This is a genomic window from Streptomyces sp. NPDC041970 (assembly GCF_055588985.1).
The window spans coordinates 1-57,671 of record NZ_JBVJCD010000013.1 but is presented as its reverse complement, the minus strand read 5'-3'; the positions used below and the strand labels follow the sequence as shown (position 1 = coordinate 57,671).

Below are 57,671 nucleotides of genomic sequence, written 5' to 3'. Positions count from 1 at the left end.
CGCGACGTCCGCGACGATCGCGACGGCGGCCTCGGGGGCGAGGCGGCGCTCGCGGTCCAGGCGGGTGCGCAGGTCGGTGCCGCGTACGAGCGTCATGACCAGGGCCAGGTCGTTGCCGTCCACGACGAGGTCGTGGACGGCGACCACGTGCGGGTGGTCGAGCCCGAGCAGGGCGGTGCGCTCCTGGACGAAGCGGCCCACCAGCTCCTGGTCGGACGCGAGGTCCTCGCGGAGCAGCTTGATGGCGACCGGGCCCTCGGGCCCCTCGCCGAGCCACACCGTGCCGGCGCTGCCGCGCCCCAGGATCTGGTGGGCGGTGTACCGGCTGCCGATATTCCGTGCCACGACTGCTCCCTCAGCGGCTGGCGGTGGACCCCCGGTCGACAAAGTTACGCGGCGTTCGAGGCGCCGCGCGCCCGGCATGGCGCCAACCCGCACTTCTCCGGGTCATATCGCCCCGGAGAAGTCGACAAACGGACGGCGGAAGCGGTCAGCCGCCCGTACCGGAGGTGTCGGAGGGGGTGCTGCCGGCGTTATCGCCGAGCTGGGAGAGCCAGTCGGTGACCGTGCCGATCGCGTCGCCGATCGCCTCCCAGTAGCCCTTGCCCTGGGCGACCCAGTCCTGGAGCGGGGTCAGCTCCCAGATGAGCCAGCCGGCGACGACCAGCAGGATCACGGTGAACAGGCAGCCCTTGAGGCAGCCGAGGCCGGGGATGCGCATCGGGTTGGCGCTGCGCTGCCGGGGCGGCCGCGGCTCCCTCGGCTGCCGCGGGGCGGGCTGCTGGGGCGGCGGCTGCGGGGGCGCGTACGGCTGCTGGGGCTGCTGCGGCTGCTGGTAGCGCTGCGGCTGCTGGTGCTGCTGGGGCGGGTACTGCTGGTGCTGCGGGGGCTGCTGCCTGCGCTGCGGAGGCTGCTGCTGGTGCTGTGGAGGCTGCTGGGGCGCCTGGCGCTGGGGGCGGCGGCGCAGCGGGTCCTGGCTCGGGTCGAGGTACTGGACCTGCGTCTGCTCGTTGCGGTCGCGGGCCGCCTGGAGCTGCGACTGCCAGGGGTGCGGGCCGTCCGGCTGCGGCGGCCCGTCCGGGCGCTGCGGCACGGGCGGCAGGACGGCGGTCGGGTCGGCGTTGCCGGAGCCGCCGCCCGGCCCCTGGCCGGTCTGCTGGAGCACGCTGGTGGGGGCGGCGGGATCGTACGAACCCGCGGTGCTCGGCAGCACCTGCGTGGGGTCGGCGTTCTGGGCGGTGTCCGGGACGGCGGTGGGCGCCGGGTCGGGGGCGAGCAAGGCGCCCACCCCGTCGGCGGCGGCGATCTGGGCCGAGTTCGCGTGGACGCCGATGCCCTCGGCGACCGTGCGCAGGCCGCGGGCCAGGTTCTCGGCGCTGGGCCGCCGGTCCGGGTCCTTGCTCAGGCAGCGTTCGATGACCGTCCACAGCGGCGCCGGGACGGTGGAGGGGCGGCGGGGCTCCTCGCTGAGGTGGCGGTGCAGGACTTCGAGGGCGGTGCCCCCGGAGAACGGCGGGCGGCCGGTGACCAGCTCGTACAGCAGGATGCCCGCGCCGTAGACGTCGACGGCGGAGGTCTGCGGGCGGCCCTCGGCGGACTCCGGCGCCACGTAGGCGGGGGTGCCGACGAACTCGTGGGTGCGGGTCAGCCCCGGAGAGTCGGCCAGGCGCGCGATGCCGAAGTCGGTGAGCATCGGGGTCATCCGGCCGTCGCGCTCGTCGAGCAGCACGTTGGCGGGCTTGAGGTCGCGGTGGACGACGCCGTCGGCGTGGCTGGCGGCCAGCGCGTCCGCGATCTGCGCGGTGAGCAGGGCGGCGGCGACCGGGGTGAGCGGACCGTTCTCGCGGAGGTAGCGGTGCAGGTCGGGGCCGTCGATGAGGTCCATCACCAGGGCGAGGAGGTCGCCCTCGACGACGAGGTCCCGCGTGCGCACGATGTTGGGGTGCGTCAGGCGCAGGAGGACCGAGCGCTCCCGCAGGAACCGCATCACGACGTCGGGGTCGTTGGCCAGCTCCTCCTTGAGGACCTTGATCGCCACGGTCTCGCCGGGCTGGCCCGCGACGGCCGCCTCGGCGCCCGCGGTCTCCCGCTGGCGTGCTCGCCAGACGGTGCCGGTGGCGCCGCGTCCGAGCGGCTCCTCCAGGAGGTATTTGCTGCCTACAGGCCGCACGTCATGCGCTCCCTGCTGATCGTGGTGCTTGCCGTCCGCCGGGGCCTGCCCGGATGTTCCGGCCCACTCTAGGCCCTGGGAACGGGGCGTCGGCAGTGCCGCCGGACGGGCGCCGGCGGGCGCGTACGGGGGGAAGACGCGCGGAACGGGCCGAAGGTTGCCGCGCGGTCGCGCCTCGGGACCGCCTCCTCCGGATCGAACACGGGAACGGGAGCGCCATCGCCGTTCGTTCCACGGCGGGCCCGCCCGCCGTGGTGGCCCCGCGAACGGCGGTATCCGGACGCGGGCAGGTGCTTTTGCGCCCACCGCCGACCATTCAAGATCATTTACAGGTGACCGCCGGGCGTGTTGTCGGCGGCAGGTGCGAGGATGCCTCCAGCACGGATCCGCGAGGTCGGAATCTCGCGGTCCGCGACGACCTGTTACGGACGACGTGTCCGTGCCGGGTGGGGGGATCACAGGGCGTTCCCCTGCCGGGCGCCCCGCGCAGAAGGGACCGCCGACGGCGATGCAGATCCGGCTGACCGTCCTCGCGCCGCGCAGCGGCCAGACCCCGCCGCGCGCCTGCGACGTGCTCGTCACCGCCCCCGCCGGGACGGCGCTGGCGGCGGTCGCCTCGCAGCTCGCCGCCGCCGTGGCCGGCCCCGACAGCTCCCAGGGCGGCGGGGCCGTCGTGCTCTTCGCCGGGCGGGAGCGGCTCGACGCGCACCGCGTCGCGCTGGGCGAGCCGCCCCTGGTGGACGGCGCGCTGCTCACGCTCCAGGTCCCCGGTGAGGACGAGGCGACGGACGACGCCGTCCCGGCCCGGTTGCACGTGGTCGCCGGACCGGACGCGGGCGGGGTCCACCTGCTGCACGGCGGGCAGATCCGGATCGGCCGCTCCGCCGACGCCGACGTCCCGCTCGACGACCCGGACGTGTCCCGGCTGCACTGCGCGGTCACCGTCCTGGACGACGGCCGCGTCACGGTGGCGGATCTCGGCTCGACGAACGGCACCTCGCTGGACGGCCTGGAGGTGCGCGACCGCCCGGTCCGCCTCGCGCCGGGCGCGCTGCTCCGGCTCGGGGAGTCGGCCCTGCGGCTCACGACTGGTTCCCGTCCGGCGGCGCTGCCGGCCGCCCCGGACGGCGAGGGGCATCTGCGGGTGCCCGTCGCCGAGCGGCGGCCGCCCGCCGCCGCCCCGTCCGACCACCCCGGCGCCCCGCCCGGCCCGGCCGCCGGGGCCCCCGGCCCCGCCGCCCCCCGGCCGGAGGCCGCCGCGGCCGGACCGGGCGCGGACCGGGCCGGCCGTCCCCCCGCCCCCGGCGAGCGGCCCGACGCCGCCGGGCCCCGGCGCGGCGGCCTGGGGGCCTGGGCCCGGCGGCTCACGGGGGGCGCGAAGCAGGACCCGGCGCCCACCCCGGAGCCGTGGGCGCGGCCCGGTCCGGACGCGGCGGCCGGCGTGTACGGCCGATCCCCCGCCGACGCCCCGCACGGCGTCGCGGAGGCGGCGTACGGTGCGCCCTCGGGCGCGTACGGCGGCCCCGACGACGGCCCCGGCGGCGCGGGCCACCTCGCCTCCCCGGCCTCCCCGCTCTCCCCCTTCTCCGCCCTGCCGTCCGCGCCCGAGGGCACCTGGCCGGACCCGGCCGCCCTGCTGCTGACCGCGCTCGGCCCCGGCCCCCGGCTGTGGGAGCGCCACGCGGACCACCCGGAGGCGCTGGTGATGCGCCTGGGCACGACGGACCGGGCCGACGTGCCCTGCGTGCCGGTGACCGTGGGGCTGCGGGAGGCCGGTTCGCTGGGGCTGGCCGGGCCGCGCGCCCGGCTGGCGGGGCTGGCCCGCGCGGCGGTGGCGCAGCTCGCCGCGCTGCACGCCCCGTCCGACCTGGAGATCGTCCTCATCAGCGCGGACCGCTCCCGCCCGCCGGAGGAGCGGCGGCGCGAGTGGGCCTGGCTGGGATGGCTGCCCCACCTGCGCCCGACGCACGGGCAGGACTGCCGCCTCCTCCTCGCGTACGACCGGGAGCAGGCGGACGCCCGTACGGCCGAGCTGGTGCGCCGGCTGGACGAGGGCCCGCTGGGTCCCGACTGGCCGAGCCTGGACCGGGCCGCGGTGGCCGAGGCCGCCCGCGCCCACACGGGGCCGCGCACGGTGGTCGTGCTGGACGGCGACCCCGGTACGGCGGCGCTGCGCGAGACCGCGGCCCGGCTGGCCGGGGCCGGGGCGGCGGCCGGGATCCATCTGATCTGCCTGGCCGAGACCCCGGCCGCCTCGCCCGCCTCCCCGGTGGCCGCGACGTACGACGCCGCCTGCCGGGCCTCCCTCGCCTTCCGCGAGTGCGGGGCGGTCGCACTGCTCAGCGGTGACGTCGCCACCGCGCTGCGCCTGCTGCGCACGGCGGGCGGACAGGTCGCGGGGCACGGCACGGTGGCCGCCGTGGACGCGGTGTCGGCGGCCTGGGCCGAGCGGTTCGCGCGGGCGCTGGCCCCGTTGCGCGAGGAGGGGTCGGCCGCGCTGGCGGGCCGCCCGACGACGGCGGCGCTGCCGCCGTCCGCCCGGCTGCTGGACGAGCTGGGGCTGGCCCGCGCGACACCCGCCTCGCTGATGGCCCGCTGGGCGTCCACGGCGGAGTGCCCACCGGGCGCCTCCGCGCCCCGCCCGCCCGCGGCCTCCCCGTCCCGCGCGGACCCGGACACCCTCGGCCGGGGACGCACGCTCAGCACGGGCCCGCGCATCGGCCCCCAGCGCACCGCGCCCTCCCCGCACCCCGGCGACCCCGACCGCACCCCGTACCCGGCGGCGCGGTGGGCCGGGGCGGGCGAGAGCGGCGAGGCGGTGGGCGGGGACGCCGTGCGGTCCACCGGCCCGCAGGCCGGGCGGCCGGTCGTCGTGCTCGGGGCGGGCCCCCGCGGCCCCCTCAGCGTCGACCTCTCCGCGGAGGGGCCGCACCTGCTCGTCGAGGGCCCGCCGGGCAGCGGCCGCACCGAGCTGCTGCGGGCCGTCGCCGCGTCCCTCGCCTCGGCGGCCCGGCCCGACCGGCTCGGCATCCTCCTCGTCGACGGCTTCGGCGGCGAGCGCGGGGAGCGCGGCGAAGGGCTGCTCCCCTGTACGGAGCTGCCGCACGTCTTCACGCACCTGGTGGCCTCCGACCCGGTCCGGATGCGGGAGTTCGCCCAGGCCCTGGGCGGTGAGCTGAAGCGGCGCGCCGAGCTCCTCGGCGACCTCGACTTCGCCGCCTGGCACGAGCACCGCGCCCGGCAGGAGACCTCCCCCCACGCGGTGGGCCGGCGGACGCCGAGCGGCGCGGAGCGCCGCGGCGAGGCGGACCCGACGGCCGGCGGCACCCTGCGGCTGCGCGCGGCCGCCGCCCGGCCCGCGGCGCCGGGGCCCTCCCCGCTGCCCCGGCTGGTCGTCCTCGCCGACGACTTCGACGCGCTGGTCGCCCCGGCGCTCGGCAGCCCCGGACGGCCCGCCGCCGGTTCGGTGGTGCGGGCCCTGGAGGCCGTGGCGCGGGACGGGGGACGGCTCGGGGTGCACCTGGTCGCCGCCTCCGCGCGCCCCGACCGCACCGAGGACACCGACCTGGCCCGGCGGGCGGGGCTGCGCATCGTGCTGGACGCCCCGGTGCTGCCGCCCTCCCCGGACGAGCCGGCTCCGGGGCGCGGCCGGCTCGGGCATCCGGACGGGCGGGTGACGCCGTTCCAGGGCGGCCGGGTCACCGGCCGCATCCCCCGCACGGCGACGCTGCGCCCCACCGTCGTACCGCTGGAGTGGGAGCGGATGGGCGATCCGCCGACGCGGCGGCCGGTCAGGGAGCTGGGCAACGGGCCCACGGACCTGGCACTGCTCGCCAGCGCGCTGGAGCGCGCGGCCCGTTCGGTCGGCGCCGAGCCGCTGCCCGCGCTCGTTCCCTACTCCCCCTGATCCCCCCTGCCCCCGACCTGCGTTTCCACTCTCTGACGCGACGTCACGAGCCCATCACGATCACGGTGTTGGGCACTCCGACGGTATTGCGGGGCCCGTGCGCCGGGCGTAGGACTGTGCGCACGGACGACGATGTCCGGCCACACGCACACGGCCGGGCGCACGGGAAGAGACGGGGGCACGAATGCGCACCACGCTTCGTATACGCAGGGCCGCGATCGCCTTCACGGCGGTCGGCGCTCTGGCGCTCACCGGCTGCGGTGGCGACGGCGGCAAGAAGACCGGGGGCGGTTCCGGGAAGGGCACGGACGCCTCGGCCGCGGTCGAGCTGCCGAAGCTGGACGGCCAGAGCCTCTCGGTGGCCGCGGTCTGGACGGGCCCCGAGCAGGCCAACTTCGACAAGGTGCTGGACGAGTTCGAGAAGCGTACGGGTGCGGAGGTCGCCTTCGTCCCGGCACAGGACCCGATCATCAACTTCCTGGGGACCAAGATCCAGGGTCAGCAGCCGCCGGACGTGGCGATGATCCCGCAGGTCGGGGCCGTGCGGCAGGCGGTCGCCAAGAAGTGGGCCAAGCCGCTGGGCCCCGAGGCGAAGGCCCAGCTCACCAAGAACTACGCGCGGGTCTGGCAGGACCTCGGCGCGGTGGACGGCACCCCGTACGGCGTGTACTTCAAGGCCGCCAACAAGTCGCTGATCTGGTACAACACCGCCGCGTTCGAGAACGCGGGGGTCAGTGAGCCCGCCACCTGGAAGGACTTCCTGGCCACCGCCGAGACCGTCTCCGCCTCCGGGGTCACCCCGGTCTCGGTCGGCGGCGCCGACGGCTGGACCCTCACCGACTGGTTCGAGAACGTCTACCTCTCCGTGGCGGGCCCGGAGAAGTACGACCAGTTGGCCAAGCACGAGATCCCGTGGACGGACCCGTCCGTGAAGGAGGCGCTGACCTCGCTGGCCGAGCTGTTCGGCCGGCCCGAGCTGATCGCGGGCGGGGCGGACGGGGCGCTGCAGACGGAGTTCCCGGCGTCGGTGACCCAGACGTTCACCGGGGGCGACCAGCCCAAGGGGGCCATGGTCTTCGAGGCCGACTTCGTCGCCGCCAGCATCGCGGAGACCGAGGCGGAGATCGGCACGGACGCCAAGGTGTTCCCGTTCCCGGCGGTCGGCTCCGAGGCGCCGGTGGTGACCGGGGGCGACGCGGCGATCGCGCTGAAGGACACCGAGGGCGCGCAGGCCCTGCTGACCTGGCTGGCCTCGGCCGACGCCGCGAGGATCTGGGCCGGGGCGGGCGGGTTCATCTCCCCGAACAAGGGCCTGGACTTCGCCGCGTACCCGAACGACGTGCAGCGCACGATGGCCCGGGCGCTCGTCGAGGCCGGGGACGACGTCCGGTTCGACATGTCCGACCAGGCCCCGCAGTCGTTCGGCGGGACGCCGGGGAAGGGCGAGTGGAAGATCCTCCAGGACTTCCTGAAGAACCCGAAGGACATCGCCGGGGCCCAGGAGCGGCTGGAGTCCGAAGCGGCCAAGGCGTACAAGAGCTGACGCCGTGACGACAGCGACCGCCGGGGGCGCCGAAGCGGCGCCCCCCGCCGACGAGACCCTTCCCCCGCCGCCCCCGAGATCCCGCCGGGGGGCGAAGCGCTCCCGCGGGCTGCTCGCGGCGGCCTTCCTGCTGCCCGCGCTGGTGCTGCTCGGCGCCCTGGTGCTCTACCCCATCGGCTACTCCGTCTACCGGTCGTTCTTCGACCAGGCCGGCACGGGCTTCGCCGGGTTCGACAACTACACCGCCCTGTTCACCGACGACTCCCTGCTCACCGCGGTGAGGAACAACGCGATCTGGATGGTCCTCGCCCCCACGGTCGCCACCGCCCTCGGGCTGATCTTCGCGGTGCTGACCGAGCGGATCCGCTGGGGCACCGCGTTCAAGCTGGTCGTCTTCATGCCGATGGCGATCTCGATGCTGGCCGCCGGCATCATCTTCCGCCTGGTGTACGACCAGGCGCCCGAGCGCGGCGTCGCCAACGCCGTCGCGGTGAGCGTGCACGACACGTTCTCCGCGTCCGCCGGCTATCCGAAGGCGCGCCCGCTGCCGGTGCACCCGCTGAAGGAGGGCGGGGACGGGTCCTTCGTGTCGAAGGAGCCGATCCGGGCGGGCGGGCCGGTGCTCGTGCCGCTGGTCGGCGTGGCCCCGGCCGCAATGCCGGACGAGGCGCGGCCGGCCCGGCCCGCCCCGACGGCGTCCGGGGACGGCATCGCCGGCACGGCCTGGCTGGACTTCACCCGCGGCGGCGGCGGAAGGCCCAACGCCGTGGACGCGCGGGAGCTGGGCCTGTCGGGCCTGACGGTCGAGGCGGTTCGGGACGGCGAGGTCGTCGCCACGGCGAAAGCCGCCGCGGACGGCTCCTTCACCCTGCCCGCCTCGGCGAAGGGGGCCCTGCTGCGCCTTCCCGCAGACAACTTCCGCGAGCCGTACAACGGCGTCGACTGGCTCGGCCCGTCCCTGGTGACGCCCGGCATCATCGGCAGCTACGTGTGGATGTGGGCCGGGTTCGCCATGGTGCTGATCGCCGCCGGGCTGGCCGGGCTGCCGCGCGAGCTCCTGGAGGCGGCCAGGGTGGACGGCGCCAACGAGTGGCAGGTGTTCCGCCGGATCACCGTCCCGCTGCTGGCCCCGGTCCTCGCGGTGGTCCTGGTGACGCTGATGATCAACGTGTTGAAGGTCTTCGACCTGGTGTTCATCATCGCGCCCGGCTCCTCCCAGGACGACGCGAACGTGCTGGCGCTCCAGTTGTACCGGTCCTCGTTCGGCACGGACGCGGACCTCGGGATCGGCAGCGCCATCGCGGTGCTCCTGCTGCTGCTGGTGCTGCCGGTGATGCTGGTCAACATCCGGCGCATCCGGAAGGAGGGACGCCGATGAGCACGCGTGAACCGGCCCCGCACAGGGCCCGAGCGCGGCGCGCCGCCGAGCCGGCCGGGTCCGGCCGCTCCCTCGCCGCGCGCGTCGCCGAGCGGGCGGGCGGCGGGGCGATGCGGGTCTTCCTGGTCCTGGTGGCCCTGTTCTGGCTGATGCCGACGATCGGCCTGCTGCTCTCCTCGCTCCGCGATCCGCAGGACATCGCGGCGACCGGGTGGTGGAAGGTCCTCGCCGCCCCCTCGGAGCTGACGCTCGAGAACTACCAGCGCCTGCTGGACAACACGACGATCACCGGCTCGCTCATGAGCACCGTCATGATCACCGTGCCGTCCACCGTGCTGGTCGTGGTGCTCGGCTCGCTCGCCGGATACGCCTTCGCCTGGATGGAGTTCCCCGGCCGCGACGGGTGGTTCCTGCTGGTCGTCGGGTTGTTGGTGGTGCCGGTGCAGGTCGCGCTGATCCCGGTCTCCGAACTCTTCGGCACGATCGGCATCTTCGAGACGACGCTCGGGGTGGTGCTCTTCCACACGGCCTTCGGCCTGCCGTTCGCCGTCTTCCTGCTGCGGAACTTCTTCGCGGAGATCCCGCGCGAACTGCTGGAGGCCGCCCGGCTCGACGGGGCGGGCGAGATCCGCCTCTTCACACGGGTCGTGCTGCCGCTGGGCGGTCCGGCCATCGCCTCCCTGGGGATCTTCCAGTTCCTGTGGGTGTGGAACGACATGCTGGTCGCGCTGGTCTTCGCGGACTCCGGCTCGCCGCCGATCACCGTGGCCCTGCAGCAGCAGGTACGCCAGTTCGGCAACAACATCGACGTCCTCGCGCCCGGCGCGTTCGTCTCGATGGTGATCCCGCTGGCGGTGTTCTTCGCCTTCCAGCGGCAGTTCGTCAACGGCGTCATGGCCGGGGCCGTCAAGTAGCCCGACCCGTACGGGCGTACGGCTGTGCGACTGTGCGTCGATCGGGTGCGGCCCGGTCCCTCCGGGGCCGGGCCGCTCCCGCGCGGGCGTCCCCCGAATGCCACGCCTGCCGTAACCCTGTCATTCCATCCGACGTTTGCGGGCCACCTGGTTCCCGCGAACGACCCATGGATGTGTAGTGCCCCGGTTCACCGTCATCGTGCCCGCATTCCGGGTCCAGGCGTATCTGCACGCGTGTCTGGACTCCGTGCTGAGCCAGTCCTTCGAGGACTACGAGGTCATCGTGGTCGACGACGGCTCCCCCGACGCCTGCGGGCCGATCGCGGACGAGTACGCCCGCCGGGACCCCCGCGTCACCGCCCTCCACCTGCCGCGCAACACCGGCCTCGGGCCGGCCCGCAACGCCGGGATGGGCCGCGCCGCCGGCGACTACCTGATCTTCCTGGACGGCGACGACACCCTCGTGCCGGACGCGCTCCAGGCCATCGCCGACCGGATCGGGGCGACCGGCGAACCGGACGTCCTGATGTACGACTACGCCCGCACCTACTGGTCCGGCCGCAGCGTGCGCAACGTCCTGGCGGCCCACCTCGACGAGAGCGGCCCCGCGCGCTTCCGGCTCACCGACCGCCCCGAGCTGCTGCGCCTCCTCATGGTCGCCTGGAACAAGGCGTACCGCCGCGCGTTCGTCCGGGCCGAGGGCTTCACCTTCCCGCCCGGCTACTACGAGGACACCCCCTGGACCTACCCGGTGCTGATGTCCGCCGGGTCGATCGCGGTGCTGGACGCGGTCTGCGTCTCCTACCGCCAGCGGCGGCGCGGCAACATCCTCTCCACCACCAGCGAGCGGCACTTCGACGTCTTCGACCAGTACGACCGGGTCTTCGCGTTCATCGACTCCCGGCCCGAACTCGCCCTGTGGCGGCCGGTGATGTTCCGCCGGATGCTCGACCACTACGCGGCCCTGTTCGCCTCCCGCGACCGGCTGCCGCCGCGCAGCCGCGCCGCGTTCTTCCGCCGGGCCGCCGCCTCCTGCCGCCGCCACCGCACCCCCGGCGCCCCGGTCCCCCGCCGCACGCGGCTGCGGCACGGACTCATGCGGCTCGGCGCGCGGCGCACCTACCGCACGCTCTCGGACGTCCAGCGCCTCGCGGAGCGGCTGCGCCGGGGGGCGGCGGCGGCGCGCCGGGCGGTGCGGGGCGCGGCGCTGCGGGCGCACTACCGCCTCCAGAGGCGCCTGCCGCTGCGCCCCCGCGACGCGGTGTTCGCCGCCGGGGGCCGCTCGGGCCACCCGGCCGCGATCGAGGCGAAGGCCCGCGAGCTGGTGCCGGGGCTGCGGACCGTCTGGATCAGCCGCCCCGCCGACGCCCGGACGCTGCCGCCGGGCGCCCGGCACGTCGCGCCGGGCACCTTCGCGTACGGGACGGCGCTGGCCCGCTCCGCGTACCTGGTGGCCGACGGCCCCTTCGACCGCCGGCTGGTCAAGCGGCGCGGCCAGACCGTGCTCCAGACCCACGACGGCACGCCGCTCAGGACCGTGGGCGCCGATCTCCTGGACCGGCCCGCGGCCGCCGGCGGCACGGACTTCGAGCAGGTGCTGCGCTCCGTCGACACCTGGGACTTCGCCCTCTCGGCCAACCCGTACGCCACCCTCGTACAGGAGCGGGCCTACCCCTCCGCGTACACGACGCTGGAGTACGGCTCACCGCGCAGCGACGCCTACCACCGCGCCGGTCCGGAGGAGGTGGCCCGGCTGCGGGAGGCGCTGGGCGTCCCGGCGGGCAGCACGGCCCTGCTGTACGCCCCGGTCCCCCGCGACTACCGGCGCGTCCAGCGGCCCGGCCTGGATTTGGAGCGGCTGGTACGGGCGCTGGGGCCGCGGTTCGTCGTCCTGGCCCGCACGCCCCGGCCCGCCGCCGGCCCGTGCCGCCCCGCCCCGCACCCCGGCGTCATCGACGTCAGCGGGCACCCGTCCGTCGAGGCGCTGGCCCTCGCCTCGGACGCGCTGATCACGGACTACGCGTCGCTGATGTTCGACTACGTCGGCCTGGACCGGCCGGTGGTGCTGCACCTGGACGACGCCGAGGCGTACGAGGCGGTGCGCGGCACGTACTTCGACATCGCGTCGTTCCCGCCCGGCGTCGTCGCGCGCAGCCAGGACGAGCTGGTCGACGTCCTCGTCACGGACCACTGGCGAGGCGCCCGCTCCGCGCACCTGCGCGCCGCGTTCCGGGAACGCTTCTGCCCGTACGACGACGGGCACGTCGCCGAGCGCGTGGTGCGCCGGGTCTTCCTCGGCGAGACGGCCGGGGCGCCGCTGCCCGCGCCGCGCCGGACGCCCGAGCCCCGGCCGGCGCGGGAGCAGGCCGGGGCCCGGCTCACCGGCTGACCGGCGCCGGGCCCCGGTGCGGGCGGGGCCCTCAGCGCTCCAGGAGGGCGAACAGCTCCTCCCAGCGGCCCATGATCTCCGACTCGGAGAACCGCTGGACCCCGGCGCGGGCCCGCTCGCCCAGCGCGTCGCGCAGTTGGGGGTCGCCGGTCAGCCGCAGCAGCCGGTCCGCGAGGGCGGTGACGTCCCCGGCGGGGGCCAGCAGCCCGTCCTCCCCGTCCCGGACGATCTCGCGGACGCCCGGCGCGCAGTCGAAGGCCGCGCAGGGCACCCCGGAGGCCATCGCCTCCAGCAGCGCGAGCGGGAAGCCCTCGCCGCGCGAGGACTGGACGAAGACGGAGGCGTCCGCGAGCGCCTTCTCCACGTCGTCGGTGCGCCCCATCCACCGCACCGAGCCGTCGAGGCCGAGGGCGGTGCACCGGGCCTTCAGCGCGGCCTCGTCCTCGCCCGCCCCGTAGACGCGCAGCAGCCAGTCCGGGCGCCGGGGGGCGACCAGGGCCCAGGTGTCCAGGAGCAGGTCGACGCCCTTCTGGTCGCTGAGCCGGCCGATGCTGGCGACGGTCCGCCGGGTGCGCGGGGAGGGCACGGCGGGGAGGCGGGCGAGGGCGTTGGGCAGGAAGCCGACGTTGTCCATGCCCTCTCCGGCCCACAGGTCGGCGTCCTCCTCGGTGAGGACGAGCCAGTGGTCGAGGTCCCGGTAGTGGTTCCTGATCCAGCGGTGGCGGTGGCTCGCGCGGGAGTAGGCGTACGACTCGTGGCTCATCCCGATGACCCGCATCCCCGTGGTGTCGGCCTGGCCGACCCACTCCATGGCCCAGACCTGGGTGACGAGGACCACCGCGCCGGGGCGGGCGGCGGCGAAGATCTCCGAGAGCCGTGCGACCGCCCGCCGCTTGGCCGCCGCGCGGGCCGCCTCCCGGCGGCGGGTCGGGAGGCGGAGGCGGTCCCGCAGGTTGCCGGGCGTCCAGGGGGTCGGCGGGTGGGCCGGGTAGAGGGCGGTGACGGGGTGGCCGGGGTGCTCGGGCAGCGCCATCTTCAGGTCGGAGGCGTGGATGCCGACGACGTGGACCCGGTGGCCGTGCTCGGTGAAGAGGCGGGCGGTCTGGTGGGTCCAGGCGGTGACGCCGCCGAGTTCGTCGGTGCTGTTGGAGACGATGAAGACGTCGCGGCTCATCGGCCGGTCCCCCGGTGCTGGTCGGTGTGGCGGGTGAAGACGGCGTCGACGACGGCGCGGGCCGCGTCGCCCCGGTCGTAGTCCCCGAACTCCTCGGCGAAGGCGCGGCGCCGCTCGGCGTGGTCCAGGTCGGACTGCTTCAACTGCTCGATCTCGACGAAGAGTTCGTCCTGCGTGGCGGTCACCGGCCCCGGCGCCTTCTCCCGCAGGTCGAAGTAGCTGCCCCGTTCGGCCGCGTAGGCGTCGAGGTCGGGGGCGTACAGCACGACGGGCCGGTCGAGGAGCGCGAAGTCGAACATGATGGAGGAGTAGTCGGTGATCAACACATCCGTCACGGTGAGGAGTTCGCTGACGTCGTGGTGGCGCGAGACGTCCAGGACGGTGCCGGGGGGGCAGGGGGGCAGCTTGGCGGACTCCAGGTAGTGCGCCCGGACGAGCAGGGTGTGGGTGTCTCCGAAGCGCCGGGCGAACTCCTGCACGTCCAGCAGGAGTCGGCGCGCGCGCCGCTTGCCGGGGCCGCCGCGGAAGGTCGGCGCGTACAGGACCGTCCGGCGGTGGTCGTCCAGCCCGAGCCGTGCGGCGAGCGGCGGGCGCGGCAGCCGCCCTCGGGTCTCGGCGCGGACGCGTTCCGCGATCAGGGCGTCGTTGCGCGGGTAGCCGGTGCGCAGCAGGCGCTCCTCGGGCAGCCGGTAGGCGCGGGCGAGGGTGGCCACGTCGTGCTCGGAGCGGACCAGGAAGTGGTCGAAGCGGTGCACGGCCCGCTGGAGCCGTTCGCGCGGCGGGGCGTTCTGGAGGCGTACGCGCGTCTCGTCGAAGCCCATCCGCTTGTACGCCGACCCGTGCCAGGTCTGGAGGTACGTGGTGTGGGCGGGCTTGCGCAGGAGCTGGGGGAAGCCCTGGTTGTCGACCCAGTACTCGGCGCGGGCCAGCGCCCACAGGTACCGCCAGGACCAGCGGCGCACCAGGCGGGCGTCGGTGGGGAAGCCGGCCGGGGAGCCGTCGTGGGACCAGGTGCTGTGCAGCTCCAGGCCCTGGCGGCGGATCTCCTCGTGCAGGGCGCGCGGGCTGTCGCCGTAGCAGGCGCCCATGTGGCTCTCGAAGACGACGGAGCCCCGCCGGACGGGGAGCCGGAGGAGCCAGGTGTTGTACGCGTGGGCCTTGAAGCCGCGGGAGCGGTAGCGGTCCAGCCGCCCGCGTACGGCGCGGGCCAGGCGCTCGGCCGCGCGGGCGGGGCGGGAGCGCGTGGCGTGGCGGACCAGGCGGTGGGCGGCGCGGGCCGGGCGGCGGCGGGCGGCGAGCCGGAGCGCGAGGTGGTCCTTGAGGGTGATGTAGGGCTCCCAGGTGTCCCCGGCGAGCCGCCCGAGCCGGGGCCGGGCGCGCAGCCGCCCCGCGTCGGCGGTGAGGTCCCGCGGGGCGAACAGGTCGCTGACGCAGGCGGGTGCGCCGGGGCCGCCGCCCCGCAGGGTCAGCCGCGCGTCCCACGCGGTGTCGCGGACGCCGAGGGGGCGCACGAGGCGGGTGACGTCGGCGCGCGCCCGCCAGGTGATCCCGGTCCCGTCGTGCCGCACCTCCGCGACCGGGAACGCGACGGCGCGCGCCCCGCCGCGGGCGCGGAACTCCAGGGTGGCGGCCAGGGGCGTGTCCGGGCCGGGTCCGCTGTGGCCGGGGAGCACGAGGCGCCCTTCGAGCAGCAGGCGGCCGTCCTCGACGGTGCAGCGGGTGAGCCGGTTCATCAGCCGCCCCTCGCCGAACGGCCGGTAGTGGTGGCCCAGTTCGGTGATGTCGACGCCCGCCGGGCCGTCCTGACCCGGCCCGTCCGGGCGGCCCCACCAGATCCGCCCGCCGGGGCCCTCGGTGAGGGGCGCGCACACGGTGGCGGGCCGGCTCAGCGCGTACGCCGCCGCCAGGATCTCCTCCGCGTCGCCCCGGCCGAGCGCGGTCGCCGCGACCCGTTCGAGCGGCGGCAGGTCGGGCGGGACGGGGGCGGTCAGGGCGCGGGCGGCGTCGGCGGCGACCCGCTCGCGGGTGGCGGCGGGCAGCCGGGGGAACGAGCGGGCGAGCGGCACGAGGTGGTCGCGGGCGAAGGCCCGCTCCCGCGCGTCGCGCAGGCCGGGCAGGTGGTGGGCGAGGACGGTGTCGGTCACCCGGCGGTGGGCCTCGGCCAGGGCGGCGAGGTCGCGGGCCCGGTCGGGGGCGGGCCGGCCGGACACGATCAGCCGGCGGACCAGGGCGATCCGGCCGACCGCCACGGCGGCGAGCGGGCCGAACAGGATCTCGCCGCGGGCCAGGTCCTCCGGATACCGCAGCCCGTGCCGCCGGACCGCCTCGCGGCGCAGGGCGAACCCGGACACCAGGGCGTCGTGGACGACGAGCGGGGGGGCCTCGGTGAAGCGGGCCAGGATGCGGGAGCGGGCGTACAGCTCGGGCTGCCAGGACGGCTCCCGCGCCTTGCCGCCCTCGTCCGCCGCCCAGCTCCAGCGGCCGGCGATCAGGTCGGCGCGGCTGCGCTCGCCCGCCTGCCAGAGGGTGCGGCAGGCGTGCCGCTGGAGGCGTTCGCCCGGTGCGAGCGCCAGGACGTACCGGCCCCGCGCCGCGTCCAGGCCCGCGTTGCGCAGGGCTCCGGTGGTGCGGGCGGCCGGGTCGGCGTGGACCAGGCGGACCCGGTCGGGGGCGTCGTCGGCCAGGGAGCGGGCGGCGGCGCGGGTGGCCGTGTCGGCGTCGGCGGCGAGGACGACGACGGCCTCGGCGGCGCGCAGGGACTGGCCGAGCACGGAGGCGGCGCAGGCGCGCAGGGCGTCGGCCGGGCGGTCGCCGCCGTCCGCGCCGCCCGCCGTGATCAGGCAGCTCAGGTCGCTCATGCCTGCTCCTCCTGGAGCATCCGGTCGGCGACGCGCGCCGACGCGGTCCCGTCGTCGAGGTCGCAGAACGCCTCCCGGAACCGCGCGTACGCCTCCCGGTGCCCGGCGGTGGCGGCCTCCGGGTCGCGCAGGGCGGCCACGACGCCGGCGGAGTCGGGGATCAGCGGGCCGGGCGCGCCGCGTTCGAAGTCGAAGCTGAAGCCGCGCAGGGTGTCGCGGTAGTGCGCCAGGTCGTGGGTGTGGAAGAGCATCGGGCGGCCGGTCTGCGCGAAGTCGAACATGATCGAGGAGTAGTCGGTGACCAGGACGTCGCTGACGAGCAGCAGTTCGGCGGCGTCGGGGTGGCGCGAGACGTCGCGGACGAAGTCCGTGTCCGGGACGCTGCCGCCGACCAGGTAGTGGCGGCGCACCAGCAGGACGTGGTCCCCGCCCAGGACCTCGCGGGCGTGTTCCAGGTCGAGGCGGAGGTCGAGGCCGTAGCGCCCGCTCCGCTTGGGCTGGTCCTCGCGCCAGGTGGGGGCGTACAGGATCACGCGCCGGCCCTCGGGGATTCCCAGCCGCTCGCGCACCTCGGCGGCGGCCTTCTCCCGGTCGGGGGCGTGGAGCAGGTCGTTGCGCGGGTAGCCGCACTCCAGCACCGCGCCGGTGTGGCCGAAGGCGCGGCGCAGGACGGGCGTGGAGAAGCCGTTCGGCGAGACGAGCACGCTCCACTGGGCGGCCCGCCGCTCCAGGGAGGCCATGTACGCGGTGTCGGCGTGCGGGGTGCCCGCGAGGTCGCGGCCGATCCGCTTGAGCGGGGTGCCGTGCCAGGTCTGGACGACGTACTGGCCCTCGGCCCGCTCGAACCACTCGGGGAGCTGGGTGTTGGTGACGATCCACCGGCTGCGGGCCAGGGCCTCGTACCACTGGGCGCTGTGCAGGGCGACGGGGCGGACGCCCTCGGGCACGGCGGCCTGCTGGTCGCGCACCACCCACAGGTGTTCGACGCCCAGCTCCGACAGGGCTTCGCGGGAGGCGAGTTCGCGGTGCAGGGCGCGGGGCGAGTCGGAGTACTGCCGTCCGTCGAAGCTGGAGTACAGGACGGCCGGGCGCAGTTCACCGGCGGCGCGCAGCAGCGCGTAGCGCTCGCGCTGCGTCCGCTGCCCGTACGCTCCGCGCTCGGTGACGGGCAGGGCGCTGCCGGACTCCAGGACGAGCCGGTCGTGGTGGCGGCGTTGGAGGGTGAACGCGCGCCCGCCCGTGCTCCACGTCCGCGGCAGGGCTCCGTGCAGGCCGGTGCCGATGCGCAGCGGCCGGTACGCCTCGGGGTCCCGCTCGCCCGGCTCGCGCAGGAACGGGTACCAGCGCCCCTCGGCGAGCGGCAGCGGGCCGCCCGGACCGGCCACGGCGGCGGGCGCGATCACGGCGCGGAAGCCGGGCCCCTCCCCCCGCTCCAGGCCGAGGACGGCCTCCTCGTGGTGGCCGCCGTGGCGCAGGACCACCTCGTGGTCCGCGCCGGTCGGTTCGGGGAACTCCCCGGTCAGGAGCAGCGCTTCGCCGTCCTCGGTCCAGGTCGCGGAGGTGACGACGGGCTGCACGGCGCGGTCGGTGAGCACCAGGTCGCCGGAGGGGTTGGGGGCCGCGAACAGCTCGCGCCCACCGGGCAGCCGGTAGCGCCCGGCCTCGCCGTCGGTCCGCGCGGCCACCGTCAACGTGCGCTCCAGGCCCACAAGTTGGACGCCCCAGACGCTGTCCTCGCCCCGGAAGGCGCTGAGCGGGATGTCCGCCGTCCGCGCACCCGGCGAGCCGCGCAGGGCGAACTCCCGCCGTTCCTTGGTGTGCCACTCGGTGATCCGCAGGGCGACGGGCCCGGCCCCGTCGAAGACCTTCACCTCCAGGCGCACCGCCTCCCCGACCGCCGACTGCCCGGTCAGGACGGCGGCGACGCGCTCGGCGCGCAGCTCCAGCTTGTTCCCGGACAGGACGGGCACGACACGGGTCCGCTCGCCGGTGTACGTCGCGGCGGGCGGGGCGGGCGTGCCGAGGAGCCGCACGGGGCCCCGGCGCGGCCGGCCCGCGCCGACGACGACGGCCTCCAGCTTCCAGGTGGTGCGCCGGGCCCGGCCGCGGGCCACGAGTCCGCGCGGGTCGACGACGGCCTCGAACCCGGCCCGCTCGTAGCGGTGCAGCGAGCGGCCGGAGCGGGCGGTGGCCTCGTCGCCGGGGACGGGGCGGGTGCGCAGCGGGACGATCCGCTTCCCGGCGCGCAGCCATCCCAGCCGCACCCGGCTGCCCGGTACGTTGCGGACGTAGGCGTAACCGCTCAGGTGCAGCAGCCCCGCGCGCCACACGGCCTCGGTGAGGTGGGCGTGGACGGGCAGGTCGGCGGAGCGCAGCCTGGTCGCGGCGGGCGGCAGCGGGGTGCGTACGGCGGGGTGGCGGGCGTGGGGGCGCAGCAGTCCGCGGACGTGGAAGGCGTCCCGGTCCTGCCGCTCGTCGGCGAGCAGGGCGAGGAGTTCGGACAGCCGGCGTTCGCGGATCAGCGCCCACTTGACCCGCAGGTGCAGGGGCAGACCGGCCAGGACGGCGGGTTCGACGGTGGCGGCGAAGGCGCCCGCGTGGTCCAGGAACGCCTCGTGGAACTCCGCGTCGCCGTCCAGGAGTGCCTCGATGAACAGCCACAGGTCCCCGGAGAGGGCGTGGGCGTCGTAGCGGCGCTTGGCCTCGGTCATCCCGCGGGCGGCCAGGAAGCGGCTGACCGCGGTGACGGCGGCCGCCCGGTCCTGGATGCCTCGGGGCACGGCCCGCCGGGTGGTGATGGAGCCGTCCCGGTCGCGCCAGTGGTAGACGGGCTCGTCGACGACGTCGACCGAGCGGGCCAGGAAGTGGGCGGGCAGGACGACGGGGATGTCCTCGTACAGCACCCCGGTCGGGAAGGCGAAGGCGTGCTGGTCCCAGAAGGAGCGGCGGAAGACCTTGTTGCAGGCGATGCGGTCGCCGAGCAGGAGCCAGTCGCGGGTGACGTGGGTGGCCGACCGGGTCTTCGCCATCGGCTTGCGGAACATCGGGGACTGCTCCAACTCGCCGCCGGCGCGCAGCCTGAGCACGTTGCCGGTGGCGAAGTCGGAGCCGGAGCGCTCCAGTTCGGCGATCATGCGGGCGTACGCGCCGGGCGGGACGACGTCGTCGCTGTCGACGAACGTCAGGAACTCCGCGTCGGGGTCGGCCTCGCGGACCCCGGCGTTGCGGGCCGCGCCGAGTCCGGCGTTCTCCTGCCGGATCAGCCGGAACCGGGTGTCCCGCTCGGTGAACCGCTGGGCCAGCAGGGGCCCGTCGTCCGTGGAGCCGTCGTCGACGAGGACGACTTCCAGGTCCGGCATGGTCTGTTCGGCGAGCGAGGTCAGGCAGGCACCGAGGTAGTCCTCGACGTTGTAGAGGGGGACGACGACGGTGAGACGGGGGGCCATCGCGGCGCACGATCCTTCCGGCGGACGGGATCAGGGGACAGGGGCGTCACGCGACGGGTGCGTCACGGGACGGGGAGCGACACGGCGGCGCGGGCGGGCCGTCGGGGGCCGCGGCGGCTCCGGGGCGCTCGGAGTACACGGGGTACAACCCGCGCCGGGGGCGCGGGTCACCCGAGGGGGTCCGTTCGGGTGACGCCGGGGGCGCCGCTCCGCGTCCGCCGGCGTGCCGGTGACGCGGTCGAGCCCCGTACCGTCCGGGGCACGGGGCTCGGTGGTGCCGCGAGCGGGGCGCGTCAGGGCTTGACGGCGATCCGGCCCTCGTCCATGCGGAGCAGCAGCAGCCGCTCGCCGGTCTTGTCGAGGAACTCGTCGACCGCCTGCCGCGAGCCCTGCCAGTAGCCGTAGTCGTCGATCAGGAGGACGCCGCCGCTGACCAACCGCGCGTACAGGTGCTCCAGTTCGTGCTGGGTGGAGGCGTACCAGTCGGTGTCCAGGCGCAGGATCGCGATCTGCTCGGGGGCCTGCGCGGGGACGGTGTCCTCGACCCGCCCCCGTACGTAGTGGACGCGCTCCTCGGGGTACGGCACCTGCGCGAAGCCCGCCTTGACGTCCTCCAGGGAGGCGACCGCCCAGATCGGGCGGTCCTTGCCCTGGGCGTCCAGCAGCTCCTGGGCCGGGCGGCCGTCGCGCCGCAGGTCCTCGGCGGTGGGCGGCGTCATGCCCTCGTACGTGTCGAAGAGGTACAGCTCGCGCCCTGTCTCGCCGGCGGACAGCAGGGTCCGGGCGCAGGCCTGCATCGATCCGCCGCGCCAGACGCCGCACTCGACGATGTCACCGGGGATGTCGTGCCGGACGATGTGGCGGGTGGCGAGGATGAGGGCGTTGAGCCGCTCCGGGGAGGTCATCGTGTACGGCTTGACCGCGCGGATGACCTCCTTCGCCTCGTCGTCGTAGTCCGCCGGGAAGGCGAGGGCCGGCTTCGGGGCCTTCGGCTTCGGCTTCGGCTTCGGGGCGGGCGCGGCGGGTACGGGCGCGGAGGGCGGCGCGGCCGGGGCGGGGTCGGCCGGGGCCGTGCGGGCGGCGGGCACCGTGACGCGCCTGAGCTGGTATCCGGTGAGCTGCTGAAGGACGCCGTTGACGGCGTTGCGCCAAGCCATGCTGCGGGACAGTACGCGCGGTTTGCGCCGCATGTCACCTTTCGTCAACCTGGCATTGATCCCGTCGCGCCCGCTCACGCCCCGGCGCCCGACTCCGCGCGCGCGGGCTCCTGTCCGGGCGCCGGAGACTGCCCCGGTACGGGGGCGGGCGCGGGCCTGCCGCACCGCTCGCGCCCGTCCACCGGGCGGGGCAGCGGGACGCCGTCCACCCCGCCGACCCGGTTCGCCCACCACACCGCCAGCTCCCGCACCGCGAACATCGTCAGGCGGGGGTAGCGGATCGGCTTGCGGAAGACGCCCACGGAGTCGCCCCAGTAGGCGGCCTTCGCGTCGATGGAGCGGTAGTCGTGCCAGATGCCCTTGCGCGGCGGGAAGTCGGTGTAGGCCTCGCGCAGTTCGAGGCGGGAATGGGCGGCCAGGGCACGGAACCCGTCCGGGTAGTAGCGCCAGCAGTCCTGGGCGTCGTGCACGTGGCCGCGCGAGGGGGCGGTGACGAAGGCGTGGCCGCCGGGCTTGAGGACGCGGGCGATCTCCAGCATCGTCGCCCAGAAGAACGGGATGTGCTCGAACGCCTGCCCCGACAGCACGACGTCGGCGCTGCCGGAGCGGGCGGGGATGCGGTACGGCTTCGCCATCACCGCGTCCACGTTGGGGCCGTCCTGGACGTCGACCCCGTAGTAGTCGACGGGGAGCCCGGCGAGCAGGGCGCGGTGGGTGCGGGTCTGCCGGCCGGAGACGCGGGAGCCGAGGTCGACGACCCGGTACCGGCCGCTCGCGGGCCCCTCGGCGGGCAGGTACTCCTGGACGCAGAGTTCCATCTGCTCGTAGGCGGACCGGTGCATGGACGTCTCCCAACATGGCGGTGCGAGTGAGCTGTCGGGCACAACGACCGCACGGGGGCGAGGGATCGGTGGCGGCGTCCTCCCTGGGCCATTCGGGTGGCCGCCGCGGCTTCCGTCCGGACCGCCCCGTCATCCCGCCGGGTCGAAGAACCGCCGTACGACGCGTTCCGCCGCGCGCCCGTCGTCGTACGGGCAGAACCGCTCCCGGAACGCCGTGCGCAGCGCGGTCGTTCGCGGGGAGCGCCAGGCCCCGGACCGGAAGACCTCGGCCAGCTCGCGGGGGGTGGTGGCGACGGCGCCGGGGGTGTCGCCGGGGCGGCCGGAGAGCAGGTCGATGTAGGCGCCGCGTGCGGCACGGTAGGCCGGCCAGTCGGGGGCGTAGGTGACGATCGGGCGGTCCAGGCAGGCGTAGTCGAAGGTCAGGGACGAGTAGTCGCCGATCAACGCGTCCGAGGCCAGGCACAGTTCCTCGACGCGGGGATGGGCGGTGACGTCGACGACCCGCCCGTCCCGCGTCCCCTCGATCCGGGCGGTCCGGCCGTAGAAGTAGTGCGCGCGCACCAAAAGGACGTACCGCGGCCCGAGTTCCCGGAGAAGTGCCCGCGGGTCGAGGTCGGGCGTGAAGCCGGGGCGGTCGTCGCGGTGGGTCGGGGCGTACAGCAGGACGGTCCGGTCCCCGGCGACGCCCAGCGCTTCCCGCGCCCGGCGGACGTCCTCGGGGGTGGCGGTGAAGTAGGCGTCGTTGCGCGGGTATCCGAGGTTCAGGTGCTCGTAGGGGCGGGCGGACGAGGACGGGTAGACGCGGTCCCAGACCCCGGTGCTGTGCGGGTTGGAGGAGAGGCTGAAGTCCCACTGGCGGACGTGGGCGAGGATCTTGTCGAAGTCCGTCTTCCGGGCCAGGGCCGGGTAGGCGCGCTGGTCCAGGCCCATGGTCTTCAGCGGGGTCCCGTGGTGCGTCTGGAGGTAGCGCTGTCCGGGGCGTTTGGTGAAGCCGCCGGGAAAACTGGAGTTGTTGACCAGGTACGTGGCGGTGGCCATGGCCCGCCAGTAGGGGCGCGACCCCTCGATGACGTACGGCACGCCCGGCTCCATCCGGTCGCGGTGGCGGGAGGAGACGACCCACACGCCCCGGATGTGCGGGACCAGTTCACGGGCCTTGGCGTGGATGGCGGCCGGGTTGCAGGCGACGCCCCGGTTCCAGTACGCCCCGTAGACCGCGAGGCGGGGGTCGAGGGGGCGGGCGAGGTCGGCGCGGTAGGCGGCCCGCATCGCCTGGCGGCGGACGGCCCGCTTCACGGACGCGAGGAACGCACGGGGCGGCATGGCAGCCGAGCGTAGCCCCGGCGCGTCCCGCCCCGCCCCGCGTTCACCCGTTCGGGTAGGCGCCGGTGACCGCGTGACCCGCACCCTGTTGACCAGGACATGAAGCCACTGCTCAGCGTCGTCGTCCCGGTCCACAACGTCGAGGCGCATCTCGCGGACTGCCTGCGCTCGGTGGCGGAGCAGACCCTCGCCGCGATCGAGGTCGTCCTCGTCGACGACGGCTCGACGGACGGCAGCGCCCGCATCGCGGCGGAGTTCGCCGCGCGGGACCCCCGGTTCCGGCTGGTCCGGCAGCGCAACGCCGGGCTCAGCGCCGCCCGCAACACCGGCGTCCGGCACACCACCGCCGCCGTCCCCTACCTGGCCTTCGCGGACAGCGACGACATCGTGGTCCACGACGCGTACGAGCGGATGACGGCCTCGCTGGAGTCGACCGGATCCGACCTGGCGACCGGCAACGTGTGGCGGCTGACCGAGCACGGGCGGCGCCAGGCGTGGCAGTACCGCTGGCTGACCGCCTCCCGGCCGCGCACCCACATCACCCGCGACCCGCGCCTGCTGGCCGACCGGGTGGCGTGGAACAAGGTGTTCCGGCGGTCCTTCTGGGACGGGCACGCCTTCGCCTTCCCCGAGGGCAGGCTGTACGAGGACACCCCGGTGATGATCCCCGCGCACTATCTCGCCGGCTCGGTCGACGTCCTGCACGAGCACGTCTACTACTGGCGGGTGCGGGAGGGCTCGATCACCCGGCGGCGCACGGACGTCAGGGGCGTCGTGGACAGGATCGCCGCGTGCGAGCGGGTCAGCGCGTTCCTGGGGGCCCGCGACGCGGAGCAGCGGCGGGCGTACGACGCCTCCTGCCTGCGCGACGACTTCGGCTACTTCCTGGACGGCCTGCCGATGGGCGGCGAGGCGTACCGCACGGCCTTCCTGGAGGGGGCGGGGGCCTTCGTCGACCGGGCGGGGGCCGACGTGCTGAAGGGGCTGCCGGTGGAGCTGCGCGTCAAGTGGTCCCTGGTGCGGGAGCGGCGGCTGGAGGAGTTGCTGGCGGTGCTCGCCTTCGAACGCGCCAACGGCGTGGGCGCGTTCGCCGTCGAGGGCCCGCCGGGGCGGCGGCGCGCGGTCTACCCCGGCGTACGCGGGGCGAGCGCCCGGCTCGTGCGTACGGACGTCCCGGCCGTGGCCCGGCTGCTGGAGGCGCGCTGGGGCGCGGACGGGAAGCTGCGCCTGCGCGGGTACGCGTACCTGCGCAACCTGCCCGCCGCCTCAGCGCGGCAGCAGCTCCGGGTGGGGGTGGTGCGGGAGGCCGGGGGCCGGCGGATGCGGGCGGTGCCCGTACGGCCGGTGCGCACGCCGGAGGCGACGGTCGACTCGGGCCAGGAGCTGCACGGTTACGACCACGCGGGGTTCGAGCTGGTCCTCGACCCGGACCGGCTGCCCGGCGCGGCGGACGGCGGTTGGCTGGTCGGCCTGGTGATCGCGGGGCGCGGGACGGTCCGGCGGGTGGCGGTACGCGCCCTGGACGCGGGCGCGGACCAGCCGCTCGTGCACGACCTGGGCGACGGGCGGCGTGCGGTGCTCGACCACCGGTCCGGCCGCCTGCGCCTGACCCTCACCCGGCTCCCGGCACGTGCGGAGGCGCACCGGACGGTGGGGGCGGGGCAGAGCGACGGGGCTGGGCCGGGTGAGGGGCTGGGCTTGGAGCTGGCGGGGCGGCTTTTCGGCGGGGTCCGGCCCACGGCCCTGCTGCTGACACGGGACGGGGCGGAGGAGTACGCGTTTCCGGTGGTACGGGGAGCGGGGGCGGCGCTTGCGGGCGGAGCGGGGGCGGCTGGTGCGATGGGCGAGGCTGGTGGGGCTGGTGGGGCTGGTGTGACGGACGAGGCCGGTACGGCTGGTGCGACGGACGGGGCCGGAGCGGCGGGCGCGGGCTCCGTGAGTGCGGGCTCGGTGAGTGGGGGCTCCGTGAGTGCGGGCTCGGTGAGTGGGGGCGGTGCGACGGACGGGGCCGGAGCGGCGGGCGCGGGCTCGGTGAGTGCGGGCTCGGTGAGTGGGGGCGGTGCGACGGGCGGGGCCGACGCGACGGACAGGGCCGGTGCGGGCGGGACTGGTGTGACGGACGGGGCCGGGGCGGCGGGCGCGGGCTCGCTGGGTGGGGCCGGTGAGGCGGAGGGGGCTGACAGGGCCGGCGCGGGCGCGGCTGGTGGGGGCGAGGCGTTCACGGTGCGCGTGCCGCTCGCCGAACTCGCCGCCGTGCCCCCGGCCCCGCGCCGGGCTCCCCGCGAGGTCGCGGCGGAGCACGGGGCGCGGTGGCGGGCCCGGCTGCTCCTGCCGGACGGCTCCCGCATCCCCCTGCCCGCCGCCCCGGACCTGCCGCCGCCCGCCCGCGCGGACGCGGCGGGCCACCTGGTCCTGGACCTGGCGGACCTGCCGGTCGTGACCCACGTGGAGCGCACGGCGGAGGGGAGCGTGCGCGTCTCGGGGACGTACGGCGGCTGGGGACGGGACGGCGGGGAGGCGGCCAGCGGAGCCGAAGCCGCGTCACCCCTAGACGGGTCGGGGACCGACGCGGCACCGGACCGAGCCGGGGCGAGCGACGCGCCGAGCGGGTCCGAAACCGCGTCCCCGAGCGGCGGGTCGGGGACCGACGCTGTGCCGAGCGGGACCGGAGCCCGTACGGCGCACGAGTCCGGAGCCGCGTCGCCGGCGGGCAGCTCCCGAGCCGACGCCGCGCCGAGCGGGTTCGGGGCTGACGCGGCAAGCGCGACCGGAGCCGCTCCGGCGCACCGGTCCGAAGCCGCGTCACCGGCACCCGAGGCCGACGAGCGCACGCGCCCGCCCGGCGCGGAAGCGCACGCCGCCGCGTCCGCCCCGCGCCCCGGCGCATCCGCCGCCGTCCCCCTGCTCCTGCACCACGAGGTGCTGCACGAGACGCTGCCGGTCGCGGAGGTCTCCGTGGACCGGGCGGCGGGGCGGTTCTCGGCGGTGATCGGCCCGCCGCTTCCCGAGGGCCGCTGGGGCGTCCGGCTGGACGGCCGCCCCGTGCGGGTCCTCACCTCGGTGGCCGCGCGCCTGCCCTGCGGGGACGGCGGGCTCCGGGTGGAGCGGCGGCACGGCGACCGGCTGACCGTGGTCGCGGCGCCGGAGCCGCCCGCCGCCGGGCGCAGTGCGTACGGCAGGCGGCTCCTGCGCGCCTCGCACTACCGCGCCCGGCGCACCGCCCTCCCGCTCCGCGAGACGGTCCTGTACGCGGGCGGCGACTCCCCGCGCGCCGTCCACGCCGAGCTGGTGCGCCGGGGCACGGACACCGAGCACCTGTGGGTCACCGGCACCGCGCCGGGACGCACCACCCGCGTCCCGTCCGGCGCGCGGGCCGTCCCCGTGCACAGCCCGGCCTGGTACGAGGCGCTGGCGCGCTCCCGCCGGATCGTCACCGACGAGCAGTTGCCCGTGTGGTTCGAGCGGCGACCGGGGCAGACCGTCGTGCAGACCTGGCACGGGACGCCGCTCGGCCGCTTCGGCGCCGGACTGGCGGACACCCTGTACGCCGACCACCAGCACCTCGCCACTCTGCCGCACCGGTCGGCCCAATGGTCGGTGCTGGTCTCCCCGAGCCGCTTCGCCACCCCCTGGCTGCGCCGGTCGCTCGGGTACGAGGGCGAGGTGCTGGAAGCCGGTTCGCCCGCCAACGACGTGCTGCTCTCCCCGGACCGGGAGAAGACGGCCGACCGGCTCCGCCGCGAACTGGGGCTCCCCGCGGACCACCGCGTCGTGCTCCACGCGCCGACCTACCGCGCCCACCTGGCCCACCCCCCGGCCGCGTCGCCCGACCGCACGGCCCCCGGCCCGTACCGCTGGGACCCGGCGCTCGACCCGCACGCCCTCGCGCGGGCGCTCGGCCCCGGCCACACCGTGCTCGTGCGCCGGCACCCGCGGGTCACCGGCGGGCCCCACGCAGGGCCCGGCGTGCTCGACGTGTCGCACCACCCGCGGGCGGCCGAGCTGCTCCTGGTCGCCGACGTCCTGGTGACCGACTACGCGGGGCTGGTGTTCGACTTCGCCCTGACGGGCCGCCCGATGCTCTTCCACGCCCACGACCTGGCGCACTACCGCGACACGGTGCGGGGTTTCTGCCTGGACTTCGAGGCGCGGGCGCCGGGACCGCTGCTGGCCACGGCGGACGAGGTGGCGCGGGCGCTGCGGGACGCCGACGCCCTGGCGGCCCGGCACGCCGAGGCGTACGCGGGCTTCCGCCGCGACTACTGCGACCTCGACGACGGCGGGGCGGCGGCGCGGGTCGCGGACCGCCTCCTCGCGGACGGGCCCCCGCCCGAGGACCCCCCGTCCGGGGCGGCATGAGGGTCCGCCGGGCCCGAAGCCGCCCGCACGGAACACCCGCATCCGGAAATCCCCCGGACGAGTGGCGGCCGGGAGACCGGGGCCCGCGCACGGAACCCATCAGGCGTGCCCCTCTCCTCCACGACCTCCGCCCCGTCCGACCTCCCGCCCGCCGCCGCGACCGATGACGAGGCGCCGGGCCGACCGCCCCTGTGGCTGCCGTCGCCCTACCTCCTGCTGGGCGGTCTGGTGTGGGCGGTGCTGTCGGCCGCCGCCTGGCGGGTCCCGCTCTGCTGCGACGCCGGGTTGCAGGCGGCGGTCGTCGAACGGCTGCGGGCGGACCTGCTGCACCCGGCGTTCCCGATGACCGACCTGCCCGCCGAGGGGAGCGCGCACTACTCCCCGTACGCCCTCGTCCAGGGGTTGCTCGCCCGCGCCACCGGGCTCTCCGGGCCCTCCGTCGTCGCGTTGGCCGCCTCGGCGAACCTGCTGCTCCTGCTCACCGGCATCGGCCGCATCACCCGCCTGCTGACCCCGAACCGCTGGGTCCCGGTCCTGGTGCTGGCGCCGCTGGCCCTGGTCCACTGGGCGGACCCGGCCCGGTGGAGCGCGCCGAGCACGTGCGCGGTCGCGGTCACGCTGCACCTGTGGGTGTGGACCGGTCGCGCGGTCGCCCGCTCCCCGCGCCCCGGAGCCCTCCGGCCGGGCCGGGCGCCCCGGTGGGCCGACGCGGCCGGGATCGGGGCGCTGCTCGGGCTCGTCCTGCTGGTGCACCCGCCGACCGCGCTCGGCGCGGCGCTGGGGTGCCTCGCCCTGATCGCGGTGCGGCAGCGGACCCGCATCCGGCCGACCGTGCGGCGGTGGGCGTGCGCCGTCGCGTGCGCGGCGGCGGTGGCGGCGCTGTGGCCGTACTACAACGGGTTCACCGCCCCGCGCACCCCGTCCGACGCGCGGGCGGCCGAGCCGTCGCGGGCGCCGGGGGCACGGGCGACCGGGGAGCCGTACACCTGGGCGACGGCGTACGTCCCGGCGGGCGAGGTGGTCCTGACGGACAGCCGCCCGGCGATGTACGCGTTGGCAGCGCACGGGGCGTACGTCCTCGCCGACGCGCTCCCGGACGCGGGGCTCGCGCCTACGGAGCGCGGCGCGCGGAGCCGGGCGGTCGCCGCCTACCTCGACGCGGCGAGCCCGCAGGCCGAACGGGACGCGATCACGGCCCGGTACGGGGTGCGGTGGCTGCTGCTGACCCGCTTCCAGCGGCTCCCCGAGAACGCGACGGTCCTGACGTTCGGCCCGCGCACCGGCGAGGTGCTGGCGCGCGTGCCGGCGGCCGGCTGACCACGCCCCCGGCGCGTACGCGGGCGCGCGCACTCCCCGGCCCACACCGGCGCACCGCGCACGACCCACGCACCACCCGCGCCCGCGCGCACCTCCACCAGCACGCGCCGACCGCCACCCGCGCCCCTGCCGGCGCGCGCCGCCCACGTACGCCCGCGCCCGCACGCCCGTACCAGCACGCCCCGCACCCGTACGTACCGACTACCGGCGCACCGCGCACGACCCACGCACCAACCGCGCCCGCGCGCACCTCCACCAGCGCGCCGGTAGCCACCCGCCCGCGCGCACGCCCGCGTCCCCTCAGCCGTGTCGGAGGGCGGCGACGGCCGAGGCGGCCAGGTCGTCCAGGTAGCCCGGCGGGAGGGCGCCGCGGACCACGACCAGGCGCCAGTAGAGCGGGCCGACGATCAGGTCGAGCGCCCGGTCCGGGTCGCTGCCCTCGGGCAGCTCGCCCCGTGCCACCGCCTCCCGCACGACGACGGCCGCGACGCCCTGGTGCTGGTCCAGCAGGGCGGCCTTGATCGCCTCGGAGATCTCCGGGTTGCGGGCCGCCTCCACCAGCAGGTCCGGGATGACCTGCGAGGCCACCGGGTGGCGCAGGGCGTACGCGGCCAACTCCAGGACGGCGCGGACGTCCCCGTACAGCGAGCCGGTGGCGGGGGCGGGCATCCCCTGCGCGGCGACGGCCGCGACCAGGTCGAGGACGAGCGCCAGCTTGGACTTCCAGCGGCGGTAGACGGCGGTCTTGCCCACCCCGGCCCGCCGCGCGATGCCCTCGATGGACATCCGGGCGAACCCCACCGCGGCGAGCTCCTCGAAGACGGCGGCGCGGATGGCGTCCGTCACGTCCTCGCGCAGGACGGCGGCGCCTGCGGGGGCGCGGCGGCGGGTTCCCCGTTCGGTGGTCATGGCGTCCATGGTAGACGGCCGGGACGGAACGGTTGCGTTGCGACGTGGAAGCGTCCTACTCTCGGCGTCACGACGATACGGTCCCGTCCCAACGAGGGCGTCCCTGCGGGACCGTGTCGTTCCCCCCTCTCCCGCCTGCGTCGAAAGCGATCGTGGTGAGCCAGACAGCAGCCCCGCCGCCCCCGGTGGACACAGCCCCTCCCGACCACTCCGCGCCCGTTCACGCGCCCGGCGAGCTGGCCGCGCTGGCCGCCCGGCACGGCCTGACGGTCAGCGGGGCCCGGCCGCCCCTCGGCGCGTACGTCCGGCAGCTCTGGGGGCGCCGGCACTTCATCACGGCGTTCGCCACCGCCAAGCTGACCGCCCAGTACAGCCAGGCCAAGCTCGGCCAGCTCTGGCAGGTCATGACGCCGCTGCTCAACGCGACGGTCTACTACTTCATCTTCGGCGTGCTGATGAACACCAAGCACGGGGTGGAGGACTTCGTCCCGTTCCTGGTCACCGGGGTGTTCATCTGGACCTTCACCAGCAGTTCGATCACCGCGGGCACCCGTGCCATCAGCGGCAACATCGGGCTGGTGCGGGCGCTGCACTTCCCGCGCGCCTCGCTGCCGGTGGCGCTGGCGCTCCAGCAGTTGCAGCAGTTGCTGTTCTCGATGGGGGCGCTGCTCCTGATCCTGCTGGCGTTCGGCCAGTACCCGCGGCCGGCCTGGCTGCTGGCGGTCCCGGCCCTGGCGCTCCAGGCGGTGTTCAACACCGGCGTGTCGATGGCCGTCGCCCGGCTGACCGCGCGCACCCCGGACATCGCCCAGCTCATGCCGTTCGTCCTGCGCACCTGGATGTACTCCTCCGGCGTCATGTGGAGCCTGGAGAACCTGCTGAAGGGGGACCGGGTCCCGCACGCGGTGATGGTGGCGCTGGAGTACAACCCGGCGGCCGTCTACATCGACCTCATGCGGTACGCCCTGATCGACAGCTTCACCGGGGCCCACCTGCCGTCCCACGTGTGGGCGGTCGCGGCGGGCTGGGCGCTGCTGTGCGGGGTGGCCGGATTCGTGTACTTCTGGAAGGCCGAGGAGACGTACGGACGTGGCTGAGACCCTGACCTCCCCCCGCGCCGCCGCCGCGCACGGCGAGCGCGTCCCCACCGTCGTCGTGGACGACGTGCACATCACGTACACGGTCCACGGCGCCCGTACCGGCCGGGGCAGCGCGACCTCGGCGCTCAGCCGGCTCGTCTCCCGGCGCACGCACCCCGGCGCCCGCAAGGTGCACGCCGTCAAGGGCGTCAGCTTCGCCGCGTACAAGGGCGAGGCGATCGGCCTCATCGGCTCCAACGGCTCCGGCAAGTCCACGCTGCTCAAGGCGATCGCGGGCCTGCTCCCGCCGACCCGCGGCCACGTCCACACCCAGGGCCAGCCCTCGCTGCTCGGGGTGAACGCGGCGCTGATGGGCGACCTGACCGGCGAGCGCAACGTGGTGCTCGGCGGGCTCGCGATGGGCATGACGCGCGAGCAGATCCGGGCGCGCTACGACGAGATCGTCGACTTCTCCGGCATCAACGAGAAGGGCGACTTCATCTCCCTGCCGATGCGCACCTACTCCTCGGGCATGGGCGCCCGGCTCCGCTTCTCCATCGCGGCCGCCAAGAGCCACGACGTCCTCCTGATCGACGAGGCGCTGTCCACGGGCGACGCGGCGTTCCAGCGCCGCAGCAAGGACCGCATCAAGGAGCTGCGCGCCGAGGCCGGCACGGTCTTCCTGGTCAGCCACAGCAACAGGTCGATCACCGAGACCTGCGACCGTGCCCTGTGGCTGGAGGCGGGCGCCCTGCGCATGGACGGCCCGGCCAAGGACGTGGTGGCGGCGTACGAGGCGCACTGCGCGTCCGCCCCGCCCCGGAGGTGAGCGCCTGACCCGCGCCCGCCGGTACGTCGGAGGGGGCCGGCGCCTGTGACAGGCGCCGGCGCCCTCCGACGTACCCCTGCGGCTACGCGTGCGTGCGCAGCAGCGTGCGCATCGTCCGCATCGCCACCGACAGGTTGGCCAGGTCGAAGGCGTCCGAGTTCTGGATCTCCTCCAGCGTCGAACGCGACCGCGCCAGGATCGCCGCGTTCTTCTCCTCCCACGCCCGGAACCGCTCCTCCGGCAGGGCGGCCTCGTCGCCCACGCCCAGCACGTCCGCGGTGAGCGCGGCGTGGGCGGCGTACAGGTCCTCGCGGATGGAGGCGCGGGCCATGGACTGCCAGCGGTCGGCCCGCGGCAGCTCGATGATCCGGTCCATGAGCTGGGAGATCCGCAGCCGGTCCCCGAGGTCGTAGTACACCTCGGCGACCTCCAGCGGGGTCCTGCCCGTACGGTCGGCGATGGCCACGATGTCCAGCGCCGGGAAGGCGGACGAGAACCCGGCCACCCGGACCGCCAGCTCGTCCGGGACGCCCGCGGAGGTCAGCTCGTCCAGGAGCGAGTGGTACCAGTCCAGGTCGGCGCCCCGCAGGAGCTTGGGCAACTCCTCCCAGACCTGCTCGACGCCGTCGCGGAACCTCTCGATGGTCTCCGCGATGGCGACGGGCTGCGGCCGGTTGCCCAGCAGCCAGCGCGAACCGCGCTCGACCAGGCGGCGCGAGTGGAGCCGGATACGGGTCTGGACGTCGGCGGCGACCCGGTTGTCGAGCGCCTCGACGGCGTCCCACACCGAGGACAGGCCGAAGATCTCCCGTGCCGTGAACTGGGCCCGCACGATCTCCTCGATCGACGCCCCCGTCTCCTCGCGCAGCCGGTGCAGGAACGTCGAACCGGCGGTGTTGACGGTGTCGTTGACCAGCACCGTCGTGATGATCTCGCGGCGCAGCGCGTGCCCGTCGACCGCCTCGGGGAACCGCTCGCGCAGTTGGCTCGGGAAGTAGGCGTGCACCAGCTTCTGGAGGTGCGGGTCGTCCGGCAGGGTGGTGGAGATCAGCTCGTCGGCCGCCGTGATCTTGGTGTAGGCGATCAGCACGGCCAGCTCCGGCTGGCTGAGCCCCTTGCCGTTGCCCAGCAGCTCGCGGACCTGCCGGTCGGCGGGCAGGAACTCCAACGCCCGGTCGAGGGCGCCGTCCCGCTCCAGGCGCCGCATGAAGCGCTGCTGGGCGTGGAGCAGGGAGGGGGCCTGGGCGCGGGCGTTGGAGAGGGCGACGTTCTGCGCGTAGTTGTTGCGCAGGACGAGCGTGCCGACCTCGTCGGTCATCTCGGCCAGCAGCTTGTTGCGCTGCTTGACGGTCATGTCGCCGTCCCGGACCAGCCCGTTGAGCAGGATCTTGATGTTCACCTCGTGGTCGGAGGTGTCCACGCCGGCGCTGTTGTCGATCGCGTCGGTGTTGATCCGGCCGCCGTGGCGGGCGAACTCGATCCGGCCGAGCTGGGTGGCGCCGAGGTTGCCGCCCTCGCCGACCACCTTGGCCCGCAGGTCCTCGCCGTTGACGCGGATCGCGTCGTTGGCCTTGTCGCCGACGTCGGCGTTCGACTCGGAGACGGCCTTGACGTACGTGCCGATGCCGCCGTTCCACAGCAGGTCGACGGGGGCCTTGAGGATGGCCTGCATCAGCTCGGCGGGCGTCATCTTGGTGACGGACCCCTCGATGCCGAGCGCCTGGCGGACGTGCGCGTTGAGCGCGATCGACTTGGCGGTGCGCGGGTGGACGCCGCCGCCCGCGGAGAGCAGCTTCGTGTCGTAGTCCGCCCAGGAGCTGCGGGGCAGCTCGAACAGCCGCCGCCGCTCGGCGTACGAGGTCGCCGCGTCCGGGTTCGGGTCGATGAAGATGTGCCGGTGGTCGAACGCGGCGACCAGGCGGATGTGCTCGGAGAGCAGCATCCCGTTGCCGAAGACGTCGCCGGACATGTCCCCGACGCCGACGACGGTGAAGTCCTCGGTCTGGGTGTCGTGGCCCAGCTCCCGGAAGTGCCGCTTGACGGACTCCCAGGCGCCGCGGGCGGTGATGCCCATGCCCTTGTGGTCGTAGCCGGCCGATCCGCCGGAGGCGAACGCGTCCCCGAGCCAGAAGCCGTACGCGACGGCGACCTCGTTGGCGATGTCGGAGAAGCTCGCGGTGCCCTTGTCGGCGGCGACGACGAGGTAGGTGTCGTCCTCGTCGTGCCGGACGACGTCGGCGGGCGGCACGACCTCCCCGGCCACCATGTTGTCGGTGATGTCCAGGAGCGCGGAGATGAACGTGCGGTAGGCGGCGATGCCCTCGGCGAACCAGGCGTCCCGGTCCGCGGACGGGTCGGGGAGCTGCTTGGCGACGAAGCCGCCCTTGGCGCCGACCGGCACGATGACGGTGTTCTTCACCATCTGCGCCTTGACCAGGCCGAGGATCTCCGTACGGAAGTCCTCGCGCCGGTCGGACCAGCGCAGCCCGCCGCGGGCGACCTTGCCGAAGCGCAGGTGGACGCCCTCCACGCGCGGCGAGTAGACCCAGATCTCGAACGCGGGGCGGGGGGCGGGCAGGTCCGGGATGGCCTGCGGGTCGAACTTCATCGAGACGTAGGAGTGCGGAGCGCCGTCCTGCGCCGTCTGGAAGAAGTTGGTCCGCAGGGTGGCCTTGATGACGGTGAGGAAGGACCGCAGAATCCGGTCCTCGTCGAGCGAGGCGACCTGGTCCAGGGCCCCGTCCAGCTCCTCCAGGAGGCCGTCGGTCAGCTCCGTGCCCGCGCTCTGCCGGCTGGGCGACATCCGGGCCTCGAAGAGCGAGACGAGCAGCCGGGTGGTGTGGACGTTGTTGCGGAGCGTGGACTCCATGTAGTCCTGGCTGAAGGTCGATCCGGCCTGCCGCAGGTACTTGGCGTAGGCGCGCAGGACCATGGCCTGGCGCCAGGTCAGACCGGCGCCCAGGACGAGCGCGTTGAAGCCGTCGTTCTCCGCCCGCCCCTCCCAGACGGCCGCGAAGGCCTCCTGGAACCGGGCGCGGGCGTCGTCGGCGAGGTGGCCGCCGTGCCCGTCGGCCTGCGGCATCCGCAGCCCGAAGTCGTAGATCCAGGCGTGCGTGCGGTCGGAGCAGCGCAGCTCGTACGGGCGCTCGTCCACGACCTCGACGCCGAGCTGCTGGAGCGCGGGCAGGACGGCGGAGAGGGAGACCTGCTCGCCGGTGCGGTAGATCTTGAAGCGGCGCTCGCCGGGGCCCGCGCCGACCGGCTCGTACAGGCTGAGGGCGAAGTCCTGCTCGTCCTCCTTCAGCGTCTCCAGGTGGACCAGGTCGGCGACGGCGGCGCGCGGCGAGTGGTCGGCCTTGTACCCCTCGGGGAAGGAGTGGCCGTACTGCCGCTGGAGTTCGGCGGCGCGCTCCTCGCCCAGCTCGGCGGTGAGCGCCTCCTGGAAGCCGTCGGCCCAGGAGCGGGCGGCCTCGACGAGGCGGGCCTCGATGCGGTCGGCGTCCGCGTCGGTGAGGTGGGGCAGCTCGGTGCCGACCGGGACCCGGATGACGAAGTGCAGCCGGGAGAGGATCGACTCGGTGTTCCAGGCGGTGAAGTCGACGCTGGTGCCGCCCAGTTCCTCCTTGAGGATGTCGATCAACCGCAGGCGCACGCCGGTGGTGTAGCGGTCGCGCGGCAGGTAGACGATGGCGGAGTAGTAGCGCCCGTACTCGTCCTGGCGCAGGTAGAGCCGCAGCCGGCGGCGCTCCTGGAGGTAGAGGACGGAGGTGACGATGGAGCGGAGCTGGTCGACCGGCGTCTGGAAGAGCTCGTCGCGCGGGTAGGTCTCCAGGATCTGGAGCAGGTCGCGGCCGTCGTGGCTGTTGTACGAGAAGCCCGCGCCCTCCACGACCTCGGCGACCTTGCGGCGGATGACGGGCACCCGGCGCACGGACTCGGTGTAGGCGGCGGAGGAGAACAGGCCGAGGAAGCGGCGCTCGCCGACGACGTCGCCCTTGGCGTCGAACTTCTTCACGCCGACGTAGTCGAGGTAGCTGGGGCGGTGCACGGTGGCCCGGCTGTTGGCCTTCGTCAGGACCAGGAGCTTGTGCTCGCGGGCCTTGGCGCGGGCGTCGGCGGGCAGCCGGTCGAAGGACGGGCTGACCGGGTGGGCCTCGTCCTCGGTGTGGTGCGGGTCGGAGCGCAGGATGCCGAGCCCGGTGCCGGGCACGGCGGCGAGCGCGTCGCTGTCCTTCAGCTCGTACTCGCGGTACCCGAGGAAGGTGAAGTGGTCGGCGGCCAGCCAGCGCAGCAGCTCGCGGGCCTCCTCGACCTCCTCGTCGGCGAGGTCGTCGAGCGGTTCGCCGGGCAGGTCGTCCGCGATCCGCAGGGCGGCCTCGCGCATCTTGCCCCAGTCCTCGACGGTCTCGCGGACGTCGGAGAGGACGCGCAGCAGGTCGGCGGTGATCTGCTGGAGGTCGGCGCGGTCGGTCTCGCGGTCGATCTCGACGTGGATCCAGGACTCGACGAGCGCGTCGTGGGGCAGCTCGGCCCGGTCCGCCTCGGCGCTCCCGCCGCCCCGGCCGCTCGTGCCGATGCGGGGGCCCTCGGCCAGGACCTCGATGAGCTTGCCGGCGACATCGCGGCGGACGGTGACCTGGGGGTGGATCACGACGTGGATGCCGCGCCCCTGGCGGGACAGCTCGTTGGTGACGGAGTCCACGAGGAACGGCATGTCGTCGGTGACGACCTCGACCACGGAGTGGCTGCACGTCCAGCCGTTCTCCTCGACGGTCGGGGTGTGCACCCGGACGTTGGCGGTGCCCTGCGGACGGTTCTCGGCCAGCCGGTAGTGCGAGGCGGCGGCGCCGAACACGTCGACCGGGTCGCGGCCGCCGAGGTCTTCCGGAGCAGTGTGCAGGTAGTAGCGCTGGAGGTAGGCGAGCACCGCGTCCCGGCCGGGACGGGCCTCCTCGTCGGCCCCGGCCGCGACCTGCGCCCGCGGGGTGCCTCCCGGCCCACCGGCACCACCACCCGGACTGTTGTCAGCTACCTTGGCCGCCCGTGCGAGCAGCTCGGCCTTGGCTTCGTCCAGCTTGGTCTGCATGTCCTCTGGCTCCTGTCGCGCGCCGTTGCGAGACGTAGGTGAGAGAAGCGGCGTACCGCCACGACGCGGGGTTTCCGGTCCGGATCGGCGCTGTGCCGCTTCGAGAGATACCCGTCGCCGTACCGCCCGTGTTCGGCCGCCGGTTCGGGGTCGGGAGATCGCGGGTCGTCCGGGTGCGGTGGCACTCCGGGCGGCGGCCGGGGGCTTCGCTGCCCCCGAGGCGTATCGCGCTGATCACGGCACCAGGCTATCGCTCCCGTACCCCGGCCCGTCATGTGCTGCTTGTGTACAAAAGAACACACCGAACTTTGACACTACGGACAGTGCGCCGGGCCGGGACGAGGTCTTCGGGCACGGGGACACGGCGCCGCCGCGGCCGCCCCCGCCGGACGCGGCGTCAGCCGATGAGCTGGGGGATCTCCTGCACGCCGAACCAGAGCAGCTCGTGGTCCTCGGCGCCGTCCACGGTGAACCGCGCGTCCTCGTCGCCGTGGTCCGCCGCCCCCAGCGCCGCCGCGGCGGCGGCCACGTCCTCCTCCGCGTCGTCGGCGTCCACGTGCACAGCGGCCGCCTTGGCCAACGGCAGCGCGGCGGCGATCCGCACCTCGCCGAGCGAGGACGCGTCGAACCCGTGGTCGGGGTCGGCGACGGCGGCCCCGTCCGGTACGTCGACGGCGACGACGACCCGCCGCCGCACCTCGTCGGGGCTCCGGGCGATGAGCCGGAGCGAGGCGGCCGCGGCGCGGGTGAGCGCCGCGTACTCCAGCTCCTCGATGTCGTCGGACACGTACCACTCCCGCAGTCCGGGGGTCACCGCGTAGGCGGTCAGCGGTCCGGGGCCCAGCTCGCCCGCACCGTGCGCCGCTGCGAGACCGGAGAGGGCCAGGGGGACGTACACGCGCATCGCAGGCCGCTTTCGTAGAGGGAGACGCCCCCAGGATACGTGGGGGCCGCCCCCTTTCGGGTTTCGGCGACCGGGGTCCCCCGTCTACCGGAAAGGGCCCGTCACCCCCCTCCCCGCCCTTGCCGGGCAAGGGGAGCGCCACGGACAGGTGAACCCGTCCGGCCCCCGGCCACCGCCGTGAGGCCCTTGCGGCGCTGACGACCGCCCCCGTAGAAGAACCCCAACAAAAGTTACCGCCCGGTACAAGCCGGGCCCGGTCAACGGGGCGAAGAGCATGAGCATGGACAGGACGAGGCCCGCCGGCCGGCGCGACCAGCGCCGCCCGCAGTCAGTACCCGCACAGCGGCCGCGCAGGCAGCCCCACCGGCCGCCGAGGCCCCACCAATGGTTCGCCGAGCGCCTGCTCGCGGTCCTCAGCGGCCAGCGCCCGGTGCAGTGGATGCTCGGCCACACCCTCGGCGACGCCTACGACCAGCTCGCCGAACTGGCCTCCCACGCCCCCCTGACGGACGGCCGGGGCAGCCGCCCCGTCCTCCGCCACTGCCGGGGCGCCCAGCCCGCCACCGGCGTGGTGGAGGCGTTCGCCAGCATCACGGCGGGCGACCGCGTCCGGGCGATGGCCTTCCGCCTGGAACAGGGCGCCGACCAGCGCTGGCGCTGCACGGCCGTGGAACTGGGCGGCGAACGCCTCACCCCCGGCCGCGCCGGCGGCCGGTGAGCCCTGGCGGCACACGAGCGGGGCCGGGCGAGCGGAGCCGTGTCGAGCGGCGCACGGGCGGGGCCGGGGCGAGCGGCGCGCGGGCGGGGCCGGGCGAGCGGCGCGCGGGCGGAGCCGGGGCGAGCGGCGCGCGGGCGGCGGGGCTGGCCCAGCCGGTCGCGTACGGGCGGGGAGCGGGCTGTCCGGTACGCCGCACCCGCCCGGCCGCTCCGAGGGGCCGGGCGGGGGACGACGTACGCCGGGGCCTTCCGACGCACACGACTGCGGGCCTGCTCGGCGGAGGCTCCCCCGGCCTACGGGGCGGGACGGTCCCGGACGTCCCGACCCGTAGGCCACGGCGAGACCGCATCGGCGTCCGCGTCCCGCACGGCCGCGGCCCGCTCCCCGCCGCACCGCCGGGCGGCGGCGATCCTCGCGGGCGGACCGGCACCGGGGCGCCCGCGGGCGGACCGGTCCGCCCCGCACGGCTTCGAGCGACCCGCCCGCCCCTCCCCTGCGCCTCGGGCGGCCCCGGCCCCCGCTCTCCCCTCCGGGACGCGACGGGGGCCGGACACCGCGTGGTGTCCGGCCCCCGGCCGTACCGCTCGGGCGGGCCGCGGCGGAGGGGACCCTCCGCCGCCTCGCCCGCCCGCCGTGCTACTTCTTGCGGCGACGGCCCCCGCCGCTGCTCTTCTGGGCCTTGCGGCGCTCCGCGCGCGTCATGCCGTCCGGCGCAGCGGCGCGGCCGCCGTCGCCGTTCTCGAAGTCGCCCTCGACGACGCCGCCCTCCCCGTCCACCGTGGGAGCGGAGAAGTGGAGCCGGTCCGGGCGCTGCGGGGCCTCCAGGCCCTTGGCGCGGATCTCCGGACGCGGGGCGGACGCGGCGGCGCCCTCCTTGGTGAGCGAGGCGCGCTCGCCCGCGTCCTGCACCGGGACCTCCTCGACCTGCTGCTCGACCTGGACCTCCAGGTTGAACAGGTAGCCGACGGACTCCTCCTTGATGCCCTCCATCATGGCGTTGAACATGTCGAAGCCCTCGCGCTGGTACTCCACCAGCGGGTCCTTCTGCGCCATGGCCCGCAGGCCGATGCCCTCCTGGAGGTAGTCCATCTCGTAGAGGTGCTCACGCCACTTGCGGTCCAGGACCGAGAGGACCACGCGCCGCTCCAGCTCGCGCATGATCTCGGACCCGAGGGTCCTCTCGCGCTCCTCGTACTGCTCGTGGATGTCCTTCTTGACGGACTCGGCGATGAACTCGGCGGTGACGCCCGCCAGGTCCCCGGCCGCCTCCTCCAGCTCCTCGACGGTGACCTTCACCGGGTAGAGCTGCCGGAAGGCGCCCCACAGCCGGTCCAGGTCCCACTCCTCGGCGAAGCCCTCGGCGGTCTCCTGCCGGATGTAGTCGTCGATCGTGTCGTCCATGAAGTGCCGGATCTGGTCCTGGAGGTCCTCGCCCTCCAGGACGCGGCGGCGCTCGCCGTAGATGACCTCGCGCTGCCGGTTGAGCACCTCGTCGTACTTCAGGACGTTCTTGCGGGTCTCGAAGTTCTGCTGCTCGACCTGCGACTGCGCGGAGGCGATGGCGCGGGTGACCATCTTGTTCTCGATCGGGACGTCGTCGGGGACGTTCGCCATCGACATGACGCGCTCGACCATCTGGGCCTTGAACAGGCGCATCAGGTCGTCGCCCAGCGACAGGTAGAAACGGGACTCGCCGGGGTCGCCCTGACGGCCGGAGCGACCGCGCAACTGGTTGTCGATGCGGCGCGACTCGTGCCGCTCGGTGCCGAGGACGTAGAGCCCGCCCAGCTCCTTGACCTCCTCGAACTCCGCCTTCACCGCCTGCTCGGCCGCCTCCAGCGCGGCGGGCAGCGCGGCCGCCCACTCCTCGACGTTCTCCACCGGGTCCAGACCGCGCTGGCGCAGCTCCGCCTCGGCGAGGTCGTCCGGGTTGCCGCCGAGCTTGATGTCGGTGCCTCGTCCGGCCATGTTGGTGGCGACGGTGACGGCGCCCTTGCGGCCGGCCTGGGCGACGATCGTCGCCTCCCGGTCGTGCTGCTTGGCGTTGAGGACCTCGTGCTGGACGCCGCGCTTGGAGAGCTGCTGCGAGAGGTACTCGGACTTCTCGACCGAGGTGGTGCCGACCAGGATCGGCTGGCCCTTCTCGTGCTTCTCCGCGATGTCGTCGACGACCGCGGCGAACTTGGCGACCTCGGTGCGGTAGATCAGGTCCGACTGGTCGACGCGGACCATGGGCCGGTTCGTCGGGATCGGCACCACGCCGAGCTTGTAGATCTGGTGGAACTCGGCGGCCTCGGTCATCGCCGTGCCGGTCATGCCGGAGAGCTTGTCGTAGAGGCGGAAGAAGTTCTGCAGGGTGATCGTGGCGAGGGTCTGGTTCTCGTCCTTGATGTCCACCCCTTCCTTCGCCTCGATCGCCTGGTGCATCCCCTCGTTGTACCGGCGGCCGGCGAGGATACGGCCGGTGTGCTCGTCGACGATCATGACTTCGCCGTCGATGACGACGTAGTCCTTGTCCTTCTTGAACAGTTCCTTCGCCTTGATGGCGTTGTTCAGATACCCGACGAGGGGGGTGTTCACCGACTCGTACAGGTTGTCGATGCCGAGCCAGTCCTCGACCTTGGCGACGCCGGACTCGTGGATGGCCACGGTCCGCTTCTTCTCGTCGACCTCGTAGTCGCCGGTCTCCTCGATGCCCTTGAGCTGGTTGCCCGGCTCGCCCTTGGTGAGCCGCCTGACCAGCTTGGCGAAGTCCCCGTACCACTTGGTGGCCTGGTCGGCCGGGCCGGAGATGATCAGCGGCGTACGGGCCTCGTCGACGAGGATCGAGTCGACCTCGTCGACCACGGCGAAGTTGTGGCCGCGCTGGACCAGCTCGTCCTTGGACCACGCCATGTTGTCGCGGAGGTAGTCGAAGCCGAACTCGTTGTTCGTGCCGTACGTGATGTCGCAGGCGTACTGCTCGCGGCGCTGGGCCGGGGTCATGTTGGAGACGATGCAGCCGACGCTGAGCCCGAGGAACTTGTGGACCCGGCCCATCATCTCGGAGTCGCGCTCGGCGAGGTAGTCGTTGACCGTGATCAGGTGGACGCCCTTGCCGGAGAGGGCGTTGAGATACGCCGGCAGGGTGCCCACGAGGGTCTTGCCCTCACCGGTCTTCATCTCGGCCACGTAGCCGAGGTGCAGGGCGGCTCCGCCCATCATCTGTACGTCGTAGTGGCGCTGTCCGAGGACGCGCTTGGCGGCCTCGCGGACCGTGGCGAACGCCTCGGGAAGCAGGTCGTCCAGGCTCTCGCCGTCCGCGTACCGTTCCTTGTACTCGTCGGTGAGCGCCCGCAGCTCGGCGTCGGAGAGGTTGACGAAGTCCTCTTCGATGGAGCTGACCTGGTCCGCGATGCGGTGCAGTTTGCGCAGGATCTTGCCTTCGCCTGCACGCATGAGCTTGTTGAAGACGGACACTGAGGCTGGTCTCCTTGCCGGTCGGGCCTGGCACTGGGTCGTGTAATGGACTCTGGCGCGGGCACGGCAGGTGGGCCCCACCGCAACGGCCATCGTAAGCGAGGACACCACCGCGTCGGGAGGGCTGCCGCCGCGTGGACCTCGCCGCACCCTCACAGGACAACGGCGCAAGGGCGCGGAAGGTGCCGGGAAGCCCGAAAAGTGCTGACGGCTCCCCCTCCACCCGCGGGACGCCGGGGCTGCCGGACCGCCCCGGAGGCGGCGCCGACCGGCCGGTGATCTCCGTGACGGCGCGGTTCCGGGCTGTCAGTGGCGGCGTCTAGGGTTCCCCGTATGACGCCTGTGCCTCCTCCCGCAGTCGAACTCTCCGCCGATCAGGCCCGCCGCATCGCGCTGCGCGCCCAGGGCTTCCTGGGGGCCCCGGACCGGCGGGCGGGGGTGCCGGGGGTGCTGCGCCACCTCGGGGCCGTCCAGTTGGACACGATCTCGGTGCTGGCGCGCTCGCACGAGCTGATCCCCTACGCGCGGCTCGGCGCGGTGGGCCGCCGCGCGGTGGAGGACGCCTACTGGTCGGGCGGCCGGGCCTTCGAGTACTGGTCGCACGCCGCGTGCGTGCTGCCCGTCGAGGAGTGGCCGCACTTCGCGTTCCGCCGCCGCGCCTACCGCTCCCGCCCGCACTGGCACCACGACCTGCCCACCGGCGTGTACGACACGGTGATCAAGCAGTTGCGCGACGAGGGCCCGCTGACGGCGACCGAGCTGGGCGGCGCGAAGAACGGCGGCGAGTGGTGGGACTGGTCGGCGTCCAAGGTCGCCGTCGAACGGGCCCTGATGTACGGCGAGGTGGTGTGCACCGAGCGGCGCGGCTGGAAGCGGGTCTACGACCTCGCCGAGCGGGCCATTCCGGACGCCCTGCTCCACGACGAGTTGAGCGACGCCGAGTGCCGGCGGCGGCTGGTCGCGCTGGCCGGCCGGTCGCTGGGCGTCGGCACCCGCGGCGACATCGCGGACTACCACCGGCTCAGGGCCGAGGAGTTCGACGCCGTGGTGGCGGACTCGGGGCTGGTGCCGGTGACGGTGGAGGGCTGGTCCAGGCCGGCCTGGGCGGACCCGGCGGCCCTGGCCCAGGAGCCTCGCGGCCGCCACCGCACGACGCTGCTGTCCCCGTTCGACTCCCTGATCTGGGAGCGGGCGCGCACGGAGCGGATCTTCGACTTCACCCACCGGCTGGAGGCCTACGTCCCCAAGCAGAAGCGGATCCACGGCTATTTCGCGATGCCCCTGCTGGCCGGCGGGAAGCTGCGGGGCCGGGTCGATCCGGCACGCGAGGGCGCCACCCTGGTCGCCCGGCAGGCGTCCCTGGACGGCCCCCGGGCGGTGGCCTCGATGGCACAGGCGCTGGTGGAGGCGGCGAGCTGGGTGGGGTGCACCGGCATCCGGCTGGAGCGGGTCGACGCCCCCGAGCTGCGCGAGCCGCTCCGGGCGGAGATCGACCGGGCGCTGCGGGCGCACCCTGCCCCGGCGTCCGCGGGAGCGGCCGGAACGGCTATCTGATCTCCAGGATCTTCTCGCGCATGGCATAGACCACGGCTTCCATCCGGGAGTGGAGCTGCAGTTTCTCCAGGATGTTGCGTACGTGGTTCTTCACCGTGTTCTCGGAGATGAACAGGCCCTTGGCGATGTCGCGGTTGTTCATTCCCGTCGCCACGAGTTTCAGCACTTCCAGCTCCCGTTCGGTGAGCCGGGGTGCGGGGACGAGCCGCCGCTCGTCGGTGCGCTGGATCATCGACTTGAATTCGGTGAGCAGCTTGGAGGCCATGGAAGGGCTGATCTGGGACTGCCCGTCGGCGACCGCGCGAATGGCGGTGGCCACTTCGTCGGTGGAGATCTCCTTGAGCAGATATCCGGTGGCGCCGGCCTTGATCGCGTCGTAGAGGTCCGCTTCCTCGTCGCTGATCGTCAGCATGATGATCTTCGCGCTGGGGGCTACCTCTTTGATGGAGGTGCAGGCCTCGATCCCGCCGCGCCGGGGCATCCGGACATCCATCAGGACGATGTCGGGGAGCAGGTCCGCGGCCTTGTCGACCGCCTCCGCGCCGTCTCCGGCCTCCCCGACGACCTGGATGTCCTCCTCCTGGGCGAGGACGATCTCCAGGCCCCTGCGGAAGAGCGCGTGGTCGTCGACCACGAGGACCCGGATGGGCTCCTTGCGTGCGGAGCCGTCCGCGCCCGCGCCGGTGAACCCACCGGCGCCGTCGGAGCCGCGCGCACCGCGCGCGGGCCCGAAGGTGTCCGCCATCGTCTCTCCCCCTGAAGGCCACGGCCTGAAGTCTCGGTCGTACGCCAACGGCGTTTCGCGCAACACCCGTTGGCTCGGGCCGCCATGATTCCATGCCCGGACGTCACGGTGGTGGTCCCGCGTGCGCGGGCGAGTGCCCCCGGTGGCGCGAAACCGCTCCGGGGGCGCTCCGACGGCGTGGCGTCAGCTTGCGAGCGCGCCGCCCGCGCCGCCCGCCTCGTCCGCGGCGAGGGGGTCGGTCCTCAGGTGGATGACGCCGTAGTCGTAGCCGTGCCGCCGGTAGACGACGCTGGGCTCCTTCGTCTCGGCGTCGACGAACAAGTAGAAGTCGTGCCCGACGAGTTCCATCTCGTAGAGCGCCTGATCGAGCGCCATCGGTGCGGCGGTGTGGGTCTTCTCGCGCATCACGAGAGGCCCGTCGCCCTGCACCTCCAGGGAGCCGATCTTCTTGGTGGGGACGGTCTCCGGCGACTGCTCGCCGACCAGCTCGCCGTCCTCGTCGAACGAGGCGACGCCGGGCACCACGTCCCCGACCTCGGCCGCCGACAGACGGCCGTTGCCCCGGCGGCTGTAGCGCTTGTCGTGCTGCTTGCGCAGCCGCGCCTCCAGCTTGCCGGTGGCCAGATCGAGCGCTGCGTAGGGGTCGCCCGCCGCCGCTTCCGCCCGGATGACCGGCCCCCGCGAGCGGAGCGTGATCTCCACCCGGTCGGAACGATCGGCCTGACGGGGATTCGGCTCCTTGGACACCTCGACGTCGAGGCTGATCACCTTGCCGTCGAACTTCTGGATCTTGTCCAGCTTCAGCTTCTCGGCCACGTGCTTCCGGAACCGCTCGGGCACCTCGGTCTTGCGGCCCTTGACGACGATGTCCACGCAGAACTCCGTTCCCGGATAGCCCCGCTCAACGGCGGAGCGTCTCCCTTTTGCACCAAGCCCCGGTGATCACCAGGGCCTCGGACTCGGTGGCTTTCGCCTCCTCCTCCCCCGCCGGACGGGTCGTAACCCCACCCGACTCGCGCTTCTCCAACGGTGGGACACCTGCCCGAAACCCGGTGGTGCATTCATCGAGGACCGGCATTCACCATTCCTCACAACCGAACATAGCCTGCACACCGGGGTCTCGGCACCCGCTACCGGCACGTACCTCCGTTCGCGGGCCAATGCCCTCTCATCACCTGCAACGACGCGCGTTCCCGGTCAGTTCCGGTTCATTTCGAAGGCGGACGGAGAGGCCGCGACGACGGCCGCCGGCCACGCTCCGTGCCCGCCCGGTGGCGACACGCGGCCCAGCCCCTCCGCGACGGCGCGCGCCGCCTCCGCCAGCGTCGAGCCGGTCGTCATCAGATCGTCCACGAGGACCACCCTGCCGCGGCCGAGCAGCCGCTCGCCTCCCGCGGCGAACTCCAGGGCTCCGGCCAGGTTCGCCCGCCGCTGCCGGGCTCCCAGGCCCGACTGGTCCGCGACCGCGCGCCGCTGCCGCAGCACCGGGACCATCCGCGCGGGCCGCCCGGTGCGCCGCAGCTCCCGTGCGGCGGCCCGCGCCATCCTGCGCACCGGATCGTGGCCGCGCGCCGCGGTGGCCGACCGCGCGGAGGGCACGGGGACCAGCAGCAGGGCGTCCGCACCGCCCGACCGCCCCGCCACCGCCCGTACGGAGCCCGCCAGGGCCCGCCCCAGCGGTCCCGCGAGCCCCAGCGCCCCCCGCTCCTTGTGGGCCAGCAGGACCGCGCGTACGGCGTTCTCGTAGGGCGCCGCCGCGTACACCAGGGGGAGGCCCGGAGGGCGCGGCGACGGCCGCACACGGCGGGCCGGGGCGGCGAGCAGGGCGGCCCGGCACACCGCGCACAGCTCGGAGCGCGGACTGCCGCAGCCCACGCAGGCGACCGGCAGGACCAGCCCGGACAGCTCCCGCCACGCGCCCCGCATGGGACCACTGTGGCGTCCCGGCGCGCACCGGGCCACCCCTGTGGACAACCGGCCGGCCAGGGCCTGGGTCAGCCAGGGCCTGGATGAGCCGGGGTCTGGGTCAGCCGGGGCCTGGGTCAGCCGGGGCCTGGGTCAGCCGGGGCCTGGGTCAGCCGGGGTAGACCAGCGAGGTGCCCTGCTTGAGGACCGTCTGCCAGTTGTCCCCCGGAGAGAGCTTCACGATGCCGTCCCCCACGGTTTCCGCCATCAGGGGAAGCAGCTCGTCGTCGGCCGCGGCGACCGACTGGACCTGGTTGACGCCGGGGAGGGCCCCCGAGGCCGACGTGGAACCGTCCGCCTGGACGTACCGCACCTGTCGGACGCCGCCCTCCTCCTTGCCGACCACGACCAGGCGGCTGCGGCCCGACCAGGAGATGGCCGTCACGTCCGTGAGCTGCGGCGCGGCCTGGCGCAGATCCTCGACCGAGATCCTCGGCGCCGCCGTCGACCCGCGGCGCTCGACCCGGCCTATCTTCAGCGTCGTACGCCCGTCCTCGGTCAGCAGCAGCGCGATCCGCACGCCGTCCGCCGACATGCGCAGCTCCTCGATCCGGCTGCCGCGCAGGTCCGGGACCCGGACCTCCTGCGGCTCGCCCACCCCCCCGGCCAGCCGGAGCAGCCGGGGCCCGGCCGGGTCGCGGTCGGCGATCCACAGGTCCCCGCGCCCGTCCCAGCTCGGCGACGACAGCCCGTCCGCGCCCTTCTTCGCCGCGCTGGTGACCAGCGGCGGGGCCAGCTCGCCCACCGCCTCCAGAGAGGCCACGTACAGGTTCCGCCCGTCGGCGGAGACCGCGGCCGCCCGCTCCTCGTTGCGGGCGACGCCGACCGAGCCCATCGGCACCGCGCCCACGCCGAGGGCGCCGGTCACCGGCTCGGGCGTGCCGCTGCCCTCGGTGGCGCCGGGTATCCGCTCCACCTGCCCCTTGTCGTTGATGAAGTACTGGCTGTCGGGGCCGCCGGAGCCGCTGTCGGCGGAGAACTCCGCCGCGTCGTCGGCGTCCAGCGCGCAGAGCCTGCCCCGGCCGCCCTCCAGCTCCACCCGCTCGACCCGCGCCGAGGTGACGTCCCGGAGCGTGTGGAGCACCTGGGCGGCCATCATCCGGCAGGCCCCCCGGCCCACCTTGTCGGCCTTCCGGTTGAGCGGCACCCTCAGGACGTTCTTGTCGTCCGGCGGCAGCCCGATGGTGCCCTCGCGCAGCGCGGTCCCCGCCGGGAACCGGGAGTCCACCACCGGCCGCAGCCAGTCCGTGGGCCCGGCCAGCAGCGTCCTGACGGTCTGCGTGACGGTGTCCATGCGGGTGACCGGGTCCGTCCGGTTGCGTACGTAGACGGGGTCCGCGACGAGCGTCGGCCGCCCGTTCGTCCGCCCGGCGGCGAAGTAGTACGTGTTCACGGAGCGGTAGAGGCGCTTGAAGTCGGACTGGCCGAGGACCAGGCCGTCCGGCACGGCGTCGATGCGCCACTCCTGCCGGCCCTCCGCCCCCTTCTCCAGCACGAGGTGGAGGGTCTGGGAGTAGTCGGTGGGCGCGAGCGGCTGGTAGGAGCTCTGGGCGTCGACCGCCGCCACCTTCTCCCCGGTCAGCGTGTACGTCGTCTCGGTGGCCTGGGCCCGGCCGCCCTCGTCGCGGAGCAGGGGGCCGCTGCGGTTGGGGGCCTGGGCGAGCACGGTGGTGCCCGCGTTCGGCCGCCACGTCCGCGCGGCGCCGGCGCTCAGGTACTTGCGGGTGGTGGCGAACGCGGGGTCGTCGCTCGTCATCGACTCCAGGAAGCCGTCGACGATCTCGCTGGGCGGCGCGCCCTCACGCGGGGCCACCGCGTACACCTGCACCTGGGAGTCGCCCGGCTGCGAGGCGTCGACCGCCTTCACGTCCCCGGTCACCGGCATCGAGCCGCATCCGGCCAGCACCACGACGCCGCAGCCGAGCAGCGCGGACATCCGCACCGCGCGCCGGCGGCCGCCCCGAGAGCGGTCAGTACCCACGAGTGGAGTCCTCCTGGTCGGATGGGTGTACGCCGTCGCCCGCGTACCCCCCGGAACCCTCCGGGGCCTGACGCGCCACGACGCGCGCCCCGTTGCCGGGCAGGGCCGCGGGGTGCGCCGTCGCCGGGGCGGCGGCCCGCGGGGCGGGGCCCCGGCCGGGCAGCGGCGAGCGGTCGCCGGCGCCGGGCTGGCTGGGGACGGACGGAAGGCGGTGGTGGTCGTCGGGGCGCGCCGCCCCGTCGCGCTCCCGCTCCTCCCGGTTGCGCCGGGAGTCCTCCGGCTCCAGCGGTATCGGCGAGCCCCGCAGCGGCTCGTCCGCCGTGCGCGGCAGGGTCAGCCGGAACTGCGAACCGCCGCCCGGCTCCCCCCACGCCTGGAGCCAACCGCCGTGCAGCCGGGCGTCCTCGACGGCGATGGAGAGGCCGAGGCCCGTCCCGCCGGTCGTCCGGGCCCGCGCGGGGTCGGCGCGCCAGAACCGGTTGAAGACACGGGTCGCCTCGCCGGGCTTGAGCCCGACCCCGTAGTCCCGTACGGCCACGGCGACCGCGCCCTGGGCCACGCCCATCCGCACCACGACGTCCCGGCCCTCGCCGTGCTCGACGGCGTTGACCACGAGGTTGCGCAGCACCCGCTCGACACGGCGGGGGTCGGCCTCGGCTATCACCGGCTGCTCGTTGCCGACGACCAGGATGCGGCTGCCCTTGCGCTCGGCGAGCGGCTCGGCGCCGCCGATCACCCGGTGCACCACGGTCCGCAGGTCTATCGGCTCGGCCTCCAGGGCGGCCGCGCCGGCGTCGAAGCGGCTGATCTCCAGGAGATCGGAGAGCAGCGACTCGAACCGGTCGAGCTGGTCGCCCAGGAGTTCGGCGGACCGTGCGGTGACGGGGTCGAAGTCGGCCCGCGCCTCGTGGATGACGTCGGCGGCCATCCGCACGGTGGTGAGCGGGGTCCGCAGCTCGTGCGAGACGTCGGAGACGAAGCGCCGCTGCATCCGGGAGAGCTCCTCCAACTGCTGGATCTTGAGCTGGAGGTTCTGCGCCATCTTGTTGAAGGCCTCGCCGAGCCGGGCGATGTCGTCCTCGCCGGTGACCTTCATCCGCTCCTGGAGCCTGCCCGCGGAGAGCCGCTCGGCGATGCCGGCCGCCATCCGCACCGGGGTGACGACCTGCCGCACCACGAACCAGGCGATGGCGCCCAGCAGCACGACGACGAACAGCCCGGCGGTCGCCAGGGTCGTCTTGACCAGCGTCAGGGACTTCTCCTCCTGCGTGAGCGGGAAGAGGTAGTACAGCTCGTAGGGGTGCTGGTCGACGTCGTAGAGGCGCTTGCCGACCACGAGCCCCGGCTGCGACTCCTTGCCGTAGGAGTACCGGATCAGGGAGTACGTCTGGAACGCCCCCTGGCCCTTGCCGACGTCCCGGCGCAGCCGTTCGGGCACGCTGGAGGCCTCGACGCTGCCGGAGCCGCGCGGGGCACGGCTGCTCGCGCCCTCGGTGGCGGAGTCCGCGCTGAGCGCCACCACGTTGAACGCGTTCTTGCCGCCGCTGGCGAGCTGGTCGACCAGCTCGGTGCGCCACGAGGCGCTGCCGGTCATGCCGTCGGCGCCCTCCTCCCCCCGGCCGTCCGGCGTGAGGGGGGCGTTCGCCTTCTCCTGGGCCGCGGCGAAACCGCCGGCGGCCTGGGTCTGGGCGGCCTTGCCCTTCGCGTCGAGCAGGCCGTTGCGCACCTGGCCGATCACGACGAACCCGAGCAGCAGCACGACGGCCATCGACATCAGCAGCGTGCCCGCGACGACGCGGAGCTGGAGGTTGCGCCGCCACAGCCGGACGGCGGGAAGCAGCGGTCGGCGCACCCACCGCATCAACAGCCGCGGCACGGGCCCGCCGGGCGTCCGGTCCTCGAACAACCGGCCGCCCCGCAGGAAACGGTTCACGCGCGATGCCTTCCGTCCCGAACCGGCAGCCCGCTCCGTACGGGCCCCCGGCTGTCCGGGCCCCGGAGCGGCGCTGCCTCGGGCCACCTCAGCTCGGTCCGGCCTTGTAGCCGACGCCTCGGACCGTCACCACGATCTCCGGCCGCTCCGGGTCCTTCTCGACCTTGGAACGCAGACGCTGCACGTGCACGTTCACCAGGCGGGTGTCGGCCGCGTGGCGGTAGCCCCACACCTGCTCCAGCAGGACCTCACGGGTGAAGACCTGCCACGGCTTGCGGGCGAGCGCGACCAGCAGATCGAACTCCAGCGGCGTCAGGGCTATGGACTGCCCCTCCCGCTTGACGGAGTGGCCGGCCACGTCGATGACCAGGTCACCGATGGTCAACTGCTCCGGGGCGGGTTCTTCGGAACGCCGCAGGCGTGCCCTGATCCGAGCGACCAACTCCTTGGGTTTGAACGGCTTGACGATGTAGTCGTCGGCGCCCGACTCCAGGCCGACCACGACATCGACGGTGTCGCTCTTGGCAGTGAGCATGACGATCGGCACACCGGACTCGGCCCTGATCAGCCTGCACACCTCGATGCCGTCCCTTCCGGGCAGCATGAGGTCGAGCAGCACCAGGTCCGGCTTGGCCTCACGAAATGCGGCCAGTGCCTTGTCGCCGTCCGCTACGAACGACGGTTCGAAACCTTCTCCCCGCAACACGATGCCGAGCATCTCGGCCAGTGCGGTGTCGTCGTCGACGACAAGGACGCGTCCCTTCATAATCGACATCATCCCATTAGCCAATCGTTACCTGCGATGACCTGGCGCACAGCTCCGCCAGTCCGGCCCCCGTGACCGGGGAAACGACCCCCTCCTCGGTGACGATCGCCGTGATCAGTTCCGGCGGCGTGATGTCGAAGGCCGGGTTGTACGCCGGGGCTCCGGGGGGTGCGACGACCATTCCGCCCCCGCCGCCCGCCGATACTCCCCGAGGCGGTGTGAACTCCGTCACTTCCTGCTCGGGACGCTGCTCGACGACGATCGAAGCGCCGTCCGGGGTCCCCAGATCCACGGTGGTCGTCGGCGCCACCACGATGAACGGCACATGGTGGTACTTGGCGAGCACGGCCAGGGGATAGCTCCCCACCTTGTTGGCCGCCGAGCCGTCCGCGGCGATGCGGTCCGCCCCGATGAGCACGGCGTCCACCTCCCCCGCGGCGAACAGGGAGCCCGCCGCGTTGTCCGTGAGCAGGCTGTACGGCAGCCCGTTGCGCGCCGCCTCGTACGCGGTCAGCCGCGCCCCCTGGAGCAGCGGCCGCGTCTCGTCCACCCACAGCCGTCGCAGCCGCCCCTGCCGGTGCACCCGCAACGCCACGGCGAACGCCGTCCCCTCGCCCCCGGAGACCAGCGCCCCGGTGTTGCAGTGGGTCAGCAGCCGGTGCCCGCCGCCGGGCAGCAACTCCGCCAGCAGCGCCGCCCCGTGCTCCGCCATACGCACGCTGGCCTGCGCGTCCTCCTCGTGCAGAGCCCGCGCCTCGGCCAGCGCCGCCGCGGCGGCCCCCTCGTCGCCCGCCCCCTTCCCGGCGGCCGCCCGATGGGCCGCCGCCACCCGCCGCACCCCGTAACCGAGGTTCACGGCGGTGGGCCGCGCCTCCTCCAGCAGTACGGCGGCCTCCGCCACGTCGTGGCCCCGCGCCGCGGCGAGCGCCACCCCGTACCCCCCGGCGATCCCGAGCAGCGGAGCCCCGCGCACCGCCAGCGTCCGGATCGCCCGCACCAGCGCGGGGACGTCGCCGCACACCAACTCGACCTCCTCGGCGGGCAGCCGCGTCTGGTCGAGGAGCACCAGCGCGGGGCCGCCCGGAGGCTCGTCCCAACGGAGTACCGAAAGCGGGGGCGGCTCGGCGCCCACCGGTGATCGCGCGTCCTGTTCAGCCATCCGCCCAGTCTGCCCGGTGCGCCGCCCGCGCATGAGGGGGCGAAGGAGACGGAGCGGCTGGTCCCCGTCCGGCGGGCGCGTGGCACGATGGCTGCCAACCTGCCGCACCGATGAGCGGACAGGACGGTGAAGGAGCGAGAATGAACGACTCTCCGGGCTGGGCGTCGCCCGGATCTGCCCCCTCCGACGGCAAGGAGGCGGCGATTCCCCGCCCCTCCGGCCCCCAGGACGGAAGCGGCCCGACAGGACAGTGGTCCGCCGAGCAGCCGCCGCCCGGGCAGTGGTCCCCACCGAGCACCCCCGGCAGCGGCCCCGGAACACCGCCGCCCGCCCCCGGACCGGGCGGCGGCCCGCACCGCCAGGGCTGGGCGGTGCCCCCGCCGGCCGCGAAGCCCGGTGTCATCCCCCTGCGCCCTCTGAGCCTCGGGGAGATCCTGGACGGCTCGGTGTCCGCCCTGCGCGCCCACTGGCGCACCGCGCTCGGCTTCAGCCTCGCGGTCTCCGTGATCACGCAGATCGCCGTCATCCTCCTGCAGCGCTACCTCCTTCCGAAGCCGACCACCGTCGACCCCAACGCCACCGGCGGTGAAGCCCTCCGCCAGGCCTCGGAGTCCGCCCGGTCCACGTTGTTCGCCCTCGCCCCCATCTCGCTGCTCACGATGATCGCCACGCTCTTCACCGCGTCCCTCGTGACCGTGCTGATCAGCCGCTCGGTGCTGGGACGCCCCGCCACTCTCTCCGACGCCTGGGCCGAAGCCCGCCCCCGCGTCCTCCCGCTGATCGGGCTGACCCTGCTGCTCGCCGCGATCACGGCCGTGATCATGACCGTGGGCGTCGGACCCGGCCTCCTGCTGGGCTCCGAGGCCGGGGCGGCGCTCGCCGTCCTCGGCTTCACCGCCGCCTGCGTCGTCCTCCTCTGGCTCCAGGTCAGCTTCACCCTCGCCGCCCCCGCCCTCATGCTGGAGCGGCAGGGCATCGTCGCCGCGCTGCGCAGGTCGGCCAAGCTGGTCCGCGGCGCCTGGTGGCGCACCTTCGGCATCCTGGCGCTGACCTATCTCCTGGCCTTTCTGCTGGCGTCCCTGATCTCCATCCCGTTCGGCGTCCTCGCGGTGATCGCCGACGGAACCGACGTCAGCGAGTTCCTCAGCAGCGCCGGCCCCTCCCTGAGCTGGCCCTCCCTGATCGTCTCGGGCATCGGCGAAGTGCTCGTCTCGACGCTGCTCTACCCCTTCGTCGCGGGCGTGATGGCCCTCCTCTACGTGGACCAGCGCATCCGCCGCGAAGCCCTGGACCTTGACCTGGCACGGGCCGCGGGCCTGCCCGGCTACGACGCCGACACCCCTGGGAGCTGATGCGGTGTCGGGGGCGGGGGGCGCCACAGCAGCATCCGGCACGGCCGCAGCGGGCGACATACCCGTGGACATCCCACGGGTCCCCGCGCGGGAGGCGGCCGAGAGCGAGCTGTCCGAGCCGATGTACCACGAGCACGAACCGAACGCCCTGCAACGCGCCCTGGACCGCTTCTGGGACTGGGTCGCGGGTGTGTTCGACGCCGCCGCGAGCGCGGCTCCCGGCGGCCCGATCGGAGTCGTGATCCTGGCCGTCGTCCTCGTCGGCCTGGCCGCGGCCCTCTGGTGGCGGCTCGGCACCCCGCAACGATCCTCCAGGCCGTCCGACACGCTCTTCGACGGCGACGGCCCCCGCAGCGCGGCCCAGCACCGCGCTGCGGCCGAGGCCCACGCCGTGGCTCTGCGCTGGACCGAAGCCGTCCAGGAAGGGATGCGCGCCATCGTCCGGTCGCTGGAGGAACGGGCCCTGCTCGACCCCCGCCCCGGCCGCACCGCGGACGAAGCGGCGGCCGAGGCGGGCCGCGCCCTGCCCGGCCACGCCACCCGGCTCCGGGCCGCCGCCCGCACTTTCGACGACGTCACATACGGCGGCCGCGCCGGGGACCGGCCGACGTACCTGTCCCTGCGCTCCCTCGACCTCGAGCTGGACACGGTGAAGCCCCTGGTGACCGGCGTTTCCGGGGGCGCCGCCGGATGACCGCCGCTGTCACCCCCTCCCCCACCTCGTTGGCGGCTCCCCCACATCAGACCTGGGTGCGCGTCCGAGGCGTCCTGCTCGTCGTCCTCGTCCTCGTCGTCGCGGGCATCGCGTTCGCCGCCGTACGCTCCGGCGGCAACGACGGCCGGCTCGACCCCCGCTCCGCCGGCCCGCAGGGCAGCCGCGCCGTGGCCGAACTCCTCAAGGCGCGCGGCGTATCCGTCACCGTCGCCACCACTCTCGCCGAAGCCACCGCCGCGACCGGCCCCGACACCACGCTCCTGGTCGCCGGCCCCAACCTCCTCACGCCCTCGCAGCAGCGCCGCCTGCACGCGACCGCCTCCGCCGCCTCCGGGCGCACGCTGCTGCTGGCTCCGGGCCCCCGAGCCGTGACCCACCTGGCGCCCGGCGTACGCGCCGAGCCGCACCGCCCGGTGAGCGCCCTGCCCCCGTCCTGCGCGCTGCCGGCCGCCCGCACCGCCGGCACAGCGGACATGGGAGGCATCCGCTACGCGACGCGGAGCACCAGCGCCGTCACCTGCTACCCGAGCGACGGTCTGCCCAGTCTGGTCGTCCTCCCGGCACGGGGCGGCGGCGACACCGTCGTCCTCGGCTCCCCCGACCTCCTCCACAACGAACGACTCGACCAGCAGGGCAACGCCTCGCTCGCTCTCCAACTCCTCGGCTCCCGCCCTCATCTCGTCTGGTACCTCCCCTCTCTCACCGACCCGTCGGCCGGGGCCGACGACGCTTCCGACAGCGATGACGAACAACGGGCGGACGGGCAGGGGGACGACGAGAGCAGCTTCCTCGACCTGATCCCCGCGGGCTGGCTGTGGGGAACGCTGCAACTCGCCCTCGCCGCGGTCCTGGCCGCGATCTGGCGGGCCCGTCGACTCGGCCCTCTGGTGACGGAACGGCTGCCGGTGGCCATCCGCGCGTCGGAGTCCGCCGAGGGCCGCGCCCGGCTCTACCGCAAGATCAACGCCCGCGACCGGGCCGCCGACGCACTCCGGGCCTCCACCCGCGCCCGCGTCGCGTCCCTCACCGGCGTCCCCGCGCGTGACGCCCATTCCTCCGCTGCTCTCCTCCCTGCCGTGTCCGCACGCGTCACCACGCCGGGCCATGACATCGGCACCCTGCTCTTCGGCCCGGCTCCCGCCACCGACTCGGCCCTGGTCCTCCTCGCCGACCAACTCGACGCCCTCGAAAGAGAGGTACGCACTTCATGAGCGCCCCGACCCCCGAGCCGGCCGATCCCACGGCGGCGTCCACCGGTCCTGCGGCTCCCGTGGAATCGGGGCCGTCCGACAGCGCCCGCGCGTCCCTGGAGTCCCTGCGCTCCGAGATCGCCAAGGCCGTCGTCGGTCAGGACCCCGCCGTCACGGGACTCGTCGTGGCCCTTCTGTGCCGGGGCCACGTGCTGCTGGAGGGCGTACCGGGAGTGGCCAAGACCCTGCTGGTCCGCGCGCTCGCCGCCTCGCTCGACCTGGACACCAAGCGCGTCCAGTTCACCCCCGATCTGATGCCGAGCGACGTCACGGGCTCGCTGGTCTACGACGCGCGCACCGCCGAGTTCTCCTTCCAGCCCGGTCCCGTCTTCACCAACCTGCTGCTCGCCGACGAGATCAACCGCACTCCCCCCAAGACCCAGTCCTCCCTCCTGGAGGCCATGGAGGAGCGACAGGTCACCGTCGATGGAACATCCCGCCCGCTGCCGGACCCCTTTCTCGTCGCCGCGACGCAGAACCCCGTCGAGTACGAGGGCACCTATCCCCTGCCCGAGGCGCAACTGGACCGTTTCCTACTGAAGTTGACGGTGCCCCTTCCGTCTCGTCAGCACGAGATCGACGTCCTCACCCGACACGTCGGCGGTTTCGACCCGCGCGATCTGAAGGCCGCGGGCATACGCCCCGTCGCGGGAGCAGCCGACCTGGAAGCGGCCCGTGACGCCGTGGCGAAGACGACCGTCTCCCCTGAGATCACCGGCTATGTCGTGGATATCTGCCGTGCCACGCGTGATTCCCCCTCACTCGCCCTCGGCGTCTCCCCCCGAGGCGCCACCGCACTGCTGTCGACCGCACGCGCCTGGGCCTGGCTCACCGGCCGGGACTACGTCATCCCGGACGATGTGAAGGCCCTCGCGCTTCCTACGCTCCGTCATCGCATCCACCTGCGGCCCGAGGCGGAAATGGAGGGAGTCACAACCGACTCCGTCATCGCCTCGGTGCTCGCCCACGTCCCCGTACCCCGGTGAGGCGGTGACCATGGCCCTCACCGGACGTACCGCGCTGCTGGCCGCCTTGGGATCACTCCCCGTAGGCATCTTCACTCCGAGTTGGACCGGGATGCTGGCGGTCAACGCTCCCCTCTCACTGGCGATTCTGTGCGACTACGCCCTGGCAGCGCCAGTGCGCACGCTCCGTTTCACTCGAACCGGCGATACATCTGTTCGACTCGGTGACGCGGCAGAAGTGCGACTCACCGTGACCAATAGCTCGGGCCGACGTCTTCGCGCCCAACTGCGGGACGCCTGGCCGCCCAGCAGTTGGCCCGCGGGCGAGGACCGGCCTGCCTCGCGCCACGCGGTGACGGTTCCGGCCGGCGAACAGCGCCGCCTGGTCACCGTTCTGCGTCCCACCCGGCGCGGCGATCGCCGGGCCGACCGGATCACCGTCCGGTCCTTCGGCCCGTTGGGCCTTGCCGCGCGGCAGGGGCAGCATCGAGCCCCGTGGACTGTGCGGGTCCTGCCGCCGTTCACCAGCCGCAAGCACCTGCCGTCCAGGCTCGCCCGGCTTCGGGAACTCGACGGCCGCACGAGCGTCCTCACCCGTGGCGAGGGCACGGAGTTCGACAGCCTGCGCGCTTACGTTCCGGGGGACGACACCCGTTCCATCGACTGGCGGGCCACCGCGCGCCAGACCGCGGTCGCGGTCCGGACCTGGCGTCCCGAACGAGACCGCCATCTTCTGGTCGTCCTCGACAACGGGCGCACGTCCGCGGGCCGGGTGGGGGACGTTCCCCGGCTCGACGCCGCGATGGACGCCACGCTCCTGCTCACAGCACTCGCGACGCGAGCCGGGGACCGCGTGGGCCTTCTCGCCTACGACCGCCGGGTCCGAGCCCAAGTGCAGGGCCGAACAGCGACGGGCGACGTCCTGGCGGCCGTCGTGGAGTCCTTGGCAACCCTGGAGCCGGAGCTCGTCGAGACGGACGCCCATGGGCTCAGCACGGCGGCCCTCACCGCCGCACCGCGTGGTTCGCTGATCGTCCTTCTCACCACTCTGGAGGCCGCCCCCATCGAGGAGGGCCTCCTTACGGTGCTGCCTCAGCTCACCCGGCGCCACACCGTTCTCCTGGCCGCCGTATCCGACCCCCGTATCGAGGAGATGGCCGAGGGGCGGGGAACGGCGGAGGCGGTGTACGCGGCCGCCGCCGCCCGCCAGGCCCAGGCCGACCGACGGCGTACGGCCGACAGGCTCCGGCGCCACGGTGTCACCGTCGTCGATGCCGCTCCAGACGCTCTCGCTCCCGCGCTGGCCGACGCGTATCTGGCGCTGAAAGCCGCAGGCCGGCTCTGAATGCGGAGCGGGGCGGCAGCGCGGCACTTCACCGCCTGCCGTGTGGCCGACCCGTGCACCACCTCGTGAGAGGCAACGTGTCCGGAACGCAGAAAAGCCCCGTGCCAATGGCACGGGGCTTTCCCGGAAAAATTGTTCGGCGGCGTCCTACTCTCCCACAGGGTCCCCCCTGCAGTACCA

At 74.5% G+C, this 57,671-nt stretch carries 35 protein-coding genes (1 of these 35 running past the window's edge); 16 read left to right on the top strand and 19 right to left on the bottom strand.

The features are described from left to right. Together ACZ6EJ_RS09990 and ACZ6EJ_RS09985 are read right to left on the bottom strand one after the other, a co-directional pair. Positions 1 to 345, bottom strand: the start of a protein-coding gene (locus ACZ6EJ_RS09990; protein ID WP_469265900.1) for a serine/threonine-protein kinase. The gene continues 900 nt to the left of window position 1, outside the view; the window shows 345 of its 1,245 coding nt (coding positions 1–345); the start codon lies at positions 343 to 345; its stop codon lies beyond the left edge, outside the window. Between the two features lie 145 nt (positions 346 to 490). After that, entirely contained in the window at positions 491 to 2,170 is a 1,680-nt protein-coding gene (locus ACZ6EJ_RS09985; protein ID WP_469265898.1) for a serine/threonine-protein kinase, read from the bottom strand. A 508-nt stretch (positions 2,171 to 2,678) separates the two neighbouring features. On the opposite strand from ACZ6EJ_RS09985, the gene ACZ6EJ_RS09980 reads away from it, so the two are divergent. The 5 genes from ACZ6EJ_RS09980 to ACZ6EJ_RS09960 all read left to right on the top strand — a co-directional run bounded on the left by ACZ6EJ_RS09980 (position 2,679) and on the right by ACZ6EJ_RS09960 (position 12,301). Beyond that, entirely contained in the window at positions 2,679 to 6,077 is a 3,399-nt protein-coding gene (locus ACZ6EJ_RS09980; RefSeq protein ID WP_469265896.1) for an FHA domain-containing protein, read from the top strand. Between the two features lie 184 nt (positions 6,078 to 6,261). Continuing rightward, positions 6,262 to 7,620: an ABC transporter substrate-binding protein gene (locus ACZ6EJ_RS09975; protein WP_469265894.1), complete on the top strand. Its 1,359-nt coding sequence runs from the start codon at positions 6,262 to 6,264 to the stop codon at positions 7,618 to 7,620. A 4-nt stretch (positions 7,621 to 7,624) separates the two neighbouring features. After that, positions 7,625 to 8,998 carry a carbohydrate ABC transporter permease gene (locus ACZ6EJ_RS09970; RefSeq protein WP_469265893.1) on the top strand — a complete coding sequence of 458 codons (1,374 nt, stop codon included), beginning with the start codon at positions 7,625 to 7,627 and terminating at the stop codon, positions 8,996 to 8,998. Further along, positions 8,995 to 9,912, top strand: coding sequence for a carbohydrate ABC transporter permease (locus ACZ6EJ_RS09965; protein WP_469265891.1), 918 nt, complete (start codon positions 8,995 to 8,997; stop codon positions 9,910 to 9,912). The genes ACZ6EJ_RS09970 and ACZ6EJ_RS09965 overlap by 4 nt, the downstream gene beginning before the upstream one ends. Before the next feature lie 178 nt (positions 9,913 to 10,090). Next, complete coding sequence (locus ACZ6EJ_RS09960; protein ID WP_469265890.1) at positions 10,091 to 12,301, top strand: bifunctional glycosyltransferase/CDP-glycerol:glycerophosphate glycerophosphotransferase; 2,211 nt, start codon at positions 10,091 to 10,093, stop codon at positions 12,299 to 12,301. A gap of 31 nt (positions 12,302 to 12,332) precedes the next feature. Here ACZ6EJ_RS09960 and ACZ6EJ_RS09955 read toward each other — a convergent pair whose 3' ends face one another. From ACZ6EJ_RS09955 to ACZ6EJ_RS09930, 6 genes are all read right to left on the bottom strand, one after another. Continuing rightward, positions 12,333 to 13,475, bottom strand: a complete 1,143-nt coding sequence (locus ACZ6EJ_RS09955; RefSeq protein ID WP_469265889.1) for a glycosyltransferase — start codon at positions 13,473 to 13,475, stop codon at positions 12,333 to 12,335. Continuing rightward, the gene (locus ACZ6EJ_RS09950) at positions 13,472 to 16,333 is read right to left on the bottom strand and encodes a bifunctional glycosyltransferase/CDP-glycerol:glycerophosphate glycerophosphotransferase (protein ID WP_469265887.1); all 2,862 of its coding nucleotides are present in this window, start codon (positions 16,331 to 16,333) and stop codon (positions 13,472 to 13,474) included. Before ACZ6EJ_RS09950 ends, ACZ6EJ_RS09955 begins: the two co-directional genes overlap by 4 nt. After that, complete coding sequence (locus ACZ6EJ_RS09945) at positions 16,330 to 19,779, bottom strand: bifunctional glycosyltransferase/CDP-glycerol:glycerophosphate glycerophosphotransferase (RefSeq protein WP_469265885.1); 3,450 nt, start codon at positions 19,777 to 19,779, stop codon at positions 16,330 to 16,332. Before ACZ6EJ_RS09945 ends, ACZ6EJ_RS09950 begins: the two co-directional genes overlap by 4 nt. A 293-nt stretch (positions 19,780 to 20,072) precedes the next feature. Beyond that, positions 20,073 to 20,969, bottom strand: a complete 897-nt coding sequence (locus ACZ6EJ_RS09940; protein WP_469265883.1) for a TylF/MycF/NovP-related O-methyltransferase — start codon at positions 20,967 to 20,969, stop codon at positions 20,073 to 20,075. Positions 20,970 to 21,010: 41 nt separating this feature from the next. After that, a complete protein-coding gene (locus ACZ6EJ_RS09935; RefSeq protein ID WP_469265882.1) occupies positions 21,011 to 21,778 on the bottom strand; it encodes a methyltransferase domain-containing protein in 768 nt (255 codons plus the stop codon). A 129-nt stretch (positions 21,779 to 21,907) separates the two neighbouring features. Further along, a complete protein-coding gene (locus tag ACZ6EJ_RS09930) occupies positions 21,908 to 23,101 on the bottom strand; it encodes a CDP-glycerol glycerophosphotransferase family protein (RefSeq protein ID WP_469265881.1) in 1,194 nt (397 codons plus the stop codon). Positions 23,102 to 23,200: 99 nt separating this feature from the next. Between ACZ6EJ_RS09930 and ACZ6EJ_RS09925 the strand changes: the two genes are divergently transcribed. Together ACZ6EJ_RS09925 and ACZ6EJ_RS09920 are read left to right on the top strand one after the other, a co-directional pair. After that, entirely contained in the window at positions 23,201 to 27,460 is a 4,260-nt protein-coding gene (locus ACZ6EJ_RS09925) for a bifunctional glycosyltransferase/CDP-glycerol:glycerophosphate glycerophosphotransferase (protein WP_469265879.1), read from the top strand. 105 nt (positions 27,461 to 27,565) lie between these two features. Further along, on the top strand, positions 27,566 to 28,777 hold the full coding sequence (locus ACZ6EJ_RS09920; RefSeq protein WP_469265878.1) for a hypothetical protein: 1,212 nt from the start codon (positions 27,566 to 27,568) through the stop codon (positions 28,775 to 28,777). Positions 28,778 to 29,077: 300 nt separating this feature from the next. Here the strand turns inward: ACZ6EJ_RS09920 and ACZ6EJ_RS09915 are convergent, their stop codons facing one another. Further along, complete coding sequence (locus ACZ6EJ_RS09915; RefSeq protein ID WP_469265876.1) at positions 29,078 to 29,686, bottom strand: TetR/AcrR family transcriptional regulator; 609 nt, start codon at positions 29,684 to 29,686, stop codon at positions 29,078 to 29,080. 155 nt (positions 29,687 to 29,841) lie between these two features. Between ACZ6EJ_RS09915 and ACZ6EJ_RS09910 the strand changes: the two genes are divergently transcribed. Together ACZ6EJ_RS09910 and ACZ6EJ_RS09905 are read left to right on the top strand one after the other, a co-directional pair. Continuing rightward, positions 29,842 to 30,783: an ABC transporter permease gene (locus ACZ6EJ_RS09910; RefSeq protein WP_469265875.1), complete on the top strand. Its 942-nt coding sequence runs from the start codon at positions 29,842 to 29,844 to the stop codon at positions 30,781 to 30,783. Further along, positions 30,776 to 31,594 carry an ABC transporter ATP-binding protein gene (locus ACZ6EJ_RS09905; protein ID WP_469265874.1) on the top strand — a complete coding sequence of 273 codons (819 nt, stop codon included), beginning with the start codon at positions 30,776 to 30,778 and terminating at the stop codon, positions 31,592 to 31,594. The genes ACZ6EJ_RS09910 and ACZ6EJ_RS09905 overlap by 8 nt, the downstream gene beginning before the upstream one ends. A gap of 82 nt (positions 31,595 to 31,676) precedes the next feature. On the opposite strand, the gene ACZ6EJ_RS09900 is transcribed toward ACZ6EJ_RS09905, so the two are convergent. Continuing rightward, entirely contained in the window at positions 31,677 to 36,680 is a 5,004-nt protein-coding gene (locus tag ACZ6EJ_RS09900) for an NAD-glutamate dehydrogenase (RefSeq protein ID WP_469265872.1), read from the bottom strand. Positions 36,681 to 37,077: 397 nt separating this feature from the next. After that, a complete protein-coding gene (locus tag ACZ6EJ_RS09895) occupies positions 37,078 to 37,584 on the bottom strand; it encodes a DUF6912 family protein (RefSeq protein ID WP_469265871.1) in 507 nt (168 codons plus the stop codon). Between the two features lie 274 nt (positions 37,585 to 37,858). Here ACZ6EJ_RS09895 and ACZ6EJ_RS09890 point away from each other — a divergent pair, with 274 nt between their 5' ends. Next, positions 37,859 to 38,302: an Rv3235 family protein gene (locus ACZ6EJ_RS09890; protein WP_469265870.1), complete on the top strand. Its 444-nt coding sequence runs from the start codon at positions 37,859 to 37,861 to the stop codon at positions 38,300 to 38,302. A gap of 636 nt (positions 38,303 to 38,938) precedes the next feature. On the opposite strand, the gene secA is transcribed toward ACZ6EJ_RS09890, so the two are convergent. Further along, the gene (gene secA, locus ACZ6EJ_RS09885; RefSeq protein WP_469265869.1) at positions 38,939 to 41,761 is read right to left on the bottom strand and encodes a preprotein translocase subunit SecA; all 2,823 of its coding nucleotides are present in this window, start codon (positions 41,759 to 41,761) and stop codon (positions 38,939 to 38,941) included. Between the two features lie 333 nt (positions 41,762 to 42,094). Here secA and ACZ6EJ_RS09880 point away from each other — a divergent pair, with 333 nt between their 5' ends. Continuing rightward, positions 42,095 to 43,315: a winged helix-turn-helix domain-containing protein gene (locus tag ACZ6EJ_RS09880; RefSeq protein WP_469265868.1), complete on the top strand. Its 1,221-nt coding sequence runs from the start codon at positions 42,095 to 42,097 to the stop codon at positions 43,313 to 43,315. Here ACZ6EJ_RS09880 and ACZ6EJ_RS09875 read toward each other — a convergent pair. The 7 genes from ACZ6EJ_RS09875 to mtnA form a co-directional block, all read right to left on the bottom strand. Continuing rightward, positions 43,308 to 44,060 (bottom strand): response regulator, encoded by a 753-nt coding sequence (locus ACZ6EJ_RS09875; protein WP_469265866.1) that lies wholly within the window; start codon positions 44,058 to 44,060, stop codon positions 43,308 to 43,310. The genes ACZ6EJ_RS09880 and ACZ6EJ_RS09875 overlap by 8 nt on opposite strands. 183 nt (positions 44,061 to 44,243) lie before the next feature. Beyond that, on the bottom strand, positions 44,244 to 44,933 hold the full coding sequence (gene hpf, locus ACZ6EJ_RS09870; protein ID WP_469265864.1) for a ribosome hibernation-promoting factor, HPF/YfiA family: 690 nt from the start codon (positions 44,931 to 44,933) through the stop codon (positions 44,244 to 44,246). A gap of 324 nt (positions 44,934 to 45,257) precedes the next feature. Then, a complete protein-coding gene (locus tag ACZ6EJ_RS09865) occupies positions 45,258 to 45,986 on the bottom strand; it encodes a ComF family protein (protein ID WP_469265862.1) in 729 nt (242 codons plus the stop codon). A gap of 148 nt (positions 45,987 to 46,134) precedes the next feature. Beyond that, a complete protein-coding gene (locus ACZ6EJ_RS09860; protein WP_469265979.1) occupies positions 46,135 to 47,967 on the bottom strand; it encodes an LpqB family beta-propeller domain-containing protein in 1,833 nt (610 codons plus the stop codon). A 28-nt stretch (positions 47,968 to 47,995) separates the two neighbouring features. Continuing rightward, positions 47,996 to 50,026, bottom strand: coding sequence for an MtrAB system histidine kinase MtrB (gene mtrB / locus ACZ6EJ_RS09855; RefSeq protein WP_469265861.1), 2,031 nt, complete (start codon positions 50,024 to 50,026; stop codon positions 47,996 to 47,998). Between the two features lies 1 nt (position 50,027). After that, complete coding sequence (gene mtrA / locus ACZ6EJ_RS09850) at positions 50,028 to 50,717, bottom strand: two-component system response regulator MtrA (protein WP_007448372.1); 690 nt, start codon at positions 50,715 to 50,717, stop codon at positions 50,028 to 50,030. A gap of 4 nt (positions 50,718 to 50,721) precedes the next feature. Further along, positions 50,722 to 51,864 (bottom strand): S-methyl-5-thioribose-1-phosphate isomerase, encoded by a 1,143-nt coding sequence (mtnA, locus tag ACZ6EJ_RS09845; RefSeq protein WP_469265859.1) that lies wholly within the window; start codon positions 51,862 to 51,864, stop codon positions 50,722 to 50,724. 140 nt (positions 51,865 to 52,004) lie between these two features. On the opposite strand from mtnA, the gene ACZ6EJ_RS09840 reads away from it, so the two are divergent. Genes ACZ6EJ_RS09840 through ACZ6EJ_RS09820 form a run of 5 tightly spaced genes read left to right on the top strand, consistent with a single transcriptional unit; the run spans position 52,005 to position 57,491 of the window. Then, positions 52,005 to 53,216: a DUF7847 domain-containing protein gene (locus tag ACZ6EJ_RS09840; protein ID WP_469265857.1), complete on the top strand. Its 1,212-nt coding sequence runs from the start codon at positions 52,005 to 52,007 to the stop codon at positions 53,214 to 53,216. A 4-nt stretch (positions 53,217 to 53,220) separates the two neighbouring features. Continuing rightward, entirely contained in the window at positions 53,221 to 53,910 is a 690-nt protein-coding gene (locus ACZ6EJ_RS09835) for a DUF4129 domain-containing protein (protein ID WP_469265855.1), read from the top strand. After that, positions 53,907 to 55,142, top strand: a complete 1,236-nt coding sequence (locus ACZ6EJ_RS09830) for a DUF4350 domain-containing protein (protein ID WP_469265853.1) — start codon at positions 53,907 to 53,909, stop codon at positions 55,140 to 55,142. Before ACZ6EJ_RS09835 ends, ACZ6EJ_RS09830 begins: the two co-directional genes overlap by 4 nt. Beyond that, complete coding sequence (locus ACZ6EJ_RS09825) at positions 55,139 to 56,167, top strand: AAA family ATPase (protein WP_469265851.1); 1,029 nt, start codon at positions 55,139 to 55,141, stop codon at positions 56,165 to 56,167. Before ACZ6EJ_RS09830 ends, ACZ6EJ_RS09825 begins: the two co-directional genes overlap by 4 nt. Before the next feature lie 10 nt (positions 56,168 to 56,177). Next, the gene (locus tag ACZ6EJ_RS09820) at positions 56,178 to 57,491 is read left to right on the top strand and encodes a DUF58 domain-containing protein (RefSeq protein WP_469265850.1); all 1,314 of its coding nucleotides are present in this window, start codon (positions 56,178 to 56,180) and stop codon (positions 57,489 to 57,491) included. The last annotated feature ends 180 nt before the right edge of the window (positions 57,492 to 57,671 follow it).

Coding starts and splice junctions, on each gene's coding strand:
- ACZ6EJ_RS09895 (WP_469265871.1), bottom strand. CDS start 37,584: ATGCGCGTGTACGTCCCCCTGGCCCTCTCCGGTCTCGCAGCGGCGCAC.
- ACZ6EJ_RS09925 (WP_469265879.1), top strand. CDS start 23,201: ATGAAGCCACTGCTCAGCGTCGTCGTCCCGGTCCACAACGTCGAGGCG.
- ACZ6EJ_RS09915 (WP_469265876.1), bottom strand. CDS start 29,686: ATGACCACCGAACGGGGAACCCGCCGCCGCGCCCCCGCAGGCGCCGCC.
- ACZ6EJ_RS09890 (WP_469265870.1), top strand. CDS start 37,859: ATGAGCATGGACAGGACGAGGCCCGCCGGCCGGCGCGACCAGCGCCGC.
- mtnA (WP_469265859.1), bottom strand. CDS start 51,864: ATGGCTGAACAGGACGCGCGATCACCGGTGGGCGCCGAGCCGCCCCCG.
- ACZ6EJ_RS09980 (WP_469265896.1), top strand. CDS start 2,679: ATGCAGATCCGGCTGACCGTCCTCGCGCCGCGCAGCGGCCAGACCCCG.
- ACZ6EJ_RS09945 (WP_469265885.1), bottom strand. CDS start 19,779: ATGGCCCCCCGTCTCACCGTCGTCGTCCCCCTCTACAACGTCGAGGAC.
- ACZ6EJ_RS09840 (WP_469265857.1), top strand. CDS start 52,005: ATGAACGACTCTCCGGGCTGGGCGTCGCCCGGATCTGCCCCCTCCGAC.
- ACZ6EJ_RS09900 (WP_469265872.1), bottom strand. CDS start 36,680: ATGCAGACCAAGCTGGACGAAGCCAAGGCCGAGCTGCTCGCACGGGCG.
- ACZ6EJ_RS09975 (WP_469265894.1), top strand. CDS start 6,262: ATGCGCACCACGCTTCGTATACGCAGGGCCGCGATCGCCTTCACGGCG.
- mtrA (WP_007448372.1), bottom strand. CDS start 50,717: ATGATGTCGATTATGAAGGGACGCGTCCTTGTCGTCGACGACGACACC.
- ACZ6EJ_RS09935 (WP_469265882.1), bottom strand. CDS start 21,778: ATGCACCGGTCCGCCTACGAGCAGATGGAACTCTGCGTCCAGGAGTAC.
- ACZ6EJ_RS09820 (WP_469265850.1), top strand. CDS start 56,178: ATGGCCCTCACCGGACGTACCGCGCTGCTGGCCGCCTTGGGATCACTC.
- ACZ6EJ_RS09940 (WP_469265883.1), bottom strand. CDS start 20,969: ATGCGGCGCAAACCGCGCGTACTGTCCCGCAGCATGGCTTGGCGCAAC.
- ACZ6EJ_RS09830 (WP_469265853.1), top strand. CDS start 53,907: ATGACCGCCGCTGTCACCCCCTCCCCCACCTCGTTGGCGGCTCCCCCA.
- ACZ6EJ_RS09950 (WP_469265887.1), bottom strand. CDS start 16,333: ATGAGCGACCTGAGCTGCCTGATCACGGCGGGCGGCGCGGACGGCGGC.
- ACZ6EJ_RS09880 (WP_469265868.1), top strand. CDS start 42,095: ATGACGCCTGTGCCTCCTCCCGCAGTCGAACTCTCCGCCGATCAGGCC.
- ACZ6EJ_RS09825 (WP_469265851.1), top strand. CDS start 55,139: ATGAGCGCCCCGACCCCCGAGCCGGCCGATCCCACGGCGGCGTCCACC.
- ACZ6EJ_RS09875 (WP_469265866.1), bottom strand. CDS start 44,060: ATGGCGGACACCTTCGGGCCCGCGCGCGGTGCGCGCGGCTCCGACGGC.
- ACZ6EJ_RS09955 (WP_469265889.1), bottom strand. CDS start 13,475: ATGAGCCGCGACGTCTTCATCGTCTCCAACAGCACCGACGAACTCGGC.
- ACZ6EJ_RS09865 (WP_469265862.1), bottom strand. CDS start 45,986: ATGCGGGGCGCGTGGCGGGAGCTGTCCGGGCTGGTCCTGCCGGTCGCC.
- ACZ6EJ_RS09965 (WP_469265891.1), top strand. CDS start 8,995: ATGAGCACGCGTGAACCGGCCCCGCACAGGGCCCGAGCGCGGCGCGCC.
- ACZ6EJ_RS09930 (WP_469265881.1), bottom strand. CDS start 23,101: ATGCCGCCCCGTGCGTTCCTCGCGTCCGTGAAGCGGGCCGTCCGCCGC.